This window comes from Pelodictyon clathratiforme (genome assembly GCF_982375515.1).
The window spans coordinates 334,696-392,220 of sequence record NZ_OZ455102.1; the positions used below are offsets into that span (position 1 = coordinate 334,696).

At 47.0% G+C, this 57,525-nt stretch carries 58 protein-coding genes and 2 pseudogenes (2 of these 60 cut by a window edge); 45 read left to right on the forward strand and 15 right to left on the reverse strand.

Annotation, left to right across the window (positions count from 1 at the left end):
• The 6 genes and pseudogenes from AC56AD_RS01740 to AC56AD_RS01765 form a co-directional block, all read left to right on the forward strand.
• Positions 1-224 carry the 3' portion of a PspC domain-containing protein gene (locus AC56AD_RS01740; RefSeq protein ID WP_012507182.1) on the forward strand. Its footprint begins 199 nt before the window's first position, so the window shows 224 of its 423 coding nt (coding positions 200-423); the start codon falls outside the window, past its left edge; the stop codon is at positions 222-224.
• A 399-nt stretch (positions 225-623) separates the two neighbouring features.
• Positions 624-746: pseudogene (locus tag AC56AD_RS01745) on the forward strand (transposase); the annotation flags it as partial.
• 409 nt (positions 747-1,155) lie between these two features.
• A complete protein-coding gene (locus tag AC56AD_RS01750) occupies positions 1,156-2,520 on the forward strand; it encodes a PAS domain-containing protein (protein WP_012507184.1) in 1,365 nt (454 codons plus the stop codon).
• 186 nt (positions 2,521-2,706) lie between these two features.
• Positions 2,707-3,009: a (2Fe-2S) ferredoxin domain-containing protein gene (locus AC56AD_RS01755; protein ID WP_012507185.1), complete on the forward strand. Its 303-nt coding sequence runs from the start codon at positions 2,707-2,709 to the stop codon at positions 3,007-3,009.
• A gap of 231 nt (positions 3,010-3,240) precedes the next feature.
• The gene (tsaA, locus tag AC56AD_RS01760; protein ID WP_012507186.1) at positions 3,241-3,708 is read left to right on the forward strand and encodes a tRNA (N6-threonylcarbamoyladenosine(37)-N6)-methyltransferase TrmO; all 468 of its coding nucleotides are present in this window, start codon (positions 3,241-3,243) and stop codon (positions 3,706-3,708) included.
• A 32-nt stretch (positions 3,709-3,740) separates the two neighbouring features.
• Complete coding sequence (locus AC56AD_RS01765) at positions 3,741-4,028, forward strand: Fic family protein (RefSeq protein WP_012507187.1); 288 nt, start codon at positions 3,741-3,743, stop codon at positions 4,026-4,028.
• 89 nt (positions 4,029-4,117) lie between these two features.
• Here AC56AD_RS01765 and AC56AD_RS01770 read toward each other — a convergent pair whose 3' ends face one another.
• The gene (locus tag AC56AD_RS01770) at positions 4,118-4,564 is read right to left on the reverse strand and encodes a peroxiredoxin (protein ID WP_012507188.1); all 447 of its coding nucleotides are present in this window, start codon (positions 4,562-4,564) and stop codon (positions 4,118-4,120) included.
• A 459-nt stretch (positions 4,565-5,023) separates the two neighbouring features.
• Here AC56AD_RS01770 and AC56AD_RS01775 point away from each other — a divergent pair, with 459 nt between their 5' ends.
• The 21 genes from AC56AD_RS01775 (at position 5,024) to AC56AD_RS01875 (ending at position 29,521) form a co-directional block, all read left to right on the forward strand.
• On the forward strand, positions 5,024-6,220 hold the full coding sequence (locus tag AC56AD_RS01775) for a cysteine desulfurase family protein (protein WP_083765341.1): 1,197 nt from the start codon (positions 5,024-5,026) through the stop codon (positions 6,218-6,220).
• Positions 6,204-6,815 (forward strand): iron-sulfur cluster assembly scaffold protein, encoded by a 612-nt coding sequence (locus tag AC56AD_RS01780; RefSeq protein WP_012507190.1) that lies wholly within the window; start codon positions 6,204-6,206, stop codon positions 6,813-6,815. The genes AC56AD_RS01775 and AC56AD_RS01780 overlap by 17 nt, the downstream gene beginning before the upstream one ends.
• A 40-nt stretch (positions 6,816-6,855) precedes the next feature.
• On the forward strand, positions 6,856-8,178 hold the full coding sequence (gene miaB / locus AC56AD_RS01785; RefSeq protein WP_012507191.1) for a tRNA (N6-isopentenyl adenosine(37)-C2)-methylthiotransferase MiaB: 1,323 nt from the start codon (positions 6,856-6,858) through the stop codon (positions 8,176-8,178).
• Between the two features lie 120 nt (positions 8,179-8,298).
• A complete protein-coding gene (locus AC56AD_RS01790) occupies positions 8,299-9,306 on the forward strand; it encodes a UbiA family prenyltransferase (protein ID WP_012507192.1) in 1,008 nt (335 codons plus the stop codon).
• Between the two features lie 149 nt (positions 9,307-9,455).
• Positions 9,456-10,859, forward strand: a complete 1,404-nt coding sequence (locus AC56AD_RS01795; protein ID WP_498983727.1) for an IS1380-like element ISPph3 family transposase — start codon at positions 9,456-9,458, stop codon at positions 10,857-10,859.
• Between the two features lie 305 nt (positions 10,860-11,164).
• On the forward strand, positions 11,165-11,878 hold the full coding sequence (locus AC56AD_RS01800) for a diacylglycerol/polyprenol kinase family protein (RefSeq protein ID WP_012507193.1): 714 nt from the start codon (positions 11,165-11,167) through the stop codon (positions 11,876-11,878).
• A 9-nt stretch (positions 11,879-11,887) separates the two neighbouring features.
• The gene (locus tag AC56AD_RS01805) at positions 11,888-12,634 is read left to right on the forward strand and encodes a UDP-2,3-diacylglucosamine diphosphatase (protein ID WP_012507194.1); all 747 of its coding nucleotides are present in this window, start codon (positions 11,888-11,890) and stop codon (positions 12,632-12,634) included.
• 27 nt (positions 12,635-12,661) lie between these two features.
• The gene (gene hisG / locus AC56AD_RS01810; RefSeq protein WP_012507195.1) at positions 12,662-13,546 is read left to right on the forward strand and encodes an ATP phosphoribosyltransferase; all 885 of its coding nucleotides are present in this window, start codon (positions 12,662-12,664) and stop codon (positions 13,544-13,546) included.
• A 63-nt stretch (positions 13,547-13,609) separates the two neighbouring features.
• Positions 13,610-14,746: a glycosyltransferase family 2 protein gene (locus AC56AD_RS01815; protein WP_041526622.1), complete on the forward strand. Its 1,137-nt coding sequence runs from the start codon at positions 13,610-13,612 to the stop codon at positions 14,744-14,746.
• 121 nt (positions 14,747-14,867) lie between these two features.
• A complete protein-coding gene (locus AC56AD_RS01820) occupies positions 14,868-15,818 on the forward strand; it encodes a WD40 repeat domain-containing protein (protein ID WP_012507197.1) in 951 nt (316 codons plus the stop codon).
• Between the two features lie 228 nt (positions 15,819-16,046).
• Entirely contained in the window at positions 16,047-16,256 is a 210-nt protein-coding gene (locus tag AC56AD_RS01825; protein WP_012507198.1) for a cold-shock protein, read from the forward strand.
• A 175-nt stretch (positions 16,257-16,431) separates the two neighbouring features.
• The gene (locus AC56AD_RS01830) at positions 16,432-17,166 is read left to right on the forward strand and encodes a hypothetical protein (RefSeq protein WP_012507199.1); all 735 of its coding nucleotides are present in this window, start codon (positions 16,432-16,434) and stop codon (positions 17,164-17,166) included.
• Between the two features lie 46 nt (positions 17,167-17,212).
• Entirely contained in the window at positions 17,213-18,106 is an 894-nt protein-coding gene (locus AC56AD_RS01835; protein ID WP_041526384.1) for a DUF4438 domain-containing protein, read from the forward strand.
• Positions 18,107-18,635: 529 nt separating this feature from the next.
• On the forward strand, positions 18,636-18,848 hold the full coding sequence (locus tag AC56AD_RS01840; protein ID WP_012507201.1) for a DUF6447 family protein: 213 nt from the start codon (positions 18,636-18,638) through the stop codon (positions 18,846-18,848).
• A 151-nt stretch (positions 18,849-18,999) separates the two neighbouring features.
• Complete coding sequence (locus tag AC56AD_RS01845) at positions 19,000-20,721, forward strand: type I secretion system permease/ATPase (RefSeq protein ID WP_012507202.1); 1,722 nt, start codon at positions 19,000-19,002, stop codon at positions 20,719-20,721.
• Between the two features lie 24 nt (positions 20,722-20,745).
• Positions 20,746-22,458 (forward strand): type I secretion system permease/ATPase, encoded by a 1,713-nt coding sequence (locus tag AC56AD_RS01850; protein ID WP_012507203.1) that lies wholly within the window; start codon positions 20,746-20,748, stop codon positions 22,456-22,458.
• Positions 22,459-22,491: 33 nt separating this feature from the next.
• Complete coding sequence (locus AC56AD_RS01855) at positions 22,492-23,673, forward strand: beta-barrel domain-containing protein (RefSeq protein ID WP_012507204.1); 1,182 nt, start codon at positions 22,492-22,494, stop codon at positions 23,671-23,673.
• A 38-nt stretch (positions 23,674-23,711) separates the two neighbouring features.
• Positions 23,712-25,049: a TolC family outer membrane protein gene (locus AC56AD_RS01860; RefSeq protein WP_012507205.1), complete on the forward strand. Its 1,338-nt coding sequence runs from the start codon at positions 23,712-23,714 to the stop codon at positions 25,047-25,049.
• Positions 25,050-25,232: 183 nt separating this feature from the next.
• Positions 25,233-27,158, forward strand: coding sequence for an ABC transporter ATP-binding protein (locus AC56AD_RS01865; RefSeq protein ID WP_012507206.1), 1,926 nt, complete (start codon positions 25,233-25,235; stop codon positions 27,156-27,158).
• Between the two features lie 2 nt (positions 27,159-27,160).
• Complete coding sequence (locus tag AC56AD_RS01870; protein WP_012507207.1) at positions 27,161-28,150, forward strand: glycosyltransferase; 990 nt, start codon at positions 27,161-27,163, stop codon at positions 28,148-28,150.
• Positions 28,151-28,486: 336 nt separating this feature from the next.
• Entirely contained in the window at positions 28,487-29,521 is a 1,035-nt protein-coding gene (locus AC56AD_RS01875) for a glycosyltransferase (protein ID WP_041526624.1), read from the forward strand.
• Positions 29,522-29,530: 9 nt separating this feature from the next.
• Here AC56AD_RS01875 and AC56AD_RS01880 read toward each other — a convergent pair whose 3' ends face one another.
• The 5 genes from AC56AD_RS01880 to AC56AD_RS01900 all read right to left on the reverse strand — a co-directional run bounded on the left by AC56AD_RS01880 (position 29,531) and on the right by AC56AD_RS01900 (position 34,513).
• Positions 29,531-29,854 (reverse strand): glucosamine inositolphosphorylceramide transferase family protein, encoded by a 324-nt coding sequence (locus AC56AD_RS01880; RefSeq protein WP_041526385.1) that lies wholly within the window; start codon positions 29,852-29,854, stop codon positions 29,531-29,533.
• A gap of 145 nt (positions 29,855-29,999) precedes the next feature.
• A complete protein-coding gene (locus tag AC56AD_RS01885; RefSeq protein ID WP_012507210.1) occupies positions 30,000-31,052 on the reverse strand; it encodes a glycosyltransferase family 9 protein in 1,053 nt (350 codons plus the stop codon).
• Positions 31,049-32,143 carry a glycosyltransferase gene (locus tag AC56AD_RS01890; protein ID WP_012507211.1) on the reverse strand — a complete coding sequence of 365 codons (1,095 nt, stop codon included), beginning with the start codon at positions 32,141-32,143 and terminating at the stop codon, positions 31,049-31,051. Before AC56AD_RS01890 ends, AC56AD_RS01885 begins: the two co-directional genes overlap by 4 nt.
• A 68-nt stretch (positions 32,144-32,211) precedes the next feature.
• Positions 32,212-33,264 carry a glycosyltransferase gene (locus AC56AD_RS01895; RefSeq protein WP_012507212.1) on the reverse strand — a complete coding sequence of 351 codons (1,053 nt, stop codon included), beginning with the start codon at positions 33,262-33,264 and terminating at the stop codon, positions 32,212-32,214.
• 169 nt (positions 33,265-33,433) lie between these two features.
• Complete coding sequence (locus AC56AD_RS01900; protein WP_012507213.1) at positions 33,434-34,513, reverse strand: glycosyltransferase; 1,080 nt, start codon at positions 34,511-34,513, stop codon at positions 33,434-33,436.
• 181 nt (positions 34,514-34,694) lie between these two features.
• Between AC56AD_RS01900 and AC56AD_RS01905 the strand changes: the two genes are divergently transcribed.
• From AC56AD_RS01905 to AC56AD_RS01985, 17 genes are all read left to right on the forward strand, one after another.
• A complete protein-coding gene (locus AC56AD_RS01905) occupies positions 34,695-35,660 on the forward strand; it encodes a CPBP family glutamic-type intramembrane protease (RefSeq protein ID WP_012507214.1) in 966 nt (321 codons plus the stop codon).
• Between the two features lie 27 nt (positions 35,661-35,687).
• Positions 35,688-36,509 (forward strand): phosphatidate cytidylyltransferase, encoded by an 822-nt coding sequence (locus AC56AD_RS01910; RefSeq protein ID WP_012507215.1) that lies wholly within the window; start codon positions 35,688-35,690, stop codon positions 36,507-36,509.
• 126 nt (positions 36,510-36,635) lie between these two features.
• Entirely contained in the window at positions 36,636-37,106 is a 471-nt protein-coding gene (locus AC56AD_RS01915; protein ID WP_012507216.1) for a PTS sugar transporter subunit IIA, read from the forward strand.
• A gap of 31 nt (positions 37,107-37,137) precedes the next feature.
• Entirely contained in the window at positions 37,138-38,427 is a 1,290-nt protein-coding gene (hisS, locus tag AC56AD_RS01920; protein ID WP_012507217.1) for a histidine--tRNA ligase, read from the forward strand.
• Positions 38,427-38,678: a glutaredoxin family protein gene (locus AC56AD_RS01925; RefSeq protein WP_012507218.1), complete on the forward strand. Its 252-nt coding sequence runs from the start codon at positions 38,427-38,429 to the stop codon at positions 38,676-38,678. The genes hisS and AC56AD_RS01925 overlap by 1 nt, the downstream gene beginning before the upstream one ends.
• Positions 38,679-38,806: 128 nt before the next feature.
• Positions 38,807-39,010, forward strand: coding sequence for a hypothetical protein (locus AC56AD_RS01930; RefSeq protein WP_012507219.1), 204 nt, complete (start codon positions 38,807-38,809; stop codon positions 39,008-39,010).
• 129 nt (positions 39,011-39,139) lie between these two features.
• The gene (gene rimP, locus AC56AD_RS01935) at positions 39,140-39,661 is read left to right on the forward strand and encodes a ribosome maturation factor RimP (RefSeq protein ID WP_012507220.1); all 522 of its coding nucleotides are present in this window, start codon (positions 39,140-39,142) and stop codon (positions 39,659-39,661) included.
• 58 nt (positions 39,662-39,719) lie between these two features.
• Entirely contained in the window at positions 39,720-41,264 is a 1,545-nt protein-coding gene (gene nusA / locus AC56AD_RS01940; protein ID WP_012507221.1) for a transcription termination factor NusA, read from the forward strand.
• Between the two features lie 62 nt (positions 41,265-41,326).
• Entirely contained in the window at positions 41,327-44,287 is a 2,961-nt protein-coding gene (gene infB, locus AC56AD_RS01945) for a translation initiation factor IF-2 (RefSeq protein ID WP_012507222.1), read from the forward strand.
• Between the two features lie 18 nt (positions 44,288-44,305).
• On the forward strand, positions 44,306-44,665 hold the full coding sequence (gene rbfA, locus AC56AD_RS01950; protein ID WP_012507223.1) for a 30S ribosome-binding factor RbfA: 360 nt from the start codon (positions 44,306-44,308) through the stop codon (positions 44,663-44,665).
• Between the two features lie 26 nt (positions 44,666-44,691).
• The gene (gene truB / locus AC56AD_RS01955; protein WP_012507224.1) at positions 44,692-45,417 is read left to right on the forward strand and encodes a tRNA pseudouridine(55) synthase TruB; all 726 of its coding nucleotides are present in this window, start codon (positions 44,692-44,694) and stop codon (positions 45,415-45,417) included.
• A gap of 18 nt (positions 45,418-45,435) precedes the next feature.
• Positions 45,436-46,398, forward strand: a complete 963-nt coding sequence (locus tag AC56AD_RS01960) for a bifunctional riboflavin kinase/FAD synthetase (RefSeq protein WP_273278034.1) — start codon at positions 45,436-45,438, stop codon at positions 46,396-46,398.
• Positions 46,399-46,446: 48 nt separating this feature from the next.
• Positions 46,447-46,716: a 30S ribosomal protein S15 gene (gene rpsO / locus AC56AD_RS01965; RefSeq protein ID WP_012507225.1), complete on the forward strand. Its 270-nt coding sequence runs from the start codon at positions 46,447-46,449 to the stop codon at positions 46,714-46,716.
• A 90-nt stretch (positions 46,717-46,806) separates the two neighbouring features.
• Positions 46,807-47,694, forward strand: coding sequence for a YicC/YloC family endoribonuclease (locus tag AC56AD_RS01970; protein ID WP_012507226.1), 888 nt, complete (start codon positions 46,807-46,809; stop codon positions 47,692-47,694).
• A gap of 4 nt (positions 47,695-47,698) precedes the next feature.
• On the forward strand, positions 47,699-48,283 hold the full coding sequence (gene gmk, locus AC56AD_RS01975) for a guanylate kinase (protein ID WP_012507227.1): 585 nt from the start codon (positions 47,699-47,701) through the stop codon (positions 48,281-48,283).
• Positions 48,284-48,294: 11 nt separating this feature from the next.
• On the forward strand, positions 48,295-48,648 hold the full coding sequence (locus AC56AD_RS01980; RefSeq protein ID WP_012507228.1) for a PAZ domain-containing protein: 354 nt from the start codon (positions 48,295-48,297) through the stop codon (positions 48,646-48,648).
• Entirely contained in the window at positions 48,626-49,126 is a 501-nt protein-coding gene (locus AC56AD_RS01985; RefSeq protein WP_012507229.1) for a VOC family protein, read from the forward strand. The genes AC56AD_RS01980 and AC56AD_RS01985 overlap by 23 nt, the downstream gene beginning before the upstream one ends.
• Before the next feature lie 44 nt (positions 49,127-49,170).
• Here AC56AD_RS01985 and AC56AD_RS01990 read toward each other — a convergent pair whose 3' ends face one another.
• Genes AC56AD_RS01990 through AC56AD_RS02005 form a run of 4 tightly spaced genes read right to left on the reverse strand, consistent with a single transcriptional unit; the run spans position 49,171 to position 51,456 of the window.
• A complete protein-coding gene (locus AC56AD_RS01990) occupies positions 49,171-49,929 on the reverse strand; it encodes a sugar phosphate nucleotidyltransferase (RefSeq protein WP_012507230.1) in 759 nt (252 codons plus the stop codon).
• Between the two features lie 35 nt (positions 49,930-49,964).
• The gene (gene panD / locus AC56AD_RS01995) at positions 49,965-50,351 is read right to left on the reverse strand and encodes an aspartate 1-decarboxylase (protein ID WP_012507231.1); all 387 of its coding nucleotides are present in this window, start codon (positions 50,349-50,351) and stop codon (positions 49,965-49,967) included.
• A gap of 16 nt (positions 50,352-50,367) precedes the next feature.
• On the reverse strand, positions 50,368-50,916 hold the full coding sequence (gene lptC / locus AC56AD_RS02000; protein WP_223293954.1) for an LPS export ABC transporter periplasmic protein LptC: 549 nt from the start codon (positions 50,914-50,916) through the stop codon (positions 50,368-50,370).
• Between the two features lie 12 nt (positions 50,917-50,928).
• Positions 50,929-51,456, reverse strand: a complete 528-nt coding sequence (locus AC56AD_RS02005) for an OmpH/Skp family outer membrane protein (RefSeq protein WP_223293955.1) — start codon at positions 51,454-51,456, stop codon at positions 50,929-50,931.
• A 374-nt stretch (positions 51,457-51,830) separates the two neighbouring features.
• On the opposite strand from AC56AD_RS02005, the gene AC56AD_RS02010 reads away from it, so the two are divergent.
• Complete coding sequence (locus tag AC56AD_RS02010) at positions 51,831-52,550, forward strand: FkbM family methyltransferase (RefSeq protein WP_012507234.1); 720 nt, start codon at positions 51,831-51,833, stop codon at positions 52,548-52,550.
• 17 nt (positions 52,551-52,567) lie between these two features.
• Here the strand turns inward: AC56AD_RS02010 and dprA are convergent, their stop codons facing one another.
• The 5 genes and pseudogenes from dprA to ltrA all read right to left on the reverse strand — a co-directional run.
• Positions 52,568-53,719, reverse strand: coding sequence for a DNA-processing protein DprA (gene dprA / locus AC56AD_RS02015; protein WP_012507235.1), 1,152 nt, complete (start codon positions 53,717-53,719; stop codon positions 52,568-52,570).
• A gap of 14 nt (positions 53,720-53,733) precedes the next feature.
• Positions 53,734-54,732, reverse strand: coding sequence for a polyprenyl synthetase family protein (locus AC56AD_RS02020; RefSeq protein ID WP_041526627.1), 999 nt, complete (start codon positions 54,730-54,732; stop codon positions 53,734-53,736).
• Positions 54,733-54,743: 11 nt separating this feature from the next.
• Complete coding sequence (fni, locus tag AC56AD_RS02025; protein WP_012507237.1) at positions 54,744-55,817, reverse strand: type 2 isopentenyl-diphosphate Delta-isomerase; 1,074 nt, start codon at positions 55,815-55,817, stop codon at positions 54,744-54,746.
• Positions 55,818-56,315: 498 nt separating this feature from the next.
• A pseudogene (locus tag AC56AD_RS02030) lies at positions 56,316-56,459 on the reverse strand (transposase); the annotation flags it as partial.
• Positions 56,460-56,538: 79 nt separating this feature from the next.
• Positions 56,539-57,525, reverse strand: partial view of a group II intron reverse transcriptase/maturase gene (gene ltrA, locus AC56AD_RS02035; RefSeq protein ID WP_012507238.1) — the 3' portion only. The gene runs 255 nt beyond the window's last position; 987 of the gene's 1,242 nt are visible here — the last part of the coding sequence; the start codon falls outside the window, past its right edge; it ends in the stop codon at positions 56,539-56,541.

Here is a 57,525-nt window from a genome sequence, read left to right on the forward strand (position 1 = left end):
GTGAGGCTCCGCCCCGTCCACCGGAATACAGCGGTATCTACCGCTCTTCCGACCAGAAAATGCTGACAGGATTTTGTGCGGGGATAGCGCATCGTTTCGGTATCCATCATGGAGTTGCCCGCTTTGCATTCGTCATACTCATCATCATAACCAGTAGCATTTTGTTTTGGATTTACTGGCTAAGCCTTCTCTTGCCCAAGTTGCCGACGAAAGATGTAGCTTGATTTTGCAGCAAAATCGGAGAGCATTTGTTTGTTACTGCATATTCTATTGCTATTATCGTGTATCTGCTTACCTGGAATTGTACTCATATTGCTAATGCTGTTGTGCGGCCAAAAATCGAATCTCTGTGTAGAGAATTCGGCTATGAACCGCCAATAATTTGTACACCACAAGAACTGATGGAGGGCTGATTTTATGTGGCAAGACCCAATAGTAAAAGAAACGCGTGAGCTTCGAGAAGAATATGCTGAGAAGTTTAACCATGATCCCGACGCTATCTTTGAGGATATTCTTAAGCGTCAGAGTCAAACGGAAAAGAGGCTGGTTTCCCTGCCACCGCGAAAGCCCCTGTTTAAACCCAAAGCAGCCTAACACCCATGCCACGAAGCGGTGTTATCTGAGCAGTGATGGGCTTCCGGCAGTTTCTGCTCAGAGGCATAGAAAATGTAAGAGGTGAATGGGAGCTTGTCAGTATTGCCTGGAATCTGAAGCGATTGCATGTGTTACGCCAGATAACGGCTTGAATATTGTGGTAAAAGCGCCTGATTGCCCCTGTTTTATCTCTTCAACAGAAAAAAGTATCGTCATAAATGACCAAAATCAAAAAATAAGGGGACTTGCAGTTTATGGACGATAGCATTGCTATTTTTCCTAAAACGTCAATTCCGACAGGCTGTTTGCAGACATCGCAACAGTCGAATCCCAGGTTGGATCGTCGAAACCCAAGGTCGGCATCATCAGAGAGTCCGTTCTGTCGATTCAAAAGATCCTCGAAGGCGCAGGAGGAAATGTGCTGGGTACCTTGATCGTGGAGTTGGGCAAAATGGCGATGCGCCTGTAGGGTACCGTCTAACAAGGCGTTGCAGCAGACGGCGCTTGCGTGCCGCTGCTGAACGCCATAGCGTTAGTACAGCAATGAAATATGGGTGAACTATGAATGACGAAAGGTTTCAAGACCTTCAGGGACTGGTAAAGCAACAGTCTCTGATGATGGATTCAGTGCCAATTCAAATGTGGTTTCTTACAGACATCTTCACATATGGGCGCGTGAATCAGTGCCATGCAGATTTTATGGGAATGCGCAAGCAGGCTATAGAATTCAAAGCACTACGTTATCTGTTTCCGGCAGATGTTGCTGCCCTGTGCGAGCAATCGAACCGCCAAGTGCTTGAAACACGCAACACCGTAGTCTCCGAAGAATGGCTAACAGATTCAAATGGAGTACGGCATCTACTGGAAATTACAAAGACACCCAAGTTTGACAACAACGGAAGTGTTCAATACATCGTTTGTTGTGCAATAATCATCACGGAACAGAGATCGGCGGCGGCCGCACTCAAGCAACACGAAGAAAATTTTCGATCTTTCATTGAAAAAACATCAGATATTGTTGTAATCGGTAATTGCGACGGAAAGATTATATACTCTAATCCCGTAACCTCTGATAAATTGGGTTACAGTTCCGATGAATTGCGCACCATACAAATACTTGATCTACATCCTAAGTCGGTTCAGCAAGAAGCTACATCCATTCTAACTGATATGTTCACCGGCAAACGGACAACTTGCCCCTTGCCACTTATGCATAAGAACGGCACCATCCTTCCCGTTGAAACGCGGGTATGGTTTGGGAAATGGAACGGAGCAGATTGTATTTATGGCGTTTCACAAGACCTTGGCAGAGAACAGGAGGCTTTGCAAAAGTTTGACAAACTCTTCAGAATGAACCCTGCCTTGATGGCTGTAAGCAGCATTCCTGATAGAATATTTACTGATGTCAACGATGCCTTTCTTCGCATACTTGGTTATTCCGCAGACGAGATTATCGGCAAGACAGGCTCGGAAATAGGTATATTTGCGAATGAAGAAGAACAGGAACGGGTCGCCAATACACTCGCTTGCTATGGCAATATCCATGAAGTTGAACTAAAAGTAAAAACAAAGGCAGGAGTTGTTCTCGATGGTCTTTTCTCGGGCGACATTATCGAGAGTCAAGGTGTTAAGTATTACCTGACGGTTATGATTGATATAACTGAACGTAAACAAGCAGAGGCAGAACGTCAACATACCATTAAAGAACTCCGTCATGCATTAAATGAGATTAAGACATTGCGCGGCATTGTTCCTATTTGCGCAAGCTGCAAAAAGATCAGGGATGATAAAGGGTACTGGGAGCAAGTTGAAGCGTATGTTGCAAAACACACAGAGGCGCATTTTTCCCACGGTATATGTCCCGAATGTATGACAAAATTGTATCCGGAATTCTGCAAGAAAAAAGATATTGGAATAACAGGATAGGAATTTCCTAACAATACCATGCTCACTGACGGAAATCCCACTGTGCTCCGTTCCCGTCAGTGATGTTTAGACGCTCTACAGGAATTGATTCGGCAATAAAAGAAGGATAAACGCTAACGATTCATGAACTGATAACGTTGGATTACGTGATTACATTTTGTTGACTACTTATCAGGGAGATCCATAATGCAGAAACAACGTGAAATGCCTTACGTCGCTCATGTTTTTGTTTGTACCAATGACCGTGGGGGAGAAAAAAAATCGTGTGCAGACAATAACAGTCAACTTACGAAAGACAAGTTAAAACAAGCTGTTGACGAGAAAGGCTGGAAAGGGAAGGTCAGGATTTCCACATCAGGATGTATGGGGCTTTGCGGCAACGGTTCTCATGTGATGATTTACCCTCAGAAGGTATGGTTTTCCGGGGTTCTTCCTGATGATGTGGATGAAATTGTGTCTGCCATCGAACGAATCCTGGAAGATGACTGAAAAACAGGGGATACGCTGAAAATTGCCGAACAACAGTGTTATGAAGGATACTCATGTGATCGGAAAACAAGAATAAGCCAAAAACGGAAAATAAGAATCACCCAGGGTTAGCGCATCCCGGCGGGACGTTCATGAAATCGTGAAGTTGCAATACTCACAAACCAGGGGATTGGGTGATTGTCCGCCTCTGCCCACCTGTCAGTAGCGCCATCAGTGAGATGTGAAGGAGATATGAATTTTCAAATACAACAAATCGGTACCATATTTTCACCCTATAAAACGAAAGCAGAGTGCCCGATTCAAGGAAGTGTTGTGCCTGACGGGAAAGGGCGGATTGAGCTTTTCGCGGAATATGTTGAGGGATTGGAAACAATTGAAACTTTTTCACATCTGATCCTTTTCTATATTTTCGATAGAGCTGAAGTGATTCAATTGTCCCGACCAACATTCCTTGATGATGCAGCTCATGGAGTCTTTGTTTCCCGTCACCCTTGTCGGCCGAATCGAATCGGGATGTCTATCGTAAAGCTGGAGAAAAGAACGAACAATATCCTCGATGTAAGCGAGATAGATATATTAGACAATACGCCTCTTGTTGACATAAAGCCATATCTTCCCCGATTTGATTATCGGGAAAATGCCAATAACGGATGGACGGAAACAAAAGAATTGCGAGAAAAACCGAAACACAGGGAATAACTCAAAACGCTTGTGTTGGGCTTCAGCCGATCATGCTTTGCAGTGCAGATGCAGTTACCGAGCAAGTCACCGAGCAAGTTACCGAGCAAGTTACCGAGCAAGTCGGAGAGGATAAACTGTTGGCCATATTGGAGTTTTGTTCTGCAGCCAGAAGCAGAGAAGAGATTCAGGCATTCTTGGGATTAAAGCATCGCGAACATTTCCGGGCAGAGATTCTGGCTCCTTTGCTGAAAGCTGGCTTTTTGGTACCGACCATACCGGAAAAGCCCAACAGTCCGAAGCAAAAATATGTTGCTGTGAAGGAGCTGGGAAATCAGTGATATTGCTGAAACGCTTTTCTGCCATATGCCGCTTATCAGTTGTTATGCTGCTTTCCCTGCTCTGAGCTTGCTTTACCTCTCTCTCATGTCTACGCCGCATCGATTTTTGCCAGCAGATCCTTCATTGGCTGATAGATGATGGGCAGAAAGTCGCTGTAGGCGAGCAAGACGACCCCATTTTCATCAACAAGCACATAGGCGCGTTGCGACATACCGAGAAAACCGAGGGCGTCATAGGCTTTTGCTACGCTTTTTTCGGTGTCGCTTAAAAGGGAGAAGGGAAGTTTGTTGCGTTCAGCAAAGCTTTTGTGGGAGGCCTGACTGTCGGAGCTGATGCCGAGCACTACAATGTCGCGTTTGGTAAATTCCAGAACATTGTTCCGGTAATCGCACAACTGGGCGGTGCAGACCGGGGTATCGTCACCGGGGTAGAAGATGATGAGTACTTTTTTTCCGGCAAAGTCTGAGAGAGAGATCTGTTTCCCTGCGGAATCGGGAAGGGTAAATGCTGGTGCTTTTGTCTGTTCTGCTATCATGGTTCCGGACGATTTAGGAGGCTGGGCTGCTTTTTGCAACTCTGAAAAGTAATATAGTACTATCGAAGGGTTATGAACTCATATCATTTTTCCCCTTCTTGCGTGATGTCCGGGCGGTCGCAATCTTTTGTTACGAGTGTGGGCTACTCTTTCATCGCTTTCAATCAAGCCGCAGGGCTTAAATTGTTGTGTAATGGCGAAAAAAAGAGAAGGGATGGCCTGTTTTTATTTTAATAAGACAAAAAAAGTCTTATTATCCAAGAGTGAGTTTCAGGGTATGGAGATCATTTTTTATGCCTTTCGAAGTGTTGTAAGTGCGTTGCTGTCTCCGTACAACATTGCATTTTTACTGTGGGCATGAACTCAGTTGTTGTGATAAAGAGAGTTTATTGGCTATTATTCCCTTTCTTGAGAAGGACATAGGCTGTAATAACGAATTTTGAAAGTACTATGGCAGAGATGAAAGTATATTTTGATCACAATGCCACAACCCCGCTGCACCCTGAGGTGAAGAAGGAGATGATTGAGGCAATGGAGATGTTTGGCAATCCGTCAAGCATGCACTCGTGGGGGCGTGAGGCAAGGGCAAATGTTGAGGACGCTCGCGGGAAAGTGGCTGCGTTTATTGGCGCTGATGAACGGGAAATTGTTTTTGTCGGCAGTGGTTCGGAAGCCAATAATACGGTGCTCTCGCTTTTTGTCTGCGCATCGAGTCAGTGTATCCCAGGGGGTAAATTGCGCGGCACCATTATTACAACTAAAATTGAGCATCCCTGCGTTCTTGAGACCTCTGAATGTCTTGCTCATCGGGGAGCACGGGTAAAATATCTCGATGTTGACCAGTATGGTAAAATTGATCTTGACCAGCTTGCCGGTATGCTTGGCGATGATGTTGGTCTTGTATCGGTCATGATGGCAAACAATGAAATCGGCACGTTGCAGGATATTGAGACGATCACGAAAATGGTGCATGAGAGTGGAGCGTTCATGCATACCGATGCGGTACAGGCTGTCGGGAAGATGCCGGTCGATGTCCGGAAACTCGGTGTTGATTTCCTTACTCTTTCAGCTCACAAGATGTATGGCCCGAAAGGGGTGGGTGCTCTCTTTGTGAAAAAGGGTATTCCCTACTGTCCGCTCATCCGGGGCGGTCATCAGGAGTTTGGGCGACGCGCAGGAACCGAAAACACTCTCGGAATTCTCGGTATGGGAAGAGCGGTGGAAATGAGAACGCTTGAAATGCAGGAGGAGGAGGAGCGGTTGCTGCATCTGAAGCAGGTGCTGAGAAGGGGTATTGAGGAGCGTATTGATGATATTCATGTTAACGGTCACCCCACTGACGCTCTTGCCAGTACGCTTAACGTTTCGTTTATGGGGGTAGAGGGTGAATCCATTCTTCTCTATCTTGATCTTCAGGGTATTGCGGTTTCAACTGGTTCGGCCTGTGCTTCGGGTTCTCTTGATCCTTCGCATGTGCTTTTGGCGACAGGGGTCAATGCTGAGCTTGCCCACGGTTCGATCCGTTTCAGTATGGGACGCGAAAGTTCGATGCAGGAGGTTGAGTACCTGCTTGATGTTTTACCACCAATAATTCAACGAATAAGAAATATGTCAACGGCTTATATAAAAGGAGGATTGCATGCTGCAACCAGGTGAATGGGCATATAGCGATAAACTGAAGGAACACTTCATGAATCCCAAGAATATTCTCCAGGGTGAGAATACCGATGATTTTGACGGAGTCGGCATGGAGGGTAATCTGCAGTGCGGTGATCAGATGATGGTGGTTATCAAGGTGGACAAGGAAAAAGAGACCATTACCGACTGTCAGTGGAAAACGTATGGTTGTGCCAGTGCGATTGCCAGTACCTCGGTTTTGTCGGAAATGGTGAAGGGCAGGACGCTCGATGCGGCGTTTCATATCTCTCCCAAGGAGGTTGCTCTGGAACTCGGCGGCCTGCCGGATCACAAGATTCACTGCTCGGTGCTTGGTGACAAGGCGTTGCGTTCGGCTATCAATAACTATTATACCCGCAACGGTCAGGAGGAGAAGGTCAAACAGGAGCAGGTCAAGGTGATTTGCCAGTGTATGAGTATTACTGACCATGATATCGAGGATGCCGTGCTTGAGGGGGCTCGTACCTATTTCGAACTCCAGGAGCGAACCAAACTTGGCACGGTATGCGGTCAGTGCAAGGATGAAGCTGAGCTGCTGCTTGAAAAATTCAAGCATATTCATTTCGGGGCATGAGGCGCACTGAAAAAACGATGTTTGAGAAACAGCAGAGATGATGACGACAGGAGGGAAAAACACCTTTTACATTCATACGTTCGGTTGTCAGATGAACCAGGCGGATTCCGCAACTATAACCTCCCTGCTGCAGCAGGCTGGTTATGTTGCAGCAGAAAGCGAGGATCGGGCCGGAATTATTCTGCTCAATACCTGTGCGGTGAGGGAGAATGCGGTTGATCGTATTGAGCATTATCTGCAACACCTGCAGGGGCTGAAAAAAAGAGATAAACGCTTGATAGTCGGGATTTTAGGCTGTATTCCGCAGCACCAGCGGGAGGAGATGTTTGCCACCTCTCCGGCCATTGATCTTCTTGCAGGGCCGGATACCTATCGAACCCTGCCGCAGCTTATTGAGCAGGCCCGCTCTGGGGCAAAGCCATTCTCGCTGGACTTCAATGTTGCTGAAACCTATGAAGGCATTGATCCGGTAAGGCAGGGGTCAATCAGTGCCTTTGTTCCTGTCATGCGAGGGTGCAACAACATGTGCGCCTATTGCGTGGTACCCTTTACCCGAGGTCGTGAACGAAGTCATCCCTTCCGTGCGGTCATGGGAGAAGTTCAGAAGCTTGTTGCATCCGGTTACAGTGAGATTACCCTTCTCGGGCAGAATGTCAATTCTTACGACGATCCTGAACAAGGAGTGAATTTTGCAGCGCTGCTTGATGCCGTCAGTTGTGCTGCTCCCCAGGCAAGAGTCCGTTTTACCACCTCCCATCCGAAAGATATTTCCGGTGAACTTGTTCGTACCATTGCCAATCGCCCGAACATCTGTAACCATATCCACCTGCCAGTGCAATCCGGCTCAACAGCCACGCTCGGACGCATGAACCGGGGTCACACGATCGAAGAGTACCTGGAAAAAATAGCGCTGATTCGCTCACTTCTTCCCGGCGTTACGCTCTCTACCGACATCATTGCCGGCTTCTGCGGTGAGCAGGAGGAGGATCATCAGGCCTCACTTGAGCTTCTTTCCACTCTTCGGTTCGATTCAGCTTATATGTTTTATTACTCAACCAGACCCGGTACATTTGCCGCACGTACGTTGGTGGATGATGTGCCGGAAGTGGTAAAAAAACGAAGGCTGCAGGAGATTATTGATCTTCAGAATACTATTTCGGGGGAGCTTTTTCAACAGGCGATTGGCTCTGTTGTGGAAGTGCTTGCTGAATCCGAAAGCAAGCGCTCTGCCGAACAGCTCATGGGCCGAACGCCAGGTAATCGGGCAGTGGTTTTCGATCGTGAAGGGTATCGTCCGGGCGATTTGGTGAGGGTGCTGATCACTGCAGCCACATCAGCAACCCTGACTGGCAGGCCCGTGTGAAATGTTGCAAACCTTCCTGTTATTAGGAGTTTTTTATCTTGACTGGTATTTGTAAATTGCCCTCTTTACTACCCCTATCATTTAATCGGCCCCTTTTTGGGCTTCGGAGAGAAGTAACACATGGCAGTTTCCGCAAAACCCGGGTTTACCGATAAAGTACGAGCACATCTTGAGCTTCTCGATCCTGTTACCTGGATCAGTGTTTTTCCCTGTCTTGCCGGAGGAGTCATGGCGTCAGGAGCCATGAAGGGTACGCTTCACGATTATCTGTTGCTTTTCGCTATTTTTTTGATGTTTGGTCCGCTTGGTACCGGATTCAGTCAGTCGGTCAATGACTGTTTTGATCTTGAACTTGACCGGATCAATGAGCCAACCCGTCCGATTCCTTCAGGTCGTTTGAGTGAAAAAGAGGGATTATGGAACAGTATCATTGCCCTTTTGCTTGCCATGGGACTTGGAATATTCATGGGAGTGCATATTGGAGGATATCGTGGCTGGGTTATCGTCTCCTCGATTTTTGCCGCACTTCTTGTCGCCTACCTCTATTCCGCTCCACCCTTCAAGCTGAAAAAAAATATTCTCACTTCAGCTCCTGCTGTAGGCTTTTCCTATGGTTTTGTCTCGTTTATATCAGCAAACGCCCTGTTCGGCGATATCCGTCCGGAAGCGATCTGGCTTGCCAGTCTGAACTTTTTCATGGCGGTAGCCTTGATTATCCTCAATGACTTCAAGTCGGCAGAAGGTGACAAGGATGGTGGGCTCAAGTCACTGACAGTCATGATCGGTGCAAAAAAAACGTTTCTGGTCTCTTTTATTATTATTGACCTTGTTTTTTCTGTTCTTGCTTACCTCTCGTATTCATGGGGGTTTATGATTCCCGCGTTTTTTGTTCTGATTGGCCTTGTTTTGAATCTGGTTCTTCAGGTTCAGCTTTTGCGAGATCCGAAGGGTGGAATTTCGTTCTTGCAGGGAGCCGTTGATGATGGATTCGGCAATGCAATCGGCAAGAGTGATATTCAGGAACACAACACCTTTCTCCGGTTTCAGGTTGCCAATAACATTCTCTTTTTACTCAACAATCTGCTTGTTGCCGGTATGGTTGGATTGAAGTATATCACTGTTCAATAATTTTTTTTACAGAGGCTTTATAACTTACCTAAACTGAGCGATTTGTTATAAAAAAAGCTCCCATATTTACGGTTAAAGTGTTATATTAAAATGTGTAACGGGAAATTACCACTTGTAATGCAACACAAACAGAAAAATAAGGAAGCTCTATGTCGAAAGGTACAAAAAATAGCCGCAAAAAAGACCATCACATCAGTTCTGTCGGGACAACCAATGATTGTATTACCAACCGTGCTGGGCTGACATTGTTCGCCACCTATCTGCAGAGTATTCAGCTCATGCCGATTATGGATGAAATGTTTTGTGCCATGCGAAAAAACAAAAAAGGCGTCCCGGTTGTTGATCTGCTTCTTCAATTGTTGTGCTTTTTTATGGATGGTACCAGCCGTCACCTGACGCAGTTCGACCAGCTCAAAAAAGAAAGGAGCTATGCTCCGCTGATTGGCTGTAAGCCAGAGCACTTGGCATCGTCTCATGCAGTCAAGAGATTTTTTGGAATTTTCTCTTTTCATCAAGTCAAGCTGTTCCGTTATTTATTGCAAAAGATTTTTTTGTGGCGTCTGAAAATTGATCAGCCCGCAGTTATTGAACTGGGTATTGATTCTATGGTGATGGATAATAATGATGCTCTGAAACGAGAAGGTGTTGAACCAACGTACAAGAAAGTCAACGGTTTTCATCCCGTACAAATGAATTGGGGCAGGTACTTTGTTGATGCTGTTTTCCGTGTTGGCTCAGATCATTCAAATCATGGTCAAACGGTTGAAATGATGATACGTCATATTGTTGCTACGATCAGAAAGGAGTATCGTGTTAACGTACCGATCATTATTCGAATGGATTCCGGCTTCTACGATCAGAAGTTGTTCAAAACCTGTGAGTCGTTGCATGTTGGTTATATATGCGGCGGAAAGCTTTACGACAATGTAAAAAAAGCTGCGGAGGAGAACGCCAATTGGTCTAACTTTAACTCGCACAATAAAAAGGAGATATGGGAGTATACCGAGTTTATGTGTCAACAAGAAACTTGGGATTTGGCCCGTCGGACGATTTATAGTCGTATGATTCAGCATGACCGGCAACTTGTCGTACCTGGACTGGGTACTGATAGCGTCATCGTCACCAACATTGGTATGGGTTGTTGTTTGATTGACGAACTTCTCTATCAAGCCGGTGCCGAGAATCTTCTTTTCGCTCACGATATTCTCGGAAACTATCACCAGCGTGGCAATGATGAATTGGCCAACCGTGCCATCAAAAACTTTGGCGAAGAACAATTACCCTTCAAGTATTTTTATGCTAATGCAGCATGGTACTTTCTCATGCTGCTTGGTAATAATCTGTTCGAGAGCTTCAAAGCAGATGTCAGCTCATCAGTTATTGCTACAACAGTTTATGCAGATACATTTCGTCGGCAGCTTATTGATACCGCAGCCAAAATTGTTCGTAATGGCAAAAAGCTTATGATGAAAGTTCCAACGGACTGCTTTCATCGGCTGCAATTCGATAAACTCTTTGAGCGCTGTTTAAACGTTACTGTTTTGATGTGTTAAACAACGCGTTACGGCAATAGAATGCCTATGCCAATTAGCATTGGAGGGGAGGTTGCGCCCAAAAAGAACCTACCACAGCTATTTCGCTCAGATTGTCACAATATTTTTAAAATGAGTGCCTTGCTGTTCAGAAAATGGACAAGCAATTGGGTCTGGAATAATCTTTTTTGGTATAAAATCAGGATTCTTCAGGCTGTTTGGCTATAATTTGTCTCAATTGTTTTTCTTTTCTGTATTTCTGACGTTGGATGGGTTGCTGTTTTACGAATCGCTCAGTTTAGGAACTTACTAACCATGATGCCATTATGGATACTTTACAGGTAACCTTTTTTTCACTTCCAGTAGTATGGCATAACGCACTGGTTACATTGATGACCTTTGTCTATGTCTTCAGCGTTCCTCCTCTGATGGATTATCTGGTGACCAATCACTCTCTTCCCCGCGATATCAGTCGCAAGATTACGCACATTTGTGCCGGATCAGCCATTGTTTTTCTTCCTCTTTTTGTTGATGGACACTGGTCACAATATCTCAATATTACGGTTTTTGCTGTATGGACACTGCTGCTCATCCAGAAAGGGCTTTTTGCTGCCGAAGATGACCAGGCGGTTAAAACCATGACCCGTACCGGCGACAAACGTGAACTGCTTAAAGGAACCCTTTATTTTGTGCTTGTTGCCATGATCTGTGGTACACTCTATTACAAGCAGGCTGCAGGAGTGATGGCCATGGCCATGCTCGGCTGGGGAGATGGTCTTGCACCGATCATTGGTACCCGATATGGAAAAATGAAATACCATATCCTCAGTGATAAAAGTGTTGAAGGGAGTATTGCCTTCCTTGTCGGAAGTCTCTGTGCCGGACTCTTTTTTGTTCATCTCATTGTGCCGGAATCGTTTGATGCAGGAAAAATCCTCGTTATCGCCCTGATTGCAACGATTGTTGAAGGAGTAAGCCCCAAGGAGGTCGATAACCTGACGATTCCTTTTGCCGTTATTGTCGCCTCCGCATTTTTGTGAGATGAGCGTATGAAGAAGGGAGAGACGCAGCCTATTTATTTCATCAGTGATCTGCATATTGGTCTGCAGGATGAAAAAAGCGAGCAGCTCAAGATGGAAAACCTTGAACGACTTTTTGCCATCATCAAGGCGGAAGGTCGTTCGCTTTATATGCTTGGTGATATCGTCGATTACTGGATGGAGTTTCGCCATCTCATTCCAAAGGGGTTTACCCGTTTTTTGTGTCTGTTGTCGGACCTGGTGCGCCACAATATTGAGGTTGTTTATGTTGCAGGAAACCATGATTTTTATCTCGGGCGCTACTTTGACGATGAGCTTGGCATAAAAACGCTCTATGGTATGCATGAGCTGCTTTACGATGGTCGCAAATTCATTTTTGCTCATGGTGATGGCCTGGGTAAAGGGGATCTTGGTTACAAGCTTTTTGCCCGCCTGGTCAGGAATCGCTTCAATCTTGCTCTGCTGTCGGGGTTTCATCCGGATCTGGCTATAGGCATGATGAAAATGTTTTCACAGTTCAGTCGTGCGCACAAGCCTCCTGATCGTGTGTTTCAGACAGATCGTTTGTTAAACTTTGCCGAATCCCTGGTGGTCGAACAGGAGTTTGATTACTTTGTGTGTGGTCATAACCATGTCAAGGGAATCAGGGAGCTGTCCGCTGCTCGCAGCAGCTATGTCAATCTGGGGACATGGATTGATGGCAGTTCACCCTATGGAGTGTTCCAAAATGGATTTTTTCAGCTCAGGGAGCTATAACGTTAATATCAAGAGGTAGTTGCTGTTATGGATAGTATTAATCAGGTACTGAAACTTGGTTTGCCGAAAGGAAGTCTGCAGGATTCCACCATCGATCTTTTCGCACAGGCGGGGTTTCATTTTTCCGTTCAGAGTCGTTCCTATTTTCCTTCCATAGATGATGATGAGCTGGAAGCTATCTTGATCAGGGCACAGGAGATGGCTCACTATGTCGAGCTGGGTGCTTTTGATGTTGGATTGACGGGTAAGGACTGGATTATTGAAACCGATGCAGATGTTGTCGAGGTTGCCGATCTGGTCTATTCCAAAGCATCGATGAGGCCGGTTCGCTGGGTACTTTGTGTTCCTGAAAGCTCGACGGTCAGGTCGGTCAAAGACCTTGAAGGGAAGCATATCGCTACCGAAGTAGTCAATATTACCAGGAAGTACCTTGCAAAAAACGGGGTCAACGCCATGGTGGAGTTCAGTTGGGGTGCAACTGAAGTGAAACCTCCCGACCTTGCCGATGCTATTGTTGAGGTTACTGAAACGGGTTCTTCGCTCCGGGCAAACAAGTTGCGTATTGTTGATACCATCCTTGAATCCAATACCAAACTGATTGCCAACAAGGCGTCATGGAATGATCCCTGGAAGAGAGAGAAGATCGAGAATATGGCCATGCTTTTACTTGGAGCTATCAACGCCCAGGGTAAGGTTGGACTGAAAATGAATGCCCCGAAATCAGCGATCGACAAAATCCTTGCCATTATTCCGGCCCTTCGTCAGCCGACCATCTCCAGTCTTGCTGAAGAGCAGTGGGTTGCCCTTGAGGTTATCGTCAGCGAAAAAACGGTACGCAAGCTGATTCCTGAGCTTAAACGGGCTGGTGCAGAGGGGATTTTCGAGTATAATATCAATAAACTGATCGACTGATAGCTTTTGCCTGATTTATAAACCCTGCAGGCTGCCCGCAAGGGCGGCCTTTTTATGGTCGCCATGCTCCTTTATCAGATAGTGGTACTGCTTTCATTACTGCTCTTTCTTGGCATTTTGCTCAGAAACATGATCGACTTGCCGGGTATGCCGGAGCACTGCCCTGAACAGGGTGTGCTTGTGTCGGTTCTTGTTCCGGCTCGCAATGAAGCGTTGAACATTGAGCGCTGTGTGCGATCACTCATGCGGCAGGAGTATGCTCCATTCGAGATTCTTGTGCTGGATGATGACTCAACCGATGCCACTCCTGAGCTGTTGCGTCGTCTCGTCGTGGAGTCGGGCGGAAAAGTGCGGATCGTGCAGGGAGAAGCGCTTCCCGATGGATGGCATGGGAAAAGCTGGGCATGTTCCCAGCTTGGTCATCAGGCAAAGGGTGAGCTTTTGCTCTTTACTGATGCCGATACCACGCATAAACCGGATGCACTCAGGCGTACGGTTGGAGCCATGCAGGCATCAGGAGCCGATATGCTCTCCCTGATGCCCCATCAGGAGCTTGGCTCATTCTGGGAGAAGCTGGTGGTGCCGCTGGTTCATGTTATTCTCATGTGCTACCTTCCGCTCCGCTTTGTGCGGACGAGCAGAAGGGCTGCTTTCTGTTTTGCCAATGGTCAGTTTATTCTTTTCCGCAGGGAGTGTTACACCCGTATTAATGGTCATGCCGCAGTCAGGGAGGCCATTGTTGAAGATGTCTGGCTCTGCAAGAGTGTGAAAAAAGCAGGTGGTACCGTTGTAGCCTTCAATGGTTCCGATATCGTCAGTTGCAGGATGTATCATAATTTCAGGGAAATTTGGGAAGGGTTTTCGAAAAACCTCTTTGCAGCTCTCGGTTACAGTACACCTGGTCTTTTTGTGCTGATTCTGATGATTAGCGCACTTTATCTTGTGCCCTGCCTCTTTTTCTCTTACGCACTCATTGCCGGTGAATTCACGGTCTCGCTTTTCTGGCTTCCCCTGATGCAGATGATGGTTGCTCTTCTCTGCAGGATCTTTATTGCCCGTATTTTCCGTCAGTCACTCGCAATGACCTTGTTGCATGTCTTCTCACAGGTCGTTCTTTTGGCCATCGCCTGCAACTCATTTTATGCTATAAAATTCGGAAAAGGTGCGAGTTGGAAGGGAAGGAACTACAATTTTTCCTGATGGAGCGGGAGAATTCGGGGAAGGTGATAATTTTTTTTAAATTGGCACTTCGCATGTAACGTATCCATCCAGGCGATCTGGTGCCACCAGAAGAGTATCAATTCAAACAAGAGCATAGCTTATGGGTTTCTTATCGAAAATATTCGGGAAAAAAGAGGTAGAACTGAAACTTCCAAAGGTTATTGAAGATGTCAACCTGATAAAGACGATGGAAGGTCATCTCGACAGGGTGCTTGGAGTGAAGTTCAGCGCAGATGGCAAAAAACTGGTCAGTGGCAGTTTTGATGAAACGGTGATGCTGTGGGATGTTGCGTCCGGGCAGAGTCTCTTTACCATGAAGGGGCATGAAACCTGGGTTGAGTGTATCGATTTCAGCCGCAATGGCAAACTGCTTGCAAGCGGAAGTACCGACAGTACGGTAAGAATATGGGATGCTGAAACCGGCAAATGTCTTCATGTCTGCAAAGGTCATGATACGGCAGTGCGTATGGTGGCGTTCAGTCCGGATAGTAAAGTTGTGGCGAGTTGTTCACGCGATACAACAATCCGGCGGTGGAGTGTTGAGACAGGAGAGGAACTTTCAAGGCTTCTGGGTCATAAATCCTATATCGAGTGTCTTGCCTACAGCCATAATGGTAAAACAATTGCCAGTTGCGGCGAGGAACCTGTCATCAAAATATGGGATGTTGAAAGCGGAAAAAACAGTGCGAATTACAGAACAAACGATCGTCTCTCTCATGCATTGGCCTTCAGTCCGGACGACAGGTTTATTGCGTTTTGTGGCCGCGATGCAATGGTCAAAATTCTTGATGCTGCAAGCGGAGAGATTACCAGGGTATTTGAGGGCCATCAGGACGCTGTCAGAAGCGTTTGTTTCACTCCGGACGGCTCCAGGGTTGTCAGTGCGGCTAATGATGAAACAGTAAGGTTGTGGGATATTGAGAGCGGCAAACAGTTGCATCTCTATCGGGGTCATGTGCTTGAAGTGCAGTCTGTTGATGTCTCTCCCGATGGAAAAATAATTGCCAGCGGAAGTGATGACCGCAAGATCAAGCTCTGGGCAATCAGATAGAAGGGTTACTGCATAGGTGTTATCGGGGTCGGGAGCTCTTTCGGAAGGCTTTCTGCTTTTTTTTTGCCAATGTTAAAAAAGTAGCGTAAACTACAGAACTTCCTTTTTGATTTAGCTGAAAGTGAGTAAATTAATTTTACGAAAAATAAATTCATTTTTGAGCGCCTCATGTCGAGGTTCGCTCATTGTAACGCCAAGTTTAACTGGCAAAAATAAAAAGAGGTAGATATGGGTACTCAGGTTGAAGGAACAGTCAAATGGTTCAACGAAGAAAAAGGTTACGGTTTTATTGAGCAGAAAGGCGGAAAAGATGTTTTTGTACATCACAGTGCTATCAATGGCACCGGACGCAAAACTCTTGTTGAAGGCCAGAAAGTTATGATGGAAGTAACTCAGGGAGCAAAAGGCCTCCAGGCTGAAGATGTAACTCCTCTTTAAATTATTTTCCGGTTACAGGACGGTTTTTCAGACAACAAAGGACGCACTATCATGCGTCCTTTGCTGTTTGGTGCTGCAGAGGCAGTATTGGGAAGAGGGTATCCATCCTTTTTCCGAAGCCGTACTGAAAGTTCAAAAAGAATCTTTGTCATCCATTATTAAACCATCGTCAGTAATGGCCAGCGAACCAGACCTGATTCCGGGTATCTACATCTATTGCGATCGCTGGTGCGAGCGTTGTGCATTTACCTCGCGCTGTCTTCAGTTTCGTCTTGAGGCGGAAGAACGGGAGGGCGTGGAGGCCTTGCAGAATTTTGACGCATTGAATCTGCAGTTCTGGGAGGAGATGGGAGAAGCGCTGGTGCAGGCTATGCGTCTTATCCGTGAAATTGCCGTCAGAGAGGGTCTTGAATCTGCTGATCTGCAAAAGGAAACCGTTCACTCTGAACCACCCGAAACGTTCCAGCATGATGCTCGAGAGCACCCCTGTGCGAGCGCTGCCCTTCTCTACGCCGGAATGGTTAATGAATGGTTTGCTATTGCTGATGAACTTCCCGATACGGAAGAATCTTTGCTGATCCATCCACCGCCATCTCTTGAAGAACCGATCCAGGTTATCCGGCATTACCAGTATTTTATTTACCCTAAACTTGTTCGTGCTGTTGAAGGGCGCCTCAGCGGAGAGGCTTCATCAGAGAGTGAGATGGAGGCTGACGGATGTGGTACAGCCAAAGTTGCCTTGATTGCCATTGATCGTTCTCTTGCCGCATGGAGTCTGATTTATGGGGAGTATCCTTCCGAAGAGGACAGCACGTTATCAATTCTGGTGCATCTTGACCGATTGCGCCGTTCAGTCGAAGTCCTCTTTCCCGCAGCGCGGGCCTTTATCCGACCGGGATTCGATGCATAGATGTTCCGGAGATTTTTTTCTGAACAAAACCTTTATCCCAGCTTATATGCTTCATACCAACGAACAACATCTTGTAGAATTTCTGCTCCAATGTCAGCCGGGACAGCCCAGAACCCGAGGCAATTGGGAGGTTGACCATCAGGGCAGGCCCTTTCTTCTTCCCTCCATCGGAGGCATTACCCTGAATGTTCAGGTTGGCGACCCTGCATTCGGCTGGCAAGGCGATCATATTGAGCCGGGCGTCAGTTGCACCGCAGATACGCAAAAACCTTTCGAGCATCCCAATGTTGGCCTGCAGATGTACTCCTGTGCGGGAAATATCGCTACCATCGCTACCGGGGAGGCCAAAGGCTCAACAGGACGTGTGATCGGTCATCATGGGGGATCGGAGCATGTGATTGTCGATTTTGAACGCGAGGCCAAAGAGAAGCTGCTCTACACCGACACCATCATCATTCGTGCCAAAGGGCAGGGGCTGAAGCTGATGGATTATCCTGATATTACTCTTTTTAATCTCGATCCAGCCTTGCTTCATGCCATGAAGATTCGGGAAGCTGAAGGCTGTGTGCTTGAAGTGCCCGTCACCACTCTGGTGCCTGCAGTCTGCATGGGATCGGGTATTGGTTCTGCCCATGTGGCAAAAGGGGACTACGATATCATGACCAGTGATGCGGAAACCGTTAAAGAGTACGGAATTGACAAGATTCGACTCGGCGATTTTGTTGCTCTGCAGGATCACGATAATCGTTTCGGCAGGGCATACCGGAAAGGTGCGATCACGATTGGTATTGTCGTGCACAGCGACTGTCTTGAAGCTGGTCATGGGCCGGGAGTCACCACTCTTATGACCTCCGCCTCGCCGTTGATCAGGCCAGTTCTGGATCCGAAAGCCAATATCGCTGACCTGTTTGGTATTGGTACGATTTTCGCAAGGGGATGAATCCGTGACGTTTCATCCCTGGTTTCGTTGTGCTTGTCCCCGGCTCCTGTGGTTGCCGGTATTGCACAGATTGAAGCGGCATTGGGACTGAACATTTGTTAGCGGTATTCAGTAATTCTGCAGGTCGTTGCTCTGTGGCATTATGATTATTCGCTTTATAATGTTGTTTTTTTTAAATAAAAACTTAACTTATAAGTGAAGTTTTTATTTGGGTTGCTGTTCCTGGATCAAGGTTGATCGTAAGCGTAGCTTGAAATGATTGTAGTTGTGCCATTATTGGTCGAATGGATTCAAGCAATTCACATTAAAGTGCCTGTCGTGTGTCAGGGGTTTGTTGCGTTTTTTTACCAATAAGGTTATGTGGTTTTAACGGTGCAATGACTTGTGATGTGCTATAATGTGAGCTGTAGCGTGCGGGAATGAATCAGAAATGAAGGTTTGTATATTTAATGTTGGTATACTATACTGAGTGTCGTGTGTGCCGGTTTGGTGCATTTTTTTTGAAAAAAGATAAATAGATATTGTAATCATGCCTGTAACAAAGAACGAAGAGCCGACTTTGACCCACAACGGTAAAACGTACAACGTTTCAGAATTGTCTGAAACAGCACAAAAACAATTGATGAACGTTAAGATTGCTGATAATGAAATCCGGCGTCTGCAAATGCAGTTGGCGATTGCCCAGACGGCTCATAATGCCTATCAGCAGGCGTTGATTGAAGCACTTCCTTCGCAGGAGTGAGACTGGTCTGCTCCTAAAGGTTTTTTCTGCAGCCATCTGAAGCTCATTCAAACAGCTACAGGTGGGCTGCAGGTATGTACCTTTGCTCTTGGTTATGTTTATTTTTGACAAAACAGATTGTGAATGATTATGCATGCAAGGATGAACTGATGTGAAACAAAATAAAGAAAAATCTCCCTTGCGTGAGGCTCTTGCTTCGCTCATTCCCTTTCTTAAACGGGCCTTTTATTTCAGTCTCGTTGTTAATGTGCTGGTGCTTGCTCCGAGTGCCTACATGATGGAGGTGTATGATCGTGTCGTGAACAGTCGCAGTCATACAACATTGCTGATGCTTACGCTTCTGGTAGTAGGCGCCTATCTGCTGCTTGAGGCACTGGAATGGGTACGCCGCCAGGTGATGCACGATGCTGGTATGAAGCTCGACAAGGGATTGCGTGAACAAGTGTTTGGCGCCGTTTTTATGGCAAGGATTCAGAACATTCCTGGAGTGGGTGCCCAGGCGCTGCGTGATCTCAAGACCCTTCGTGAATTTTTGCCCTCTCCCGGTTTTCTTGCCTTTATTGATACTCCTCTTGCCTTGCTGGTGCTGGTAATTATTTTTCTCATGGCGCCAGCTCTCGGCTGGTTTGCTGTGGCTGGTGCTCTGGTGCAGTTTATGATTGGAGTGATTAATGAACGCCGTATCCGCGAACCGCTTTTGGCGGCTAACCGAAATGCGATGCGCGCTCAGACCTATGCGGATGGGGTAATTCGTAACGCCCAGGTTATAGAATCGATGGGAATGCTTGGTCATATCCATAAACGATGGATGGAGCGTCAACAAGAGTTTCTCTGGCAACAGGCAGAAGCATCCGACCATGCGGGAACAAATTCAGCCCTTTCGAAGCTGGTGCAAAGTCTTTTGACCTCTCTTTTGCTTGGCATGGGTTGCTGGCTGACACTGAAAGGGGAGTTGCATGGATCCGGTATGATTGTTGCATCCATTCTTGGTGGAAGGGTGCTCGCACCGCTTGTTCAGGTTATCGGTAGCTGGCGTCAGGTGGAAGGCGCCCTTGAGTCGTTCAGCCGTCTGGAGGGCTTGCTGAAGGAGTTTCCCCTTCAGGAAAAGGGGATGTCACTGCCGGAACCGACTGGTTTTCTTGCAGTTGAGGGCGTTATAGCAGGTGCTCCCAGAAGCCCGGTGCAGATTCTCAAGGGGGTAAGTTTCAGAGTTGCCCCGGGAGGGTCGCTGGCGATTGTCGGTCCATCGGCTTCAGGCAAGACCACCCTTGCAAGGCTTCTGGTTGGTGTGTGGCCGGCCATGCAGGGTAAGGTGCGCCTTGACGGAAATGATATCTATCAGTGGGACAAGGAGGAACTTGGGCAGTATATTGGCTATTTACCCCAGAATGTTGAGTTGTTCGAAGGTACCATTGCTGAAAATGTTGCTCGTTTCGGGGATCCTGATGATGAAAAAGTGCATGAAGCATGTCGTATGGTGGGGCTTTCGGATTTTATTGAAACGCTTCCGAAGAGGTTCGACACGCAGATAGGCGATGATGGTTCGTTTCTTTCCGGCGGTGAGCGGCAGCGCGTTGCTCTGGCCAGAGCAGTATACGGAATGCCGAAGTTTGTGGTGCTTGATGAACCGAATGCAAGTCTTGACGAAGCTGGAGATGCAGCGTTGCTCAATGCGGTAAAATTGTTGAGGGCACGGGGCACGACGGTGATTGTCATTACGCATCGCTTAAATATTCTGGGGGCAATAGAGCATATGCTCGTACTGGTTGACGGGCAGGTACAGCGCTTCGGTACTTGTCAGGAGGTAATGGAGGCTCTTCAGTCGCAATCAGCGGCCCAGCAGCAGCCTCTGAAACCAAAGCCTCAGGGCTAACTCTTATATGCAAACAGACCCTTTATGAAACCTGAATTTTTTAATCGCAGTGCATTATCCCGTCAGCTCTGGGAGTTTCGACGAGAGTTTATGTGGGTTGGTATTTTCAGTATGATTGCCAATATCCTGATGCTGACCCCCACCATCTATATGCTTCAGGTCTATGGTCGTGTCATGAAGAGCGGCAGTGAGCTGACGCTTCTTATGGTGACCTTTTTTCTGATCTTTTTTTATGCGGTTATGGCTTTTGCCGAGTGGCTTCGTTCGCGCCTTTTGGTACGGGCGGGGGTCAGGCTCGATGAAGCGCTCAATTCACTGGTTTTTAAGGCAAGCTTTGAAGCATACCTGAACCGTACCAAACACAATGTTGCAGAGGCCTTTTCGGATCTGACCAATATTCGCCAGTTTCTGACGGCCAATGGCATGATTGCCTTTTTCGATACTCCGTGGACGCCTGTTTATATTGCGGTAATCTTTTTTCTCAGTCCGTTTCTTGGTTATCTCTCTATCTTTTTTGCCTTTATTCAGCTTGGCGTGACCTGGCTCAGCAATCGGATGAGCATGAAGGAGATACAGATTGCGGCTGATGCAGGTAACAACAGTTACCGCTATGTGCAGAGCAAACTTCGAAATATTGAACCGATACATGCTATGGGTATGGCCGGGAACCTTCGTCAACGCTGGTTCATGTTGCATGACGCTTCGCTGGCCAAGGCAGAGGACTCTCTGGATCGTCAGCATCGCCAGCAGGCATTTGCCAAGTTTGTGCGTTACAGCATGCAGTCGATGACGCTTGGTGCGGGTGCTCTTATGGTTATTGAAGGAAAAATGTCAGCCGGTTCAATGATTGCTGCCAATGTGCTGATGTCGAGAGCTCTTCAGCCACTTGATCTGGTGGTTGCTACCTGGAAACCATTTGTTCAGGCTCGCACGGCCTTTGTTCGTTTGGAGAAACTCCTTGAGGATTTTCCGGAGCGTCATCCTGGAACCAAACATCAGGATCCTTTTGGTGAGATAAGGCTTGAAGGACTATCTGCTTCTGCCGAGGGACGTGAGGCCCCCATTCTTGATGATCTTACAGCAATGTTTCCTTCTGGCAAGGTGACCGTAGTACTTGGCCCATCTGGATCGGGAAAATCAACCTTGGCGCGCTGTATTGTCGGGATATGGCCCGATACAAAAGGGCGTGTTCTCATCGACGGTGAGCCGATTGAGAGCTGGGACAGGATGGAACTTGGGCCGCATATTGGTTATCTCCCGCAGGACATTGAGCTCTTTGATGGATCGATTGCTGACAATATTGCCCGTTTTGCTGAGGTTGATTCTCAAAAAGTGATCGAGGCAGCTAAGCGTACGGGTATTCATGAGATGATTTTGCGTTTTCCGCATGGTTACAATACGCAGATCGGTGATGCCGGAGGAATGCTGTCGGGTGGTCAGCGACAGCGTCTGGGCCTTGCCAGAGCGATGTATGGCAATCCAGCTCTTCTGGTGCTCGATGAACCAAACGCGAATCTTGATGATGCCGGTGAACGTTCATTGCTGGAGGCAGTCAAGGATTTGAGAAAAGCTGGTAAAACAGTTATTCTTGTAACGCATCGGCCCACTGTTCTTGCTGCTGCAGATTTGATTGTTTTGATGCAGAATGGAAAAATTGTTCGTTGTGGAGCCCGTGATGAAGTTTTATCGGCTTTACGTGCAGGGAGCGCCCGGCCAGCTTCGGGTACCCCGGGCTGATTTCGGCTTTTGAAAAATGTTTAAACGATAGCAATGAGTATTCGTGATATAATGGCAAAGGTGAAGCTTGCTCCAGACGAGAAGGAGACAGGTAACAAGGGTGAGGAGTATCGTGATACCCGCGGTCCCGTAAAGCTCGGCATATGGATATTACTTATCGGATTTGGCAGCTTTCTGCTTTGGGCTGCCTTTGCCCCGCTTGATGAGGGTGTTCCCTGTCAGGGATTGGTCAGTATAGCTACAAAGCGCAAGGTTGTGGAAAATCTGCGTGGAGGCAGGGTCGAGAAAGTTAATGTTCGGGAGGGTCAGATGGTTAAAGAGGGAGATGTGCTGATCATGCTCGACAGTCAGACGGCAAGGGCTCGTTATGATGAGGTGCATCAGCATTATCTGGGCATGCGTGCAACGGCTGACCGTTTAATTGCTGAAATGCGTGGTGCCCCGTCAATTACGTTTCATAAAGATTTGTTGACAGAACCTGATCGTCAACTGGCTCAACAGAATATGCAGAACCAGCGCCAGCTTTTTTTGTCGCGCCGTGTATCGCTGCAGATTTTGAATAAGCAACTTGAGGCCATGACATCATTGGCACGAGAGGGTTATGCGCCATTAAACCAGCAGCACGAATTAGAGTTGAAGATTGCAGAATTCAAGAGCAGTACCGCCTCCCAACTGGCACAGGTACAGCTTGAAGTGGAGGCCGATGGTGAAAAAACCAGAGCGCTTGCTGAAGAGCTGGCCGATACGGAGGTACGCTCACCAGCATCAGGGCAGGTCGTTGGTTTGCAGGTGCAGACAGTAGGTGCGGTTATCCAGCCTGGTCAGAAAATTATGGATATTGTGCCGCTTCATGAGAGCCTTCTTATTGACACCAAAGTTGCTCCTCATCTTATCGACAGTATTCATAACGGTTTGCCGGTTGATGTGAGCTTTTCTTCATTTGCACACTCTCCGCAGCTCGTTGTAGAGGGAGTAGTTGAATCGCTCTCGAAAGATATTGTAACAGATCCCCAGGTTAATCCGATGACACCAGGTGCATCCTATTACCTTGCAAGAGTCTCTGTGACTCCAGAAGGAATGACCTCCCTTGGCCGTCGGGAGATGCAGCCGGGAATGCCGGTACAGGTCGTTATCAAGACAGGCGAAAGGTCGTTGCTGACCTATCTTGTCGATCCGTTGATCAAGAGGATTGCGGTATCAATGAAAGAGGAGTAGGGTTGTTTTGAGAACTAAACGTGATGAGTGAGGCGGTCATGAAGCTATGGATTTGTCTGATTGCTTTTGCAGGGATGTTTATTGCGCTGCCGCTGTATGGAGATCCGATTGATCTTTCGACAGCCTTGCAGAAGGCAAGAGAGTATGATGCCCGGTTAGGTGCCGCACAGGCTGATAATCTGATATACAGGGAGGAAGTTGGCAGGGCGAGGGCCCAGTTGCGCCCCTCTGTACGTATGAACGCAGCAAGGGGTAGAAATGCGACGCAATATACCAGCCTTGCAGGGAGAACGACTGCCAGTTATTATAATTCGATTAACTACGGTGTTTCAGTTCGCCAGCCGTTGCTTAACTTGTCGAATTTTGTTGGCTATAAGCAGGCTAAGGCTGTGGCTGTAAAAAGTGATATTGACCTTCAGAAAGAGGATGCTTCGCTGATGGTCAGGATAGCAGAGGCCTATTGTAATGCCTTGTATGCAGAGGATAACCTTGATTTCAGTCAAACGCTCGTCAAGGCAGCAGAGGAGCAGCTTCAGCAGGCTAAAAAACGTTTTGAGAAGGGGTTTGGTACAGTTACCGAGATCAGCGAGGCACAGGCAGGTTATGATATGGCGCTGGCTGATGGATTGGAGATTGTCAATAGTGTTGAGTTCACCCGTCGTGAACTGGAGCATCTTACGGGAGAGTATCCTGATGAACTCTGTAGAGTTGTGCCTGAAAAGCTGCTTTTGGCCCAGCCGGAACCCGGAAATGTTCAATCATGGATTGATCTGGCTCTTGTCAATAATTACGATGTGGTTGGCGGACACCAGGAAATCAAGATTGCAAAAAAGGAGATCGAAAAACAGAAATTTTCCCGTTATCCAACGGTTGATCTTGTTGCCGGGAGAAACTACTCGGAGAGTGAAAATAATTATTCAATCGGTTCTATTTACGATACCTATTCGGTCAGTCTGCAGATGAGTATGCCAATTTATACCGGTGGCTACGCAAGTGCTTCTGTGCGTCAAGCATATGCCAAACGGCTCAAGGCAGAGGAGCAACTCAGTGCCCAGGAAAGGGGAGTTCAGTCTGATGTTCGCAAGTACTACAACGGGATTGTCAGCAGTATCGCCCAGATTCATGCCTATGAACAGGCGGTTCAATCTCATGAAATTGCCTTGACCGGTACGAAAAAAGGATTTGAAGCAGGACTGCGTACGAATGTCGATGTTCTCGATGCTCAACAGAAGCTTTTTTCAAGCAGAAGAAATCTTGCGAAATCGCGTTACCAGTATATCCTCAATCGCCTTATGCTCAAGCAAGCCTCAGGGACGCTGTCCGCCGGTGACGTTGAAGAGGTGAACGGATGGCTTGCGACGACAAAAAGGCTATAACTATTGTCTCCCTTCTCTTTATATGACAAACAAGATGTGCCAAAACAGCGGCCGAGAGTGACTGTTTTGGTCATTTGTGGAATATTATTTTGACCCATCTTCTTTTTTACCTCTTCTTTGTAAAGATGGAGGTGAAACCGTAGATTGAGGCCAAGAGATTGTTCGTGAACAGATAACTATTGTATGAAATTATTTATAAGGCTTGTTCGTTACCTCCTGCCTTCCAAGGGGAAGATAGTACTTGTCGTCGTCGTCAGTATCATGTCTTCTCTGCTTGGTGTGGTTTCAATCTATTCAGTGCTTCCTCTTTTGAATGCCGTCTTTACTGCTGAAAGCACCATTGATGCTCCAGTGCATTTGGAGGCAAAGGCTCCAGGGGAAAAGAGAGTGGAAAAAAAAGAAAGCTCCGGTTTGGGTGCATTCCAGGGTATTGATACAGAAAAACTTAAAGCTTCGGTTACCGAGAATTTCGAAGAGATATTTCATGCAGAGACTAAAGAACGTACGCTTCTCAATATCTGCCTTTTTCTGATTGCATCGTTTGCTGTCAAGAATCTCTTTGTCTATCTGAACGGTCAGATCATTTTCAGGATTCAGACCAAGACAGCAAAAAAACTCCGTGATGATGTGTTCAGTAACATCATTGAGATGCACCTCGATTATTTCAACAAAAATCGGGTTGGTAACTTGATGAACCTGGTCTACAACGATGTGCAGGCCGTTAACAATACTGTAAGCTCAACTTTCGTCAATTTTCTTCAGAATCCTTTTTCAGTATTTGTATACGTCACTGTTCTTGTTGTGCTGAGCTGGAAGCTTACGCTTTTTGCATCCTTGACGTCACTGATGATATTTTTTGTTATACGTACTATTGGCAAGCAGGTCAAGGGTCTTGCCACCAGTTTCCGTAATACGATGGGGGATATGAACTCCGTTTTACAGGAAAAATTCAGCGGTATCAAGGTTATCAAGTCGAGTGCATTCGAAAATGTAGAACTTGAACGTTTTCAAGCGTTTACCCGTGGATTTCGGAATCTTGATATTCGGATTGCACGATTGCGCAATATAATTGGGCCGCTGAATGAAACACTGCTTGTTGCAGCAATAGCTCTTGTTCTCTGGTTTGGCGGGCTGCAGGTATTTGAGGGAAGGATGACCTCATCAGAACTTATTTTGTTCGCTTTTACCCTCTATTCAACAATGGGGCCAATCAAGATGTTTGGTGATGTCAATACCCAGATGGCCCTTGGTATGATCTCTGCAGAGCGTTTATTTGAGCTGCTGGATACGGTTCCTGATATAAAAAATGGTACACGTGCAATTAAAGGCTTTGAGCATGATATCAGGTTTGAGGATGTCTGTTTTAAATATGCCAAGGATTCTGATGCTCCGAATGTACTTGACCATGTCTCCTTCGAGCTCAATAAAGGTGAGATGGTGGCACTTGTAGGTCAATCCGGATCTGGAAAGTCTACGGCAGTTGATCTGCTTCTGCGCTTTTACGATGTTGATTCAGGCAGGATAACTATAGATGGGATTGATATTCGGGAATATGATTTTAAGCAATTGCGCAGAATGATCGGTGTTGTCAGTCAGGAGGTAATTTTGTTCAACGACACAATCAAGGCTAATATCGCTTATGGCACTCATGATGAGGTTGGTCTGGAGAGGGTTATTGTTGCGGCAAAAATGGCGAATGCCAATCAGTTTATTGAAGAAAAGCCGGAGCAGTATGATACGTTAATAGGCGACAGGGGGGTACAGTTGTCAGGCGGACAGCGTCAGCGGCTTGCTATCGCTCGTGCCATGGTAAAAAATCCCGAACTGTTGATTTTTGATGAGGCAACAAGTGCTCTTGATAATGAATCTGAGAAGGTGGTACAACAGGCGATTGATCATGCTCTTGAAAATCGTACCGCGCTTGTTGTGGCACATCGGCTCTCTACTATCAGGAATGCCGATAGAATTATTGTTATGGATCGGGGCCGGGCTGCTGAGTCGGGTAATCACGAAGAACTTCTTCAGATTAATGGCTTATACAAGCACCTTTATGAAATTCAGTTTTCAGGAAAGGTGGTGGAAAACGGGGCATCATTACCTGTATCCTGAATATGGCTGCAAGTTTATATAATAACAGTTTATCGGTTTCAGCGATTATTGCGGTCTATAACCCTGACCTGTTTTATTTTAAGCAAGCGGTTGCGTCGGTACTCTCCCAGATCTTTCCCGTGCAGGAGCTTGTGCTGGTCAATGACGGAGGCAGTGAAACATTCAGGAGTATTCTGCCGGATGACGAGCGAATCAGGGTGTTTTCAAAACAGAATGAAGGGGTGGCTGCTGCCCGCAACTTTGCTCTTGAGCAATGCAGGGGAGAGTACATTGCTCTTCTCGATCAGGATGATTACTGGTATCCTGACAAGTTGTGTGAGCAGATGGCCATGATTCCGGTACCCGGAGAGCCCTGTATGGTAACTTCACCGGTTGATATTGTCGTTGCTAATGGCAGCGTGCAGAACAAAATATCAAGACGAAAGTCTGATGAGTATCGATGGAAGACGAGTCAGGAAAATGTTTTACTGAGTCTTTTTGAAGGAAATTTCATCTATTCATCAACGCCGTTGATACATCGCGCTGTGTTTGAAAAAGCAGGAGGGTTTGATCCGTGGACTCAACCTCATGATGAATGGGATCTGTATCTGAGAATAGTTCTTGCTGGCTTTTCTCTCTACTGCTATCGCGAGAAGCCGCTCTCAGTCTGGAGAAGTCATGATGCGAATGAATCTAATAAGTTGAATGTCATGATGTGCTCAAAATGTCGGGTAGAGAAAAAGCTTCTCAAAACCGTGGCAGATGATGTGATTCGAAGGATACTTGCTACAAATCTGCTCATTGACTTGTTGGAAAGGGTTAACCTGCTCTATAAACAAAGAGAATACAGGCGGTTCAGAGCATTGGTGATAATTCATCTTTTCCGGCTGTTACGGCATAAATACAATTTCAGGGGCGTTGGAATTGAACTTCACAGGGCATATTCAGACCGTGTCCGTAAAATTGCTCTGAAAAGTGCAAGAAGGTATGTTGTTTCTTATTTTATGCTCTGAAAAGTTTTTGAAAACATCTCCGTTCTCCTCCCATATGTTGAATCAGTCCCGGTAAATTTTAATGGTATCGTTTATGGATTGCCCATGGATCTGAATACTTATTAAACTCAGTTAAAAAGCGTTTATTATTCAGAATTACGTATCAGATAATGTGTGGTCAGAAAATCGGTTTTGAGCCATTAACATCCTGAAAAAAGGATACGTATAGTGGTCTGCATGCCGGTCAGCGGCTATTTGCTTTTTTTTATCAGTCAAGGAGGCTCAGCGGCGGGAAATAATCCGGCCAGGGAAAGTGGATTGTCGCTGAACACTCGGTATTACCTTATGTTGTTTGTTATGGCATTAAAGATTCTTTGTTTGCATGTTGCGGAAGATCAGGCGAGTTATCGCTACCGGGTTGAGCAGTTTCTTCCGTTCTGGGAGGAGTATGGTATTGAGATGCATACAGTGCGTATTACCGGAAAAAGCTATCCTGAAAAGCTGCGCCTTGCGCTTGGGAGTAAAAAGTATGATTATGTCTGGCTTCAAAGAAAGCTGCTGGCTCTTTTTTTTATTACACTTATAGCGAGACGGTCACGACTTCTGTATGACTATGATGATGCGTTGTATGCGAGGGAGAGCTACATAGATGGGTTACCGAAGAAGCCGACAAAACCTGGTTCGAAACAATCCATTAGTCGCCTCAATAGCCTGTTGAAGCGAACCTCGATGGTGTTTGCTGGAAGTGATGCGCTCGTCAATTATGCCCGACAGTTTAATCCTGATGGTACTTTTCTTGTCCCAACGGCATTCAGCAAAGTGCCTGAACTTCCGGTGCGCGTTTCCTGTTCTGACGACAGGGTTACTTTTGGCTGGATCGGCAATAACCTGAATCTCTTTTTTCTTTCGCTTATTGATGACGCTGCCTCTTCGTTGCAGGCTCGTTATCCGGCAGTCCGGTTTTCAGTGATGAGTGGCAAACCTCCCGAAGGGCTGAAAACCTGCTGGAATTTTGTTTCCTGGTCGAAGGAGGCAGAAGTGGAGTGGTTAGAATCTATTGATATCGGTATGATGCCGCTGGTTGATGATGAATGGAGCCGGGGGAAATGTGCTTTCAAGCTCTTGCAGTACATGGCTCATGGCAAACCGGTGATTGCATCGGCTGTCGGGGCTAACCGTGCTGCCGTAATTGATGGTGTCAGCGGCTACCTTGCCTCATCCTCTGCGGAGTGGCTTGCTGCGTTCGAGTCGTTGGTGACAAGCCCGGATCGACGTCGTGCAATGGGTAAGGAGAGCTGCAAACATTTTCTGCAAACCTACGAGCGGCAAAAGGTGCAGGAGCAGATGGCTGATCTGCTGCATCGCCATTTCAACCAGACGCAACAACACTGAGCTGTTGGTTTAAACGATTCCAATGCTCTTGCCCTGGCTGAATGACAGGGTCATCGGAAGCCTTTTCTTCGTGGTAGCTCTGATAACCGGGCTTTTCGGGTGCTCTGTCCATGGGCCATAGAGCGTATCGGATGAAAAGAGGTGCAGGTTCTGCAGTTTGCGCGCAAAGCTGAAGAGATACCACCGTCCGTCGTGAAGTACGATAGAGGGATCCAGCAGAGGAGGGTAGCGTTTATTACTTTTGATGAGTGTGGCACATTGCTCCCACTTCCCTGGAAATGGAGCTGCCTTGTAGAGTTTTATTTGACGGGATTTTGCACATTCAGGGATCATGTACATGTTGCAATCATCCAAAAATACGGACGGATACTCTTCTTGTTACAGAGAAAAGCTGTAACGTGAGGGCAAAAAATATCTTGTCTGGCGTTTATGTTTTTTTATCATCACCATACCATTGATGTGGCAAGGCATTTGTTTTTCACTCGACCTTTTTGGCGAGCAATTGTACTTTTTCAGCAACTGCAGTGACCGAAATATCACTGACCTCACCGGTAGCCGAAATGATGAGTTCAAAAGGGATGAATAACGGTCCGAAACGTGAAAGATCCTGCGGAGCTTCGCGATAGAGCCCTATTACAGGGATGTCATAACAGGAAGCGACATGAATCAGTGAAGTGTCAGGAGTGATGAGGAGCTTGACTGTAGCAATGATCAGCCCTGCCTCATAGATATTTTGTGTGGAGGGCGAGGCAAGAACATTGCTGAATCGTGTTTCGATTCGTTGTTTTTCTTCACGCCCTTCCGGACCGCTTAAGACAATAAAGGTCTCATCAGAGTATAGTTGAAGCAGCTCTTCCCAACTTTTCTCCAGCCATTGCCGGTTCATTTCACCTGCGCTGAGGTTGATTCCGATGATTGTTTTTACAGCGATTTTTTGAAGAAACATTACGATTGCATCCGAAACCGGCATTGGTGGCAGTGAGGGACGGCATTGATCGTTCGGAGGGTGAGAGCCAAAGAGGGTCAGCAAGGCACAGTTTTTCATTGCCATGTGGGAGTGAAACGGTATGGCAATAAGGTGGTCAAAAAGTCCCTCATGGAACTCGCAGGCATGTCCGACCTTGTAACGGGCTCTGATCAGGGCCGATTGCAGCAGAAAATGGGTTGAAGGATGGTCTTTGGTATTGAAGAGGAGATCGAACCTGTGCGTCAACACCTCTTTGAAATAGTTGAGTGGGTTTTTTTTAACCTGATGAACGGCTGTGACATTTGGATCGCAGCAGAAAAAGTCGAATGAGCTCTGGCTGAAGGTAATGATATGGATAGCAAGTTTTGGATATTGTATCCGGAGGTTTTTCAGGAGTGGGGTGAGTAAAACTGAGTCACCAAGTTTTTCCTGTGCCAGAATCGCAATAGAGCGAAGCTTACCGGTAAAGGGGATGCCGGATGTTCTCTTGGGAGCAGTGAGCTGCAGGAATCGGGCAAATACCTGCCGGAGTACTCTTTTCTTCTTCTTCTTCCTTTGCTTCACAGACGGCTTTTCTTTTCGATGATTTTTTGCTGCAGGTGTTGTTCCAGGTTGTTGAGCATTGCGGCCATGGTGAACTCCCTGTTTACCCTTTCATATCCAGCTCTGCCGAATTCTGCAAGCTTCACGGGATTATCAATGATGCTGGTTATTGCCGAGGCAAGAGCTTCAGGATCTTTTGGTGGAACGATAAGACCCGTCCTCCCCTCATCCATCAGTTCCCTCGCTCCATTGACATCTGTAGCGATAACAGGCTTCTTCATGGCCATTGCTTCCATGACGACATTGGGCATCCCCTCAAAGAGCGAGGCGAGAACAAACAGATCGCACCCCTTAAGATAGGGGTAAATATCGTCAGCATATCCAAGAAAGATGAATGAATCCTCAAGGCCGATATCCGTAACCTGCTTTTTCAGTTCCGTTTCCAGTTTTCCCTCACCTGAAATGGTAAAGATAAGGTCATTTCTTGTTTTTTTCAGGATTGCTGCCGCCTCAATCAGGTAACTGAACCCCTTTTGTTCAGAGAGCCTTCCAGCACTGTAGATGATTTTTTTATCGGGATAGCAATTTGAAAAGTCATAAGCACAAACATGGGGCGGAATGATAAGGCCGTTGTAGATGACTTTTACAAACTGGTCATCGAACCAGCCATAATTATGGTAAGCTTCACGGATGGTTGTGCTGTTGGTGATGATGCCATCAGCAAGCTTTGTCAGAGTGAATTCATGCTTCCGTTTTTTGCTGCAGAGTAGCATTCCGTGGCGGGCGAGAACCGTTGTCTTGCCGTAAAGCCTGGCCGCAAGCCCGGCAACTCGCACATCTTTGTTGAGATTGCAGATGATGAGGTCAATGGCATGGACTTTCAGGAACGCGGCAATTTTCAGTGTGTTCAGAGGACTGAAATCACCTCGAATCTCGAAAACAGTTGTTTCAACACCCTGTGATGCGGCATAATTAAGTGTTTTGGAGTTTTTTTTACTTCCGAGAGTAACGTGGTGCCCCCTTTCCGCAAGTCCTTTCGCGGCATTGACCATCCATTTTTCGCCACCACCGAATTTTTCGCGGCCAATGGAATTGATGAAAAGAATATTCATACTGAGTGTTTCATGCTGACAGATGTTGATTGTTGTCTGCTTACTTGTTTGAACGGGTTGGTAGTCAGTTACTGCTGTACAAACCTGAAAAACTCAATCATCTCTTTTTCCATTTTTTCAAGCGAAAATTGTTCGACAGCAACAGATTTGGCTTCGCACGCTATTTTTTTTCTGAATGGCACATCTCTGTACAGATGCATGAGGTGATCAGCCAGAGACTGTTCTTCTCCATATTCGACGAAAAGGCAATGCTGATTATGAGTTAACACCTCCTCCACTCCTCCGGCCCTCGTGGTAATAATGGCATTGTCAAGCAATGCCGCTTCAAGTGTGGCGTAGGGAATACCTTCATTCCTGGAGGTCAGAGCAAAGATATCACTCGTTGCGAGATAGGGATAAGGATTTTTTATGAAACCGGTAAATGTAACGAGCCGCTCAATATTGAGCGAACGCGTGAGCTCTTTCAATGCATCAAGTTGCCCGCCTGTGCCGATAATGATCAGACCTGCGTTATCAATGCTATTTTGAGAGACAAAGAGTGCAAACCCTGTAATGAGAAAATCAAACCCTTTTCTTTCTGATAATTCACCCAGGGAGGTGATGGTAAAATCAAATTTTTTCTCTATTGCCTCTATCTTATTGACGTCGATGAAAAGACCGTTTGGAATGACCGCAATGTTCTTTGACTTCATATAGGATGACTGCAGCAAGACATCCTTGATCATATGTGCATTAACCATAATGCCGTCGGCAAGTCTGTGATAGACCAGCTCATTAATTCCTTTGTTTTTTAAATCGCGAACAATGCCGAGAATCAGGATGTTTTTTGCTTTGGTCAATTTGCAGGCAATTCCAGCAAGGAAATAATCTTTCCGTTTGGTGGGAACAACAATATCGATATGATGTTCCTTGATAATGCTTACCAGTCTTGCAAGGGTATAAAGGTCCGCTTCATGGTGAAAGGGCAGTTGGAATTTTTTTATGTTGAAGCGCTCTCCTATCTCATCTTTACGGTACGCTAACAAGCAATGGTGTTTTTTTGCCATGACATCAGCCGCATGTAAAACCCAAGCCTCATTACCGCCCCATTTTCTTGCCGAACAGGTGAAGAGAATGTTCATAAATTCAGTTTACTTGGGTTACTCTGTCGCTTTGGAGTATATCTTTGATCTGCCTGATTTTTTTTTCAGGCAATAAAATAATTTTTTTTAACAAAAGATTGTGTTCCTCTTTAAGCTGCGATTTGCTCTGTTATTTCCTCTTATGATAAAGAGAATATCACGCGCATAGTTAGCCATCTTTTCCCGGATGGCGCTCAATGGTTTCCCGGCAGAATTGCATGATTTCTTGAGTCATGACTGGAATTGAGAATTTACGCAGGACGGTTTCTCTGGCATTCTTGCCGAGCTGTATTCTCTGCCTTTCGTCACGGTAAAGCTGTAGCAGGAGTGTTGCCAGTGCCTCTTCGTCGCCATAATCGAAAAGAAACCCATTTTTGTTATCAGTGATGACTTCGCGGACACCTCCGGCATAAGTACTCAGAGGAGGACAGCAGAGATACATAGCTTCAAGCAGGGCATTTGATAGACCTTCATTAGTTGACACCATTGCAAAAATGTCACTTATCGCGATCAAAGGAAATGGATTCTGTAAAAAACCGGTAAAGAGAACCTTGTCTGTTATACCGAGGTTTTCAGTAAGTATCTCAAATTCCTGCCTGTCAGTACCTTCGCCAATAATAACCAGTCCCGCATTTTTAGCTCCTGATAAGGCAAGAAAACGTGCAAACGAGCGGATCAGAAAATCAAAACCCTTGTTGCGGGTTATCCTGCCCAACGCACTGATAACGAAAGGGAATGGTTTGTTGATCGGTTCAAGAATGCGACCTTCAATTTCCGCAGTATCAAGGCCGTTGTAAATAACCCTGATTTTTTCCTGTGGGATATAGCCGGTTTCAAGCAATGTCTCTTTGATTTTTTTTGCATTGACGATGATTCCGTCGGTGAGGGTGTGATACATGAACCGCTGCCAGGGCCAGAGCAGTTTTCTGTCGGCACCGAGTCGCAGAATAACGGATTTACCGGTTATTTTTCCTGCAAGACCCGCCATCAAGTAGTCTTTGCGTTTGGTCGGGATGATGATATCAATCTGTTTTTTTTGGATGATATGCACAAGGCGAACAACGGTATAGAGGTCGATATGACTCAGGCAGGGAAGACGGAATCCGGGAATGGTGAAGCGCTCCCCAACAATATTGCGACGGTAGACCAAAAAGGTTTTATGTTTTTTTGAAATGGCTTCAGCCGCCATGTGTGTCCATTTTTCAGTTCCACCCCAAGTCCGGGCGGAGTTCATAAAAAGAATGTTCATATGGTGTTGGTCCAGAGCAATATCTGCAATACCCGCTATTCGGCAGAGGCACCCGGTTAAACAAAAGTTTTTGCTTGTTTTTCAACTGTCCAATGCCTATCTGTTGATAGAACCTGAATGTCAGAGGGTTCAGGAGGACAAGGTATCAAATTCTCAAGGAATTCATTGTAACGGATTATCAATGCAGACTTTTTTCTCTTCTGACCCATTTGCGGCGCGGCGGCCCTCCTTTTTTGCCAATACCCTTTTTTTGATCGTCGTCATGCTGCTCTATCCTCTTGCCGGTGTCTTGCTTTTTTCTTTTGTTGGCAGCGGGCGCGAGGCGACCTTTTCCTTGTTACCCATCGAGAGGGGTATGCTTCCTCTCATTCGTCTGGTTCAGGTTGTCGGACAGCTTCTTGTGCTTGCCCTGCCTGTGCTTCTGCTTTCCGCATGGCATACAGGCCGTAAAAATCCCTTTTCCCGTGAAGGTTTTGCTTTTTTAGGAATAGGTAAAAGTGTTGACTTTAGTGTAACAGCATTGGCGGTTGGCGGTATTTTTTTGCTGCAGCCACTGTTGTATACCCTTATCGCACTGCAGGATCTCTATCTCTGGACAGCTCTTGGAGCTGCTGGAAGAGAGGTGGTTCGTCAGCGTGATCTGATGGACTCGTTCATCAAGGAGCTTGCACTGGTTCGCACTATTCCGGAACTGTTTCTGGTCGCCTTTGTCCTTGCCTTTACCCCGGCAGTTTGTGAAGAGCTGCTGTTCAGGGGTTATATCCAGCAGAACTATACACGATCAATGTCTTCTGGCAGTGCGGTACTGCTGACGGGTTGTATTTTTGCGCTCTTTCACCTGAGTGCGGCAAATCTTCTGCCCCTTGTTTTGCTTGGGTGGTATATTGGCTATATTTACTCGTTGACGGGCAACCTGGTGATTCCTTTCTTTGTTCATTTTTCGAACAATCTTGCTGCGCTTCTTCTTCTTGTCTTTTTCGAAGGGAGCCGTTCTGCCGGAATCACGGGGTCGGCGGCCCTTATTTTTTCGCCATGGTGGTGGCTGGTTGTTGCGGGAAGTCTATTTCTTTTTGTTCTGGTTCTTTGGCGGTTGTTTGCTGATTTCTCTTCACGAGATGGAGTTGTGCGGGCAGGTGTTTTCCATTGATACGGGTCAGTTTTTAATACAGGATATATGGGTAAACTTTTAAGTGTTAATTTGCTCCAAAGGATCGTCGTGGCTCTTGCAGGTATCCCCCTGCTGTTGTGGCTCATCCAGCTTGGCGGACTCTGGTTTTTTCTGTTCTTCTCTCTATTAGCGCTGCTTGCTGTTTTTGAGTTTCATCGCCTTGCCCTGCATAAGGCTCACCCGCCAGCCCTCTGGATTGTATTACTGATAACGGCACTGTTTCAGGCGAATTTCTATCTGCATTGGGCGGAGGTTTGGGAGCTTATGCTTGCAGTTGTGCTCTCCCTTCTGGTCATGGAGCTTTTTTTGAAAGAGGGTTCTCCGCTGCTTAATTTAGGGGCCATCCTGCCTGGCCTTCTCTATGTCAATCTCTCTTTTGGCTCCCTGCTGCGGCTTCGTCTTGATGCTGCTGATGGCAAGGGAGAAATAATGGTCTTTCTCATGTTTTTTTGTGTCTGGTCAGCCGATATTTTTGCCTACTTCGGTGGAAGCTCTCTGGGAGGCAAATTTATTCACAGAAAATTGTTCGAGCGTCTGAGTCCCCATAAAACATGGGAGGGCTTTTTGTCCGGTCTTGCAGGGAGCGTTGCTGCAGCAATGATTTATGGAAGCTTTATCCCACAACTGCCAGTATCGACAGCATTATTGACAGGATTGCTGATCGGGCTTGCGAGTCCGGCAGGCGATCTCATTGAATCAATGTTCAAAAGAGATGCCGGGGTAAAAGACTCTTCCGGCCTGATTCCAGGTCATGGGGGAGTGCTGGATCGGTTTGACACAATCATGTTTGTGTCGCCATTTATCTATTTCATCACCATGCATCTCTGAATTGCCACAAAGAGCGCCTTCGTGGACGGTACGGATACTAAATGTTTTTTATATTATCAGCTCAGTTTGTGGGCAGAGAGCATCTTTTAACAGGCAGAAGTTTTAACCGCAAGAGGTTGTCATATAATGAAAATTGAAGGCCTTCTTTCCGAAAAGTATGTCGTTTTGAATCTTGAACTTGCCTTAAAAAGTCAGGTGATTGAAAAAATGCTCTCCATTGTGACCGATCATCCCGGTGTGGTCGATATTGGAAAGCTTCGCGAGGATGTTCTCAAGCGCGAACAGGAGATGTCGACCGGTATCGGCAAAACGTTAGCCTTGCCTCACGCAAAAAGTTCCGGAGTGACCCAGCCAGTTATGGCGTTCGCCACGCTCAGCCGCGCAATCAATTTTGATTCGATTGATAATGAGCCGGTTCGTATTGTCTTTCTTCTTGCAACACCTGAAGATATGCTTGCGGAACACTTGAAGCTGCTCGGACGCATTACAAGGCTTGCAGGTCGGGATGATGTGCGCAAGAGGCTTGTGCTTGCCAGATCAGCAGGCGAGGTTATTGAGCTTTTCAGGGAAGAGGAAAAAGACTTCCCACAGATCTAAACATTTTTACCAGCAGGGGATTATTACAGTTATGCCGCAGTATCAGGCAGTAAAGGGCACAAGGGATATTTTTCCGGAAGAGGCAGCCCGATGGAAATATGTAGAAGGAGTAGTTCATGCAATAGCCTCCCTTTATGGCTTCAGTGAAATAAGGACTCCTGTTTTTGAATATACCGAATTGTTTCAGAGAGGGATTGGTTCGACTACGGACATTGTTGGCAAGGAGATGTTCTCTTTTCTGCCCGATCCGAAAGGGCGTTCATTGACGCTGCGACCAGAGATGACCGCCGGAGTGATGAGGGCGGCTCTGCAGAACAATCTGCTCTCTTCTGCTCCCGTACAGAAGTTGTACTATATCGGTGAACTCTTTCGCAAGGAGAGGCCCCAGGCTGGCCGACAGCGTCAGTTCTCACAGTTTGGAGCTGAACTGCTTGGTGTCTCCTCTCCCGCTGCGGTAGCCGAGGTTATCACCCTTATGATGCAGCTCTTTGCTTCACTCGGTCTGCGTAGCCTGAAGCTCAGGATCAACAGTCTTGGCGACACCGAAGATCGTCTTCGTTACCGTGAGGCGCTGCAGCTCTATTTTACTCCCTTTCATGAGCTTCTCGATGATGCATCGAAAGAGCGACTTGAAAAAAATCCCCTCCGCATTCTCGATACAAAAAATCCTGCTCTTCAGGAGCTTGTTGCCGGGGCTCCACGGCTTTACGATTATCTCAAAGATGCTTCCCTCCAGGATTTTGAGAAGGTGCTCTTTTACCTTGAAGAACGTGATATTGCCTATGAAATCGATTATCGCCTTGTTCGGGGTCTTGACTATTACTGCAATACTGCCTTCGAAGTAACCAGTTCAGAGCTTGGTGCGCAGGATGCCATCGGCGGGGGCGGGCGCTATGACGGTCTTGCCCGGGAGCTTGGCAGTTCGGTGGATGTTCCTGCTTCAGGGTTTGCTGTCGGTATGGAGAGACTTTTGATCACGATGGAAAAGCAGGGGCTTTTTGCCACACTCGCCCCTCAGGGTCCACTTGTTTATGTTATTGTGCAGCAGCAGGATTTGGCCGATAATGCCTTGCAGATTGTCTGGCGATTGCGCAAGGCAGGCATCAAGACAGAAGTTGATTTGGCCGCAAGAAGCATGAAGGCGCAGATGAGAGAAGCAAACAAAATAAAAGCAGCCTATGCGCTCTTTATCGGCACGACGGAAGAGACGACCGGGCTCTATGCCTTGAAAAATCTCGAAACCTCAGAGCAAATTACCCTCACTCTGGAAGCTGTGCTTGAACTTCTTCGTGAACAGGCGGTTGGGGAGCAGCTTGATTGATGACGATCATGAACCACATCGTGATACTTTATGGCAAAAAAGAGTGTTGTCTCTGTGACGAGGCCATGGAGGTTTTGCAGAAAGTCAAGGCCTCATTGCCGTTTGAACTGCAAAAAATAGATATTTCAACGAATCCGGAATTACTCGAAGAGTTCGGACTTACGATTCCGGTTGTTTTTGTTGACGGTATTCAGGTATTTAAGTATCGGATTAACGAAAAAAAATTGCGTCTCCTGTTGACCCCCGTTTAGCTCTCTGCTCATGCGCCCTTCTCCTTGATGGGAACGTGCGCCGGAGCGAGTGGTAAGGCAGCCGCTCTCCGGGTGAGGGGCGGTTTGAGGTTAAAGAATGTTAAATGATGTGAATTAAAAATGATGCGATGTTGAAATTCATTCTTCTTCTTATTGTTGTCTATCTGGTGATGCGTACCGTTGTGCGAATCCTTCGTGGAGGACTCTTTTTTATCAACAAAGGGAGCTCCACTCAAAGCGAACGTCCATCATCTTCAAAGCGCCAGATCGAAGAGGCCGATTATGAGGTTATAGCAAGTGATCTCAAAAATAAAGAGCATGATACCAAATAAGGAGCTTTGCTTTGGACAGGTTTTTTCGTATAATAGCACACTTGATTTAACGAGGTGTACAATCATCTTATCTAAAGTGGGGAATTCCCCACTTTTTTGTTTTCTATATAAAGTTCGTATGAGGTGTTCATGCAAGAGCGCATCAATAATTGTGTCACCCAGGTTTTGGCAGAGTCCGCCGGTACGAGAGGTGAAGGGGCTTATCTTATTGATATAAAAGTAAAAGGAAAGGGAAGCGGTCGGAAGATAGAGATCCTGATGGATGCCGATGATGGTATTCGCATCCATCAGTGTGCATATATCAGCAGAAGAGTCAGGGAGCGGATTGAAGGTGATGATGATCTTCTTGAGCTTGTTGGCGAAAATTTTGACCTGATGGTCTCTTCTCCTGGTCTTGGAGAACCCATCATTATTCCCCGTCAGTATATAAGGCATGTTGGAAAGCTGTTGCAGGTTACCTATGCCGACTCAAACGGCGATCCTGTAGAGCTTGTCGGTCATCTTCAGGAGGTATCGCTTTTGGATGAGCATGGGGCAAAAATTGTGATCATGCCGGAACAGAAAAAAAAGAAAGGTCAACAGCCAAAAACAGAAGCGGTCATATTGTACCTCAATCAGGTAATCCGTGCGATTCCTGAGGCGGAATTATAAGAGAAGTTTATACGGGCGAGTGGAAATATTCTTTTAAAAATGCACAATCAAGAAAGAGATGGTCAGAAAGAAGATAAAAGATGAGGGACAAGATCGGAGGTTGCAGATTGCCAGCGCTTTCGGCGAAATCGAGCAGTCCAAGATCTTTCTGGATAAACGCACGGAAAGTGCGGCTGTAAAAATGGATATTGCCGATCTCCTTAAGGATATTATCCAGAAGCAACTCAGAAAAGACTATGATCCCGAAGTTGAATCCAACATTTTCATCAACCCCGAACGGGGAGATTTCGAAGTCTATATTCTGAAAAAAATTGTTGAAGAAATAGATATAGAGAGCATCGAGATCACGCTCAAAGAGGTAAGAAAAATTGACGACTCCCTTGAAATTGGAGATTATTATGAAGAGGGGCCGATCCGCCTTGAAGACTATCTGAGTCGCAAATCCATTCAGATTATCAAACAGTCAGTGCAGAAGAAGGTACGTGACCTTGAACGGCTTGTTGTTTACGAAGAGTGTCTTGAAAAAGTGGGTGAGATTGTTGCTGGTGAGGTCTATCAGGTTCGTGCGAATGAAGTTATTTTCACTTACAACACATCGAAAGACCATCGCGTTGAACTGGTGTTGCCGAAGTCAGAGATGATGAAAAAAGATAATCCGCGTCGAACCCCGCGGATGAAACTCTATGTCAAGCGTATTGAGCGTGAGAAAGCAAAAGTGCGGCTTGATGATGGCAGTATGGTTGAACGTGAAAAAGCAGACGGCGGCATGAAAGTCATTGTGTCGAGAGTTGATGACCGTTTTTTATACAAGCTGTTTGAACACGAAGTTCCGGAAATTCTTGATGGGCTTATTGTTATCAAGGCCATTGCACGGGTACCGGGTGAACGCGCAAAGGTTGCAGTTGAATCCACCAGTGCAAGGATAGACCCGGTTGGAGCAACAGTCGGATATCGAGGGAAACGTATTCAAAGCATAGTCAAAGAGCTGAACAACGAAAATATCGATGTTATCTACTATGCCGATGAACCACAGATTTATATTTCAAGGGCCATGCAGCCTGCAAAAATTGATCCTCTTACGGTTCATGCCGATGTGAAAACACGGAAAGCAAGGGTAATGCTCAAGCCCGACCAGATCAAATATGCTATTGGAAAGAATGGGAACAATATCCATCTGGCTGAAAAACTGACGGGTTATGAAATCGATGTTTATCGTGATGTGATCGACAAATCGACGGAAGATCCTACCGATATTGATATCATTGAGTTCCGTGAAGAGTTTGGTGATGACATGATTTACCAGCTTCTTGATGGTGGTCTCGACACTGCCAAAAAGGTACTGAAGGCTGGAGTTGATGAAATTGAACTCTCCCTTTTGGGATCGTCCAAACCCGAAGAGCAGACAGTTTTTGGGAAAAGTTACAAGACCGGCGTAAAACCGAGGGAGCGGAAAGTTACCGACGAGGAGAAGCGCTATTGGAAGAAGATTGCTGAAAATATTTATAAAACCGTAAAGGAACAGTTTACCGAAGCGGATCTGGAGGCTCTGTTTGATGATGAAATTGAGCCTGAAACAGATGACTTGGCGGTTGAAAAATCATGAGAACCGTCACAGAATGAACATCGCTAAAGAGTAAAGCGTTTTTAAATCCAGAGGAGGATGTAATGGCCCTTGAGGACATGGAAAAGAAATACCGGATAAGTGATATAGCAAGAGAACTGCAGGTAAGTCCGCAGGAAGTATTACTTTTTGTCAAGCAGGAAGGGGGCAGGGTAGCCTCTACATCCTCTATGGTCGGTGAAGAGATACACGGCCTTATTTTTGGCCATTTCAGCGTTGAGAAGAAAATGGTTGACGAGACCAAAAAAATCAGGGCGGAAAAAGAGAAGCGCCTCTCACGGCTGGAAGAGCAGTCGCGAAAAACATATGAAAAAGAGCAGCACCTCAGCGAAACCCTTAGCCCTCCGGCACCTCCGCTGGTTGTTGTGCATGAACCCAAAAAAGAGGTTATTGTTGCCGCACCCATAGAGAATATTCCGGAGCCCCCTTCGAAGCCTTTGGAAATCCCTGTTGCAGAGACCCCGGCCTCCGAAGAGCCTGATGCTCCTCCTGCAGTTACTGAACTCATTGAACAACCCGTCGTTATTGAACAACAGCCTCTTGCGCCGGTTTCTGATGCACCGGTACCTCCGGTGATCATCGAGCTTCCCGTGCCTTCTGAAGTTCCTGAATCACAGGTACTTCCTGAGTCCAGGGTACTTCCTGAGTCCCAGGTTCTTTCGGAGTCACCTCTCCTGCCGGAGCCACCTGTGCTTTCTGAACCTCAAGAGCAGCAGGAACTTCCTGAGTTGCCTGAACTTCCGGAGATCCCGGCACTTCCCGAACCCGCCCCCAAAAAAGAGGAGCCATCGGTTAACGAACATCTGGTCTCCTTTGATGCGCCGCAGATGATGGGAGGTCTTACGGTACTTGGTACTCTTGACATGCAGGCCGGCAGGCACAAGAAGAATCGTAAAAAGAATTTTCAGGAGCAGGCTGATGCCCTGAAAGATGAATTTGAGCCAAAGCCCGCAGAAGAGAGTCGCGTAGAGGAGAAAGTGGTTGTTGCCAAAAAGCCTCCTGTTAAAGCGGCTGCGGATGTCAAACCAAAGCCAGTGGTTGCCGACAGCTCATCGAGTGCAAAGAAAAAAGGCAAGAAGAAAAAGAAGCCGGCAGTTGACGACAAGGTCATTTCGGCAAATATTCAGAAAACGATCAGCGGGATTGATGATCGCAGCAGCACCGGTTCACGCCAGAAATTCCGCAAGATGCGTCGTAACGAGCGTGAACGCGAGCACGAAGAGGATGAGGCCTTTCGTGAGGCACAGCGGCTGGTTGTTCGGGTTACCGAGTATGCCTCTCCGCATGAATTGGCCGAGCTCATGGGTATTACGGCGAAAGATATTATCCAGAAGTGTTTCGCGCTGGGCAAATTTGTAACCATCAATCAGCGACTTGACAAGGAATCGATTGAACTGATCGCTCTTGAATTCGGTTTTGAAGCCGAATTTATTTCAGAGGTTGAGGCCACTGCGGTTATTGTGACCGAGGATGCAGAAGCTGACATGCAGACTCGTCCACCTGTTGTCACGATCATGGGGCATGTTGATCACGGAAAGACCTCGCTCCTCGATTATATACGCAACAGCAAAGTTGTTGCCGGTGAATCCGGTGGAATTACCCAGCATATTGGGGCCTACGAAGTAACGGTTGAAGGAGACCGGAAAATAACCTTCCTTGATACACCAGGTCATGAAGCCTTTACTGCAATGCGGGCCAGGGGTGCACAGGTAACCGATATTGTTATTCTTGTTGTTGCAGCAGATGACAGCGTCATGCCTCAGACGATCGAAGCCATCAATCACGCCAAAGCGGCGGGTGTTCCGATTGTTGTTGCACTCAATAAAATAGATAAGGTCGAAGCCAATCCAGAGAAGATCAAGACCCAGTTGTCAGAAGCTGGAGTCCTGGTTGAAGAGTGGGGTGGCGTCTATCAGTGCCAGGAAATATCAGCCAAGAAAGGTATCGGCATTGCAGAACTTATGGAAAAAGTGCTGACTGAAGCCGAAATGCGAGAGCTGAGGGGCAATTATTCACGAGAGGTACCGGCAAGTGGTATTATTGTCGAATCGGAACTCGACAAGGGCAAGGGTGTTATTTCCACCGTCCTCGTACAGCGTGGAATTCTCAAGGTCGGCGATCCTTTTGTTGCCGGCAATACCATGGGTAAGGTTCGTGCCCTTATGGATGAGCGCGGCAAGAGAATTCCTTTTGCCAACCCTTCACAGCCAGTCAGGGTTCTTGGGTTTGAGGATCTTCCTCAATCTGGTGATGCACTGACCGTTATGGTGACGGACAGGGAGGCGCGCGACTTGGCGCAGAAGCGCCAGGTTATCCGTCGCGAGCATGACTTCCGCCGCAGTACCCGCGTCAAGCTCGACAGTATTGCCCGCCAGATCAAGGAAGGGCTAATGAAAGAGCTGAGCGTCATTATCAAAGCCGATACTGATGGCTCCATTCAGGCTCTGGCTGACGGACTTATGAAAATACAGAACGAAGAGGTCAAGGTACAGATTATCCACCAGGGTGTCGGGCAGATTACCGAAACCGACGTGCTGCTTGCAGCCGCTTCCGATGCCATTATTATTGGTTTCAGAGTGCGTCCGAACGTCAATGCCAAAAAGCTGGCAGAAAAAGAAGATCTCGATGTTCGTTTTTACAGCGTTATTTATCATGTGCTTGAAGATGTCGAGAAGGCGCTTGAAGGTATGCTCTCTCCTGAACTTCATGAAGAGAGTCTTGGTTCGCTTGAAATCCGTCAGATCTTTAAAGTTCCAAAGATTGGCAATGTCGGCGGCTGCTATATGCTTGAAGGCAAGATGTTCCGTGACTCCAAGGTTCGCCTGCTTCGTGACGGTGTCCAGATCTACGAAGGTCAGCTTGCAGCGCTCAAGCGCTTCAAGGACGATGTCAAGGAGGTTGATGCTGGCTATGAGTGCGGGATGAGTCTCAAAAACTATGATGATATCAAGGTTGGCGACATTGTCGAAGCCTATAAAATCGTTGAGAAAAAACGAAAACTGTGAACCGCTTATTGTTGATTTATGTCGATACGTACTGAGAGAGTTGCATCCCTGTTACAGCAGGAACTTGGAGCAATCCTGCAAAAAGAGCTTCCTCGCAGCGGCCCGATCATCACCGTTGTCGAGGTGAAGATTACGGCCGATTTGAGCATAGCCAGAGCTTATGTTTCAATTATTGGTACACCTGAGGAACAACAGGAGGCCATGGCCTTACTGCAGGATAAAACAAAAAGTATCCGGAAGATTCTCTCTTCGAAGATTCGTCACCATTTCAGGCGTATTCCGGAACTTGAATTCCATGAGGATCATCTCTATGAGCGTGCAAACCGCATTGAGCAGCTTTTGAGCGGGGTGAGAAAAAGTTCCGCAGAAAATGTTTAACCGGGAGCTGGGCGTAAAGGGCGTGCATGGATGAACAGCGAATAAGGGAGCCTTTACCTGATGAAGGCAGTTTTCTCCTGATCGACAAGCCACTCGACTGGACGTCGTTTGATGTGGTCGCAAAAATCAGGAATACCTACAAGCAGAGCGGTCTGAAGCGCAAGGTTGGTCATTGTGGAACCCTTGATCCAAAAGCGACCGGACTGCTTATCCTGGCGACGGGAAAGAAGACGAAAGAGATCGCAACGCTCGAAGTGCTCGACAAGGTTTACGATGGAGCCATAAAGCTTGGCGCCATGACGGAAAGTCACGATGTTGAAACGATGGAATATGGCCAGTGCGGCGTGGCACATCTGACGGAAAGTGAGATTCGCATCGCAGCCTCAACTTTTGAAGGGAGGCGTCAGCAGCAACCCCCCATGCACTCTGCAGCCTGGCATAATGGAAAACGCCTCTATGAGCATGCCCGCAAGGGAGTGGTGATCAAAGAGCGAAAAGCAAAAGAGATTGTTATTCACCGTTTTGAGGTTATCCGGGTTGAGCTTCCGATGGTCTATTTTTCCCTTCATGTTTCCAAGGGAGCCTATATCAGGGTTATTGCCCATGAACTCGGCACTCTGCTTGGTGTTGGAGGCTATCTGGCCTCCCTCACACGAGTCTCTATTGGCCCTTATGCGCTGAGTTCAGCCAAAACAGTTTCAGACACCGTTGAAGATATTCTTCAGCAGGCATCAAACGCCCTCCCGGGGTGAGAGGAGATACACGCAAGTATGCGTATTGTTGAGTATGATAAGGGCCATATCTGCAGTTATGGCTCAGCCACTCCAATTGACTTTTCAGTTACTGCTTCCGCCGTGACGGTTGGCTCCTATGACGGCGTGCACAAAGGGCACAGGATGATTATTGCCCGCATGGTTGCCATCGCAAAAGCCCGCAATTTGAGAAGTGTTATTGTAACCTTTGAACCGCACCCGAGAAGGGTGCTCAAAGGCGCAGTTTCAGGCCCTCTCGGCTTGCTCACTACGCTCGATGAAAAAATCAGCCTTCTTGCCGATGAAGGTGTCGATCTTCTGTTTGTTGTACGCTTCACTCCTGATTTTGCATCGCGCAGCTCCGATGACTTTATCCGCAATGTTCTTGTTGGACTGCTTGGCGCCAAAAGTATTATTGTCGGTTACGATCACGCTTTTGGCCGTGACAGGAGCGGGAGTGGCAAAACGCTTGAAACGCTTGGCAGTGAACTCGGCTTTGATGTGGAGGTTGTCAACGAAGTGATGATTGGGCATGAACATTTTTCAAGCACACGAATCAGAGTCCTGCTTGCAAACGGCAAGATCGAAGAGGCCAATGCATTTCTTGGTTCACCCTACATGATCAGCGGAACAGTGGTTGATGGTGAGCGGCGAGGACGGGAAATCGGGTTTCCGACGGTAAACCTCAGACTTTCGGATTCCGGCAAACTCCTGCCCCGTGCCGGAGTCTATCTCGCCCAAACGGTGCTGGATGGTCTCTCTTTCATGGCTCTCATGAATGTCGGTATTCGTCCCACGGTTTCATCCGAAGGGATGACAACCGTTGAAGCCCACATTCTCGGATATAGCGGAACCCTTTATGGTTCTACAATTTGTTTCATGCTGCTCAAGTTTATCAGGGAAGAACGGAAATTTTCGTCACTTGAAGAGCTGAAAATGCAAATCGAAAAAGATAAAAAAACGGTGGAGTTGTATTGTTAATAATATTATATTGAAGGTCAACCGATTTAACATAACAAACGAAGAGATATGAGCCTGACAAAAGAGTTTAAAGCCGACGTAATCAAGCAGTTTGGCGCTTCAGAGAAGAATACCGGAAAATCCGAGGTTCAGGTTGCCTTATATACCCGTAGAATCAGCGATCTTACTGGACATTTGCAGTTGCACCCGAAAGACAAGCATTCGCGTCGCGGATTGCTGATGCTTGTGGCAAAGCGCAAGAAAATGCTGAATTACGTGAAAAATATCGATATTGATCGTTATCGCAAAGTGATAGCTGAACTTGATCTTCGCAAGTAAGAGAGCCGTCGCAACTTATTTTGCCCCGATCTCTGCAGGGTTTTTGCCCTGCAGGTTATCTCTTTAACCAGGAATGCAGCAGGAAACACTATGTTGGAAAGCATGACCGGATATGGCAGCGCGGAGTCAGTTGAAAGCGGTGTCCGGACTCTTGTGGAGTTACGGTCAGTAAATAACCGTTTTGCTGAAATCAGTGTCAAGTTGCCCCGCCAATTACTCTCGTTTGAACTCGAAGTCAGGGAGATGATTCGTGCCCATTTTCAGAGGGGTAAAATCGCCGCTTTCATTCAAATTCAGCTTGATGATGCACAACCCATACCCGTCAGCATCAATACTGCGAAAGTAAAAGCCTACAAAGAGTTGCTCGATACCCTCAACAGGGAAGCCGGTTTTGGAACCCCTGTTCTTCTTGAGCATCTGTTGCGGTTTCCAGAAATATTTGATAATGGTACGACTTCACTCGATCAAGTCGATCAGCATTGGCCATTTGTAAAAAATCTGCTGCAGGAAGCAATAGAACGGCTCAAGGCAATGCGGCGCCGGGAAGGCGAAGAGCTTTCGATCGACTTCAGAGGAAGAATAGCCGAAATCGAAAACACGCTTAAACTCATCACCTTGCTCGCGGCTGATAACCTTGAAGCGGTACGAACAAGGCTGGCTGCAAAAGTGGAAGCTGTTGCCGGAAAGGATTTGGTTTACAGCCGTGACCGTCTTGAAATGGAGTTGGTTCTTGCCGCCGACAAGCTCGACATTACCGAAGAGCTGACCCGTTTTGCCAGCCACAATAAATTTTTTATTGAAGAGTTGCAGAACGACGAGAGTGGTACCGGAAGGAAACTCAATTTTCTGCTTCAGGAACAGTTGCGCGAAGCAAATACGATTGCATCAAAATCCCAGAATGCGGAAATATCCCAGAAAATTGTTCAGATCAAGGAAGATCTTGAAAAAATCAGGGAGCAATTGCAAAATATAGAGTAATGCTATGGTTGACGCCTTGCAGCACAAGGGTAAATTAATTGTCTTTTCCGCGCCATCAGGTACGGGAAAGTCCACTATTGCCACAATGGTGCTTGAGCGCATCCCCAATATACAGTTTTCGGTATCCGCCACAACCCGGACGAAAAGAGCTGGGGAGCAGGAGGGGGTTAACTACTATTTTCTCACCAGAGAGGAATTTGAGGAAAAGATTCGTAACGGTGGCTTTATTGAACATGAGTTCTTTTTTGGAAACCATTACGGTACGCTGCTCGACAAAACAGAACAGATCATTGATAGAGGCACCCATATGCTGCTTGATCTTGATGTGAAGGGAGCGATGAATGTGCGGCAGCTTTTCCCTGGTAACTCATTATTGCTCTTTTTAAAACCTCCGAGTATAGAGGTTTTGGAAGAGAGACTTAAAGGGCGGGAGAGTGAAGATGAAGAGAGTCTGAAAGCGCGGCTTGAGCGGGCCCGGCTGGAGCTGGGTTATGCAGACCGCTTTGATGAGGTGATTGTGAACGATCATCTCGACGACGCGGTTGAAGCGGTCACAGCGATAGTCAGCAAATTTCTTTCAAACACGTAAAAAAAAGTACAATGCCGGTTAAACCTGTTGATCTGAATAAATTGAGAAGTGCGCACTCGAACCTGTACGAGACCGTAGTCGCCATTTCCAAAAAAGCAAAGAGATTACATGACGAAGAGCGGGCAGAACTTGAAGACAAGCTTCTTCCCTATAAAGAGATGATTCGCAACCCCAGCAGTGAATCAGAATCAGACAAGATATTCCCTGAACAGATAGCGATCAGTCTTGAATTTGAAGTTCGTGAGAAGTCATCGCATAAAGCTGTTGCCGACTACTTCGCGCAGAAATACAATTACACGCTGGAAAAACCGGCAGAAAAAAAGATCATTCAAGTAGAAGAAGATGATGAAACTGACGGGGATTAGTCAGATAACCCTTCGCGTCAATGATTTGCGCAGCGCTGAAGAATTTTATGGTGGCATTCTTGGTCTCAAGCTTGACCACAGGGTAGGTGCAAACATTACCTACCTGCGTATCAATTCTGATCTGCTGGTGCTGGTCAAAGCCGAAACCCCTGGATCCCCCGACGCGCGGGATATACGGGTGGATCATTTTGGATTTCGGCTTGCCTCAGACGCCGAAGTAGATGCGGCAGCGCTCTATCTTGATGAGTGTGGCGTGCATATGGTGACCCGTCCCGCCCATCGCAGGGAGGGCAGAGCCTTTTTTGTCATGGATCCTGATGGAAATTTGGTCGAATTTTACTCCATGCACGAAAGCGGCATACAGGGAGAGAGCATAAAAGATATTGATTTGCTTGCTCCCGACTCTTTCGTAACGGGAACCCGTAAAAAGACAAAAAAAGAGACAGAGCAGCAAAAACCACGACGCACCCGAAAATAAGATTCTGTTTGCCCCGACTTGTCGGGGCTTTTCCTTTTTCACGATTACTCAGTGATCGGATTTTTCTTCATCTTTTGCAGCAGCAGTCGTTCTGCATCCAGCAGTTGTTCCGGGGTATTGATACCGAGAATTTCATCCGGATTGTCGGTCTTGAAAGCATAAACCTGCCTGCCGCTCTGGAAGCAGACGCCGAACACATCAGTCAGATAGTACTCATTCTGTGCATTGTTCGTGTTGATTTTGGCAAGAGCATCAAAAAGAAGCCGTGCGTTGAAAACGTAAACACCGGAATTGATCTCCCGGACAGAGAGCTCCTCTTTCGAAGCATCCTTTTGTTCCACAATTTTAAGAACACTGTCGCCGCTCTCCTGTCGGATGATTCTTCCATATCCGGTTGGGTCATGAAGTTCTGCAGTCAGGACAGTAGCTGCGCCATTTTTTGAACGGTGAAAGGTGATCAGTTCCCGCAGTGTATCCGGATTGACCAGTGGGGCATCGCCGGAGAGAATAAGTACCTCACCATCAAAATTACTGAGGTGGGTTTCTGCCTGCATGATGGCATGACCAGTTCCAAGCTGTGGCTCCTGACGTGCTGCTGTCAGGTAATACCTGGAGGTAGCTTTTACAACCAGTTCTGCCTGGTGTCCGACAATAAGGATGGTTTTGTCGGGATCAAGAGTGCTCGCTGTATCAAGAACATACTCGATAAGAGGGCGCCCATTGGCCAGATGAAGCACCTTGGGCAGATCTGACTGCATTCGGGTGCCTTTTCCTGCGGCCATAATGATGATTGCAAGTGCCATTGATTGCTCTGTCTTGTGGGGTATAGAGGAGGGAATTATGATAACGGTTCATCCTGTTCGCCTACATGATGCCGGGACTTCGGATTGTTCTCCTTGTCGACAATAAGAACCATCGGTTTATAGTTTCTCGCTTCGGCCTCATCCATGAGGGCAAAGGTCATGATGATGATTTCATCACCAACCAGAGCACATCTGGCAGCCGCTCCGTTGAGCTGAATTTCTCTTGAGCCATGAGCGCCCTTGATGATATAGGTTTCAAAACGCTCCCCGTTATTGTTGTTGACAACAAGAACTTTTTCGTTGGGAATCATATCGACCATCTCAAGAAGCTCATTATCAATGGTGATGCTCCCTTCATATTCGAGATCGCCACTGGTCACGATAGCGTTGTGGATTTTTGATTTCAGGATGTGTAATTTCATGAACAGACTAACTTCATTATTGTTTTATAAATGACTCTCCGCTTCCCCGGAAAATCCGATACCTTCTCAAGGCTTGATCGGTCTCAAAGCCCTCTCCCCGAATAGTTTCCCCAGGTCTGGTAATGGTAACAAACCTCTCCGAACGAATCATTTTATCTTTTGCGGTTCGTTTGACGTACTCGGTCTTTATCACTGTCGAGCCTTCCGAGGTGATGATAACATTCCCTTCGGCCTCAATATCCTGATTGTCATGAACGACTGCCTTTCCGGCACTGATGGTCGTCGTTGTATGGCCATTGATGTCAAAGAGGTCAACCCTGACCCCCTGGTCAAGGTGATGTTCACTACTCTTGTTTTTTCGGTATTCCGCGCCGTGTCCCGCTTCAATGACTCCACGCCTGACTCCGTTTTCTGTAAGAGCAATCCTGACCTTCCAGCTCTCCTGAACGGGATGGTCAAGACCAATGAAGCCTGTTTCGGGAGAGCGGCGCTCCTTGACCGGATTGCCGCATCCCGATAGCATAATCAGAACAACATGCAGAAAAAGAACGATAACTCTTTTCAAATCAGGAGATCATTACTTGATATTCAACTGGTTCATCACCTTGAAGGTGAGATCATTTTCAGGTGCCACATAGATGGCAATATTTTTTTCAAGCACCAGCGAAAATCCCTCTTTTTGTGCTATAGCCTCAACAGCAGCCAATACTTTCTGGCGAATCGGAATAAGCAGTTCCTGCTGTTTCTTTTCAACGAGACCTCCACGTCCGAACTTCTCCTGCCGATATTTGTCGATAGCCATCGCTTTTGCCCCAATCTCTTTTTCCTTCAGCTCTCTTGCAGCTTTTGACAGAGAGCCTGCCTGTTGGCTATATGCGGCCACTAATTTCTGATACTCCTGGGTCAGGCGATCGAGCTCTTTCTGTAACGGAGCGGCTGTTGTCTGCAAGGTAAGATCAGCCTGTTTTGTTTCCGGCAGTTGCTGCAGGATTTTTCCTGAATCGACCACACTGACTTTTCCTGTCTCCTGTGCGGCAAAGGATTGAGGGGCAACAAGCACCATACTCAAGCCAACCGCCATAACGATACGGCGAGACATTTTCATAAATTTCCCTGAATGAATCATCAATTTTAAAGTTTAAAAGTTAGCGGATTAACAGTGTCAAGATCTTTTGAATGCGCAAATGGTCACAATCAGACCTCCAAAGGTAAGAATTCCATGGTAAAAAACTACAAAAAGCTGAAAAACCATTAGGCCCCAACGAGCCATTGCATTAAAAGAAATCAATCTATCTTATTCAATTATTTTGGTTTAAAAAAACGCAGGCCAAACTGTTGACAGTTCCTCTCCGGGCCAAAATGCCTGTACATGATCTCTTCAGTTGCGTTGTAACGCTTCGTTTCTTTTGAAAGCATTTATGTGTATTATCAAGATGAGTTATAGAACCTCTCCCCGTCGTTCAATAAATAAAAATAATAATGGGTTTTTACAGTAAAATCAAAACACGCGTTCGACAGCTTTTCGGCCACGAAGTAACTGCTCGGGTTGAGCTTCAATGCGAGTGCTGTAATATTCATGACTGGCGCATTTGTCCTGTGGGTATTGACCGGAATAGTGAGGTTTTTTCACTTGGAGTAGGCGATGATATCGGGTTTGATAAAGGTTTGATTGTCGCCTATAACTGCAATGTTCATGCTTTTGATCCGACACCGCGATGGATTGAGTGGATCAAATCTCAGGATCTTTCTCCGCAATTTCATTTTTATCCCTATGCGATTGGCGGAAGGGACGGTAGAATGAAACTTTTTCCTCGTATGCCGAAAGGCAAGCCTTCATCAACGATGCTTACAGTCATGAATGAAGGAGCTAAAGATGAAGGGGACGGTATAGATGTAACGGTCAAAAGACTTTCAACATTGATGGCGGAGCTTGGTGTTTCTCATATTGATATTCTTAAAATGGATATTGAGGCTGCCGAATATGAAGTTATTGATGATTTTCTTGCAGCTCAACTTTCGGTTTATCAACTTTTGGTAGAGTTTCATCATCGATTTTCATCAGTGCCGTTGCAGAAAACAAGAGATACCCTTGATAAATTGTATAAGGCCGGGTACAGGATTTTCTATATCACTGAAAAAGCAAGGGAGTACTCTTTTATTCATCTTGATACGTATGAAAAGTATCTCCGCGAAGCTTGAGTGGGGGAATGCGATTCTTATAAAAACTTTTTTTGGAAAAACTGTCCCGCCTGTTGCACAACCGCCGCTTTCAATTCAAGTTCAAACAGGTGCACCAGAAGCGAGGAGACATCAATACCTGATGCGACGGCAAGGGTATCGATGTGGATTGGTTCCCTCTCCATGCATTGCATGATGGCCTGTTCGATCGGGGTCAATGTGCCTTGCTGAGAGTTATCCTGCAAGGCTGGTCTGGAACACTTTTCTGCGAATTGCGGCCCAAGTTCAGTCAGGATATCATCAACGCTCATGACCGCTTTGGCTGAACCCTGCTGGATAAGCCGGTTTGTTCCCCGTGACGTTCGGGAGAAGATGCTTCCTGGCACAGCAAAGACCTCCCGGTTCTGCTCAAGAGCCGAAGATGCCGTGATGAGTGAGCCCCCCTTCAGATCCGACTCCACCACAATGGTGCCGGAGGTTATGCCCGATATAATTCGATTGCGTTTCGGGAATTTTCCCGGTGTGAGTTCTGAACCAAACCACTCCTCCGAAATGAGAGCGCCGTTCTCAACAATTTTCGGCCAGAGTTTTCCTTTTGGATCGGTATAGATGCTCTCCACGCCGCTTGCAAGCACAGCCACCGTTCTTCCCCCATTTTCCACGGTCGCTGTATGTGCAACCATATCGATACCATAAGCCAGTCCGCTGAAAACAACGACACCACAATTGGCCAGATCACGGCAGAGCAGAGCCGTAACCTGTTTGCCATATTGCGAGGCATATCTCGTACCGACAACAGCAAGGCCCGGCTGGTTTGTATCAGGCAGCTTTCCCCGCACAAAGAGGCAGGGAGGCGGATCATAGATCTCTTTTAACAGTGCAGGGTAGTTGGGGTCAAGAATGGTAATCAGCTCAGCGTGGTGGCGCGGCAGTTCAGCAATCTGTTGTTCCGCACTTGCCAGGGCCTTCTCCCTTGTCTCCGCATGGTGAAGAAAATGGTGCATCTGCCGGGCCAGAGATTCCCCGATGCCCGACACCTGTATAAGCTCTCCCACGTCGCAGTGGAGTACATCAGCCAGTCGATTATGCAGGAATGTTGTGATCGCCTTGATTCTTGCAGGGCCTATACCCGGAATAAGCGTCAGGGCAAGCAGCAGAATCCGCTCTTCCATTGCAGCGGGGAGTGACATAGTGCACAGAATGGTTAGAAGTCCCTCTTCATCAGAATATTCGCAAATCCTTTAAGATACTCTCGTCCTTCCGCATAGGGGAGCCCGTCAATTGCCGAGAGCGCCTCTTCGGTCGTACGGTTAATCAGTGATGCCGTCTCTTCCAGGACGCCGCACTGTTGATAGATAGCCCTAACCTCAGGAACTCTCTGGGCCTCAATGCCTTTATTGCTGATGATGAAGTTCAGCAGATCACGCTCTTTGCCTGACGTCAATTCAAGAGAGCGCAGCAAGAGATAGGTTTTTTTACCATTGATGATATCACCGCCAGCCATCTTCCCGGACTTTCCATCTTCGGCCATGATGTCAAGATAATCATCCTGTATCTGGAACGCCTGGCCAATTTTTTCACCGAAAAGCACCAGACTCCGCAACTGCTCATCCGTCGCATCGCCCGCAACGCCACCAGCTTCAAGAGCGGCTGAAATAAGCCGTCCGGTTTTCTTTGCGATCATGTCGAGATAGTCGGCAATTGTGGCATCATTTTTCTCTTCAAGCTCTATATCAAGGGCTTGGCCTTCACAAATAGTGATATTGGCATCATTGAGAATATGCACCAGCTCTCCATGCCGTTCACTTTGTGCCTCAAGGGCGAGTTCATAGGCGTAGGCAATCATCATATCACCCGTGAGGATAGCGGCATTGGTGTTCCACCGCCGGTGCACGGTCGGTCTGCCGTGGCGGAGCTCCGCCTGATCCATGATGTCGTCATGAATCAGGGTGAAATTATGGAGGATTTCAACCGCAAGTGCAACATTGAGCGCATGTTCCGAAGAGCCGCATACGGCCTCCGAAGCAAGCAGTGTAAGAAACGGACGGATTCTCTTTCCTTTTCCTTCAAGAATATATCTGGCCGGAGCGTACAGGGTGATCGGGCTCTCCCTGACGAAACAGTTTCCGAGAGCACTATTGATTCTCGACAGGTAAAGACGGTACTTGTTCTCGACAAGTTCCTGTGTCAGGGCTTCATGCATGGTAAAATCGCTCATGGTTTAGTGATAAGGGTTTTATGCCGAAGCTCCGCTATGGTTGCGGTTCCGGTCAGGAACATGACTGCCCTGAGATCGTTCAGCCAGGATGTAATGGTCTCTTCAAGAACACCGTCATGAAGAGCTTTGAGAAGAGCTCTTGCCGAAGCGGCCAGTTGTGCTCCAAGGGCGAGGGATTTGGCGACATCCATACCACTCCCGACACCTCCTGAAGCAACGATTTCAATTCCGTTCAAACCGGGCGACTCTTTTTTCAGAGCGCCAATATCAATCAGGCATTGTGCCGTAGGAATTCCCCAGTTCAGCAGCTCATCCAGAGCCTGCAGGCTGAAGCGCCTCTCCTGGCCAAACTGCCGGGTATAGCGAATCTCCTCAACCTTCTGCCAACTGATGCCTCCTGCGCCGGCAACATCAATCGCCTTTACTCCAGCCGCAATGAGCTGCCGCGCAGCAGATGCCGAAATGCCGCATCCAACCTCTTTCACAAGAACCGGCACCGGAATTTTGGCAGAGAGTAGAGCAAGCTGTTCAAGCACATGGCGGAAATCGGTATTCCCTTCAGGTTGAAAAAGCTCCTGTGCGGCATTCAGATGGACAATCAGCCCATCAGCCCTCAGCAGCTCCAGCATGGTATTGATCTCGCTTTCCGTCAGCCCCTTCGCAACCTCTGGCGCTCCGATGTTCGCAAAAATCTGTACAGTCGGCGCATATTTCCGTACAACAGCAAAGCTCTCCCGGTACGAACGGTTTTCCAGCGCCTGCCGCATACTGCCCACCCCAAGCGGAATCCCAAACCGTTCAGCCGCCTCAGCAAGGCGCTGGTTGAGTGTTGCCGCTTCGCTGTACCCACCCGTCATTGACGAGATCATCAGCGGTGCGCCGATGCTCTTTCCAAGAAAAGAGGTCGAAAGATCAATATCGGAAAACGAGATCTCCGGCAACGCAGCATGCTCAAAGGCAAAGCGCTCAAACCCCGTCGTTTTTCCGTTAAAGACAACGTCGCCATGCAGGCAGATCTCGATGTGATCCTGCTTGCGCTCGGTTGTTCTGCTGTTTGCTGTTTCGCTCATGCCGTCCCGGATGCCCCTCTTGCAGGATTGGTGATAGTTGCGGTTTTAAAATTTAATCCAGTAATATATACCATAAACATGAGTACGCAATAACAGAAGAGGTTCAGCCACCCTTTATTGTTGCGCTCGAAGGGGCTGCAGCGTGTTTGCGGGCGTTGCCGGGCTGTGTTTTCAGTTAGGGGTACTTGCTGCCGTGATGCGATCTGGCACAAGGCGGGCTATTTTTGATGGCGTCAAGTATTTTCCTTGTTGAGGTCAAAGTCTCAAAACCTGAAAAAATTGATGTAAAAAGGCATTTATTGCTTATTCTGATTACTGACCTACAATACCAAATTTGTTAAGCTTGATTTGCTACGTACTATTATTTTAGCGCCAAACTATCTCATCCAGCTTATCAGTAAGTCAGACAGCATTACCTGCAAGACACGAAATGCAAAGTATTGTATAAAAGGCTCTTCGCGCATTTTAATGGAAAAGAAATTTCATTTTACGGCACCCTCAGATTTTCATATCCAGTTTCCCACAGTAAAAGAGGATCCTTGTTCGATAGCTTTCGAAGCCTCGAAACCCTCGAGCAGTTGCTTTTATTAACTGGATTTTGCTGTTTATTCCTTCCGATATAGCGTTGCTGACTTGATGTTTGAGGTGAGTAGACCGGAGGAATTTCACCTCCAGCCCCTCGCAGATCCGGACAGGAACGTCCCCGCTCATCCGGCTCCCATCATCTAGCCATCGAGGTATACCCCGCTTTCCAATGCGCAAATAAGTTTGGATTCTCTTCCGCCAGAAGTCGCAGTTTTCTGCTTGCTCTGGTTTTGTGCCCACTCAATTGCTTGTACTTTCTCATCATCCAGTGTGCCAAGTAATAGTTCATGTGTTGCCAAACCGGAGCCATTGCTGAACCGTAAAATCGCGTGTAGTAGTTCTTCCATCCCCTCAGTATCGGGTTGAACTGTGCTGATAAATCCGCAAGTTCCAAGCTGTTTTTGAGCTGTAGCTTCCACCTTCTGATCGTCTGCCGCATGTGTCGCAGTGCATCCCGGCTTACTCCCGGCAGAAACCCAATAAAGTAAGTTCCATCTTTCTTCTTGGCTTCCCGTGAACAGAAGGTAAAACCAAGAAATGTAAACTGATTTACTGGATGCTCGTCCTTGCGATTGCTATCCCTGCAATACACTATTTGCGTCTTATCAGGGTGTAACTCTAATCCGCACTCACGAAAACGCTCACCAATCTTTCGCTTTACCAGCTCTGCCTGTATCTTGCTTTTACAGTGAAGAACGCCATCATCGGAGTACCGACAAAACGGCACACCGGGTAGATTTTCGCTCACCCACCGGTCAAACGCATAGTGCAGAAACAGGTTCGCCAACAGTGGACTCACCACTCCCCCTTGGGGCGTTCCTTTTGTCCGTTCTATCAGCTCACCTTCCGGGGTCTCCATCGGTGCCTTTAGCCACCGCTCTACGTAAAGAAAAACCCAAGGAGTTTGGCAATGTTTCCGAAGAGCGCGCATTAACAACTCATGATCGATGTTATCAAACAGCCCCTTGATGTCGAATTCTACAACCCAATCATATTCCCAATTTCTCTTCCTCACTACAGCTATAGCGTCATGAGCTGAACGCCCCGGACGATAACCATACGAATCTTCATGAAAAACTGGTTCCAATATGGGCTCAAGCACCATTTTTACAACGCTTTGAGC

Coding starts and splice junctions, on each gene's coding strand:
- AC56AD_RS01750 (WP_012507184.1), top strand. CDS start 1,156: ATGAATGACGAAAGGTTTCAAGACCTTCAGGGACTGGTAAAGCAACAG.
- AC56AD_RS01755 (WP_012507185.1), top strand. CDS start 2,707: ATGCAGAAACAACGTGAAATGCCTTACGTCGCTCATGTTTTTGTTTGT.
- tsaA (WP_012507186.1), top strand. CDS start 3,241: ATGAATTTTCAAATACAACAAATCGGTACCATATTTTCACCCTATAAA.
- AC56AD_RS01765 (WP_012507187.1), top strand. CDS start 3,741: ATGCTTTGCAGTGCAGATGCAGTTACCGAGCAAGTCACCGAGCAAGTT.
- AC56AD_RS01770 (WP_012507188.1), bottom strand. CDS start 4,564: ATGATAGCAGAACAGACAAAAGCACCAGCATTTACCCTTCCCGATTCC.
- AC56AD_RS01775 (WP_083765341.1), top strand. CDS start 5,024: ATGAAAGTATATTTTGATCACAATGCCACAACCCCGCTGCACCCTGAG.
- AC56AD_RS01780 (WP_012507190.1), top strand. CDS start 6,204: ATGCTGCAACCAGGTGAATGGGCATATAGCGATAAACTGAAGGAACAC.
- miaB (WP_012507191.1), top strand. CDS start 6,856: ATGACGACAGGAGGGAAAAACACCTTTTACATTCATACGTTCGGTTGT.
- AC56AD_RS01790 (WP_012507192.1), top strand. CDS start 8,299: ATGGCAGTTTCCGCAAAACCCGGGTTTACCGATAAAGTACGAGCACAT.
- AC56AD_RS01795 (WP_498983727.1), top strand. CDS start 9,456: ATGTCGAAAGGTACAAAAAATAGCCGCAAAAAAGACCATCACATCAGT.
- AC56AD_RS01800 (WP_012507193.1), top strand. CDS start 11,165: ATGGATACTTTACAGGTAACCTTTTTTTCACTTCCAGTAGTATGGCAT.
- AC56AD_RS01805 (WP_012507194.1), top strand. CDS start 11,888: ATGAAGAAGGGAGAGACGCAGCCTATTTATTTCATCAGTGATCTGCAT.
- hisG (WP_012507195.1), top strand. CDS start 12,662: ATGGATAGTATTAATCAGGTACTGAAACTTGGTTTGCCGAAAGGAAGT.
- AC56AD_RS01815 (WP_041526622.1), top strand. CDS start 13,610: ATGCTCCTTTATCAGATAGTGGTACTGCTTTCATTACTGCTCTTTCTT.
- AC56AD_RS01820 (WP_012507197.1), top strand. CDS start 14,868: ATGGGTTTCTTATCGAAAATATTCGGGAAAAAAGAGGTAGAACTGAAA.
- AC56AD_RS01825 (WP_012507198.1), top strand. CDS start 16,047: ATGGGTACTCAGGTTGAAGGAACAGTCAAATGGTTCAACGAAGAAAAA.
- AC56AD_RS01830 (WP_012507199.1), top strand. CDS start 16,432: ATGGCCAGCGAACCAGACCTGATTCCGGGTATCTACATCTATTGCGAT.
- AC56AD_RS01835 (WP_041526384.1), top strand. CDS start 17,213: ATGCTTCATACCAACGAACAACATCTTGTAGAATTTCTGCTCCAATGT.
- AC56AD_RS01840 (WP_012507201.1), top strand. CDS start 18,636: ATGCCTGTAACAAAGAACGAAGAGCCGACTTTGACCCACAACGGTAAA.
- AC56AD_RS01850 (WP_012507203.1), top strand. CDS start 20,746: ATGAAACCTGAATTTTTTAATCGCAGTGCATTATCCCGTCAGCTCTGG.
- AC56AD_RS01855 (WP_012507204.1), top strand. CDS start 22,492: ATGAGTATTCGTGATATAATGGCAAAGGTGAAGCTTGCTCCAGACGAG.
- AC56AD_RS01860 (WP_012507205.1), top strand. CDS start 23,712: ATGAAGCTATGGATTTGTCTGATTGCTTTTGCAGGGATGTTTATTGCG.
- AC56AD_RS01865 (WP_012507206.1), top strand. CDS start 25,233: ATGAAATTATTTATAAGGCTTGTTCGTTACCTCCTGCCTTCCAAGGGG.
- AC56AD_RS01870 (WP_012507207.1), top strand. CDS start 27,161: ATGGCTGCAAGTTTATATAATAACAGTTTATCGGTTTCAGCGATTATT.
- AC56AD_RS01875 (WP_041526624.1), top strand. CDS start 28,487: ATGGCATTAAAGATTCTTTGTTTGCATGTTGCGGAAGATCAGGCGAGT.
- AC56AD_RS01880 (WP_041526385.1), bottom strand. CDS start 29,854: ATGATCCCTGAATGTGCAAAATCCCGTCAAATAAAACTCTACAAGGCA.
- AC56AD_RS01890 (WP_012507211.1), bottom strand. CDS start 32,143: ATGAATATTCTTTTCATCAATTCCATTGGCCGCGAAAAATTCGGTGGT.
- AC56AD_RS01895 (WP_012507212.1), bottom strand. CDS start 33,264: ATGAACATTCTCTTCACCTGTTCGGCAAGAAAATGGGGCGGTAATGAG.
- AC56AD_RS01900 (WP_012507213.1), bottom strand. CDS start 34,513: ATGAACATTCTTTTTATGAACTCCGCCCGGACTTGGGGTGGAACTGAA.
- AC56AD_RS01905 (WP_012507214.1), top strand. CDS start 34,695: ATGCAGACTTTTTTCTCTTCTGACCCATTTGCGGCGCGGCGGCCCTCC.
- AC56AD_RS01910 (WP_012507215.1), top strand. CDS start 35,688: ATGGGTAAACTTTTAAGTGTTAATTTGCTCCAAAGGATCGTCGTGGCT.
- AC56AD_RS01915 (WP_012507216.1), top strand. CDS start 36,636: ATGAAAATTGAAGGCCTTCTTTCCGAAAAGTATGTCGTTTTGAATCTT.
- hisS (WP_012507217.1), top strand. CDS start 37,138: ATGCCGCAGTATCAGGCAGTAAAGGGCACAAGGGATATTTTTCCGGAA.
- AC56AD_RS01925 (WP_012507218.1), top strand. CDS start 38,427: ATGACGATCATGAACCACATCGTGATACTTTATGGCAAAAAAGAGTGT.
- AC56AD_RS01930 (WP_012507219.1), top strand. CDS start 38,807: ATGTTGAAATTCATTCTTCTTCTTATTGTTGTCTATCTGGTGATGCGT.
- rimP (WP_012507220.1), top strand. CDS start 39,140: ATGCAAGAGCGCATCAATAATTGTGTCACCCAGGTTTTGGCAGAGTCC.
- nusA (WP_012507221.1), top strand. CDS start 39,720: ATGGTCAGAAAGAAGATAAAAGATGAGGGACAAGATCGGAGGTTGCAG.
- infB (WP_012507222.1), top strand. CDS start 41,327: ATGGCCCTTGAGGACATGGAAAAGAAATACCGGATAAGTGATATAGCA.
- rbfA (WP_012507223.1), top strand. CDS start 44,306: ATGTCGATACGTACTGAGAGAGTTGCATCCCTGTTACAGCAGGAACTT.
- truB (WP_012507224.1), top strand. CDS start 44,692: ATGGATGAACAGCGAATAAGGGAGCCTTTACCTGATGAAGGCAGTTTT.
- AC56AD_RS01960 (WP_273278034.1), top strand. CDS start 45,436: ATGCGTATTGTTGAGTATGATAAGGGCCATATCTGCAGTTATGGCTCA.
- rpsO (WP_012507225.1), top strand. CDS start 46,447: ATGAGCCTGACAAAAGAGTTTAAAGCCGACGTAATCAAGCAGTTTGGC.
- AC56AD_RS01970 (WP_012507226.1), top strand. CDS start 46,807: ATGTTGGAAAGCATGACCGGATATGGCAGCGCGGAGTCAGTTGAAAGC.
- gmk (WP_012507227.1), top strand. CDS start 47,699: ATGGTTGACGCCTTGCAGCACAAGGGTAAATTAATTGTCTTTTCCGCG.
- AC56AD_RS01980 (WP_012507228.1), top strand. CDS start 48,295: ATGCCGGTTAAACCTGTTGATCTGAATAAATTGAGAAGTGCGCACTCG.
- AC56AD_RS01985 (WP_012507229.1), top strand. CDS start 48,626: ATGATGAAACTGACGGGGATTAGTCAGATAACCCTTCGCGTCAATGAT.
- AC56AD_RS01990 (WP_012507230.1), bottom strand. CDS start 49,929: ATGGCACTTGCAATCATCATTATGGCCGCAGGAAAAGGCACCCGAATG.
- panD (WP_012507231.1), bottom strand. CDS start 50,351: ATGAAATTACACATCCTGAAATCAAAAATCCACAACGCTATCGTGACC.
- AC56AD_RS02005 (WP_223293955.1), bottom strand. CDS start 51,456: ATGAAAATGTCTCGCCGTATCGTTATGGCGGTTGGCTTGAGTATGGTG.
- AC56AD_RS02010 (WP_012507234.1), top strand. CDS start 51,831: ATGGGTTTTTACAGTAAAATCAAAACACGCGTTCGACAGCTTTTCGGC.
- dprA (WP_012507235.1), bottom strand. CDS start 53,719: ATGTCACTCCCCGCTGCAATGGAAGAGCGGATTCTGCTGCTTGCCCTG.
- AC56AD_RS02020 (WP_041526627.1), bottom strand. CDS start 54,732: ATGCATGAAGCCCTGACACAGGAACTTGTCGAGAACAAGTACCGTCTT.
- fni (WP_012507237.1), bottom strand. CDS start 55,817: ATGAGCGAAACAGCAAACAGCAGAACAACCGAGCGCAAGCAGGATCAC.